Here is a 56,243-nt window from a genome sequence, read left to right as displayed (position 1 = left end):
CATCCAGTTGGCGTACGACCAGCAGTTGGCTACTTCAACGTGATGCCGAAGCCGGGCTCGTCGGACAGGGTGAGGTGGCCGTCGGCGAGGGTGTAGCCGTTGCCGTCGGTGCCCAACGTGTCGCCGGGGACGCCTTCGATGATGGGGACGTTGCCGAGTCCGGCCGCGATGTGGGCGGCGTACAAGGACTTGAGCGGCATGCCCCAGGCGTGCGGGGATGCCTCGGCCGAGGTCTCGGCGAGGCGTGGCATGGTGCGGCGCCAGGCGGTCAGGCCGTGGCCGACGACGTCCATCAGCGCGACGTCGACGAGGCCTTCCTGCGCGAGCCGGAGGATGTGGTCCTCGTCCGGATCGAACTCACCGTCGGCGATCTTCGGCTGCCACGAGAGCGTCGCGAGGTGCTCGCGGAGAAAGCGGAAGTCCTCCCAGCGTTCGGCGAACGGCTCCTCGACCCAGTACAGGTGGCAGGTGGACACGGCGGCCAGGTAGGCGGTCAGCGCGTTCGCGGTGTAGCCGTCGTTCGGGTCGACCAGGATGTGGGCGTCCGGGTACAGCTCGCGGGTCAGCAGCGTCACCTCGATGTCGCGCTCGAGGCCTTCCTGCGGGTCCATCCAGCGGTAGCCGCGGCCGAGCTTCAGCTTGAAGTCGCGGAAGCCGAACTCGTAGTCCTGCGCCAGGTTCGTCCGGATCGCCTCCGTCCCGGCCGGCGCATCCTCCGGGTCCAGGTCGTCGAAGTAGATCCCGCCGCTGTAGCTCCGCACCCGCGGCGACCCGGCACCGCCGAGCATCGAGTACACGGGTACGTCGAGGATGCGCGCAGCCAGATCGTGCAGCGGATAGTCGAGGAACTCCGCGGCCGGATCGACCACGCCCCGCTCCGGATCGATCAGCTCGGCCAGGTTCTTGCCGATCAGCCGCGCCGGATCGCCGCCGTACAGCGGAAGTCCCCAGCCGCCGGCACCGCGATCGGTCTCGACGACGTACGCCGTCGCGGTGTTGCCGCTGCCGTGATGACCGCGGAAGGAGTTTCGTCCGACGGGCCGCAGATAGCGCGAGCCGACCTCGGCGGTCGTGACGGAGCTGACCACATGCCGGGAGAGAGTCACCCTGGAACCCTACGTCCGACCGGCCCGGCGGCGGATGCGAGAGGCGCGTCGTCGGCCTAGAGTCGAAGGGCTCGGTGGAAGGGAGTGAGGACCGCTGCGACTCAGCGAACGGCCACGCGGTCCGGCGGTGATCGCTACGCTCGCGGTCACCACGACCATCGGCTACGGGATCCTGTACTACGCCTTCAGCGCGCTGCTCGAACCGATGCGCACCGATCTACGCCTCAGCACCACCACAGCGACCGGCGCACTCACCACGGCGGTGCTGGTCAGTGCGGCGATGGCCGTGCCGGTCGGACGCTGGCTCGACACTCGCGGCGGGTACGGCGTGATGACCGTCGGGTCGGCGCTCGCGACAGTCGCCGTACTCGCGTGGTCGCAGGTCCAGACGGCCACGCAGCTGTACGGCGTCTTCGTCCTCATCGGCGCTGCCTCGGCGATGGTCCTGTATCAACCGGCGTTCGCGGTCATCGTCGCCATCACCGCACCGGCCCGCCGAGCGAACGCGATCCTCAGCATCACTCTGGTGGCCGGGTTCGCAAGCTCGATCTTCATCCCGCTCGCCGGTCAACTCATCCATGCACTCGGCTGGCGGCACGCGGTCATGGTGCTGGCCGTGTTCGTCGGGCTGACCATTCCGCTGCACGGGATCAGCCTGCGCGGGACGAGGCCGACAGCAGCGGTCACACATCAGGGCAGCACGCGCTCACCGGCCCGGGTACTGCGTGATCCCGGCTTCTGGCTGATCGCCTGCGCCTTCGTCCTGCACAACGCCGCGCTGGCCGTCATAGCCGTGCACCTGGTCACGTACCTGGTGCAGTTGGGTCACAAGCCCACTGTGGCCGCCGGCCTCACCGGACTGCTCGGCGTACTGTCCGTCACCGGCCGGATCGTCACCACCGTGGCGAAGCGATGGCTGTCCATCACGCTCATCACCGCAGCGGTGATGACGTTGCAGGGCATCGCGATCGGACTGCTGCCGTTCATCGGGCGCAGCGTCATCGGGGCCGCGATCAGCCTGATCCTGTTCGGGCTGGGCTTCGGCGTCGCCTCGGTCGCCACTCCGGCGATCCTGCTCGACCGGTACGGCGACGACGGCTACGCCACCATCTCCGGCATCCTCGGAACTCCCACCACCGTCGGCCGCGCGACGGCACCGCTCATCGCGGCCGCACTGGCCGTTGCCGTCGGCTATCAGCCGCTGATCCTCGGCTCCGCCGTGACCTGCCTGGTCTCCGCAGTCGCACTCGCATTGACTCGCAGTACGGCCCAGAGTCCCCAACCGGCGTGAGAGGTCACCGCAGACCAGGATCGGCCCGACGCATCCTCGAGCACGCCCAGCACAGTGATGATCGGCACGTGATGTGGTGCGTCCACGCCCAGCGCGTTCGACCACACGACCACACCGCCTGGTGCCAGCGCCCGCACCACCTCGTCCGCGAACAGGGGCACATCAGCCAGTACGACGGCCTGCGCGCAACCGTCCCGGACCGGCAACCGCGACGCGTCACCCTGCAGCCGCTGCTGCGCTGACGACCGGCGCAGCATCTCCCAGGTCAAGTCCATGCTCACGACCCGCGGCCACACGTCCTCGATCAGACCGGTCAGCAGACCCGTACCGCAGCCGACCTCCAGACAGACTCCATCGGGCCACGGCCCGCCTCGCTGCAGCGCGTCCGCCAAGGGCACCGGCCGGTAGCCACCACGCTCGCCGTCCCACTCCGGTGCCAACTCGGTGTAGCGCCGTACGACCTCGTCGGCCTGGTCCTGCGACCACGACGCCGGGTGTACCGCGAGGTTGAGTGACGCCTGCTGGCTGGCTGCTGCCTCCTTGCGGACCGGCTTGCCGGGATCGGCCGGCACCACTCTCGGCAGCTCACGGATCGCAGTCATGCCGCCCATCATGCCGTCTCGCCATGCCTGTGCCTGTCACTGTCAGTGCTAGGCAGAAGGGAGTGAGGTACGGCGGGTCCGGATTCACGACAGTGGAGAAACCAACCTCCGAAAGGACTTTCTCCCATGAGTGTCGTCGGCCTGACCACCCCCACGGTCAGCCCCTCGCGGCAGCGACTGGTGTTGCTGGTGCTGCTGACCGCCGGGTTCACCCTCGCGGTCGACTTCTCCATCCTGAACGTCGCGCTGCCGACCATCGGCCAGGACGTCGGGCTGCCGCTCGCGCACCTGCAGTGGATCGCCACCGCGTTCGCACTCTGCGCCGCCGGCTTCACGCTGCTGTTCGGCCGCGTCGCCGACCTGTTCGGCCGCAAGCGTCTCTTCCTGATCGGCATGGCCGTCCTCGGGATCGCCTCGCTGGCCGGCGGACTCGCCACCACGCCGACGATCCTGATCGCCGCCCGGATCGCCCAGGGCCTCGCCACCGCCGCGGTCACGCCGGCCGCTTTGTCGCTGCTGACCACCTCGTTCCCCGAAGGACCGCTCCGGGAGCGCGCGCTCAGCCTGAACGGCGCTCTGATGGCTGCGGGCTTCACCACCGGCGCCATCCTCGGCGGTCTGCTGACCGACATCCTGAGCTGGCGCTGGGCGTTCTTCATCAACATCCCGGTCGCAGCGATGGTGCTGCTGCTCGGCCCGCACACTTTGGTCGAGGGCCGGCCCAAGGACAGGCTGCGGCTGGACGTCTGGGGCGCACTGACCGCGACCGGCGGCCTGCTGGCCCTCGTGTACGGCCTGACCCGGGTCGGTGAGACCTCCTGGACCGATGCCCACGCTCTGATCGCGCTGGCGGCGGCCGTCGTACTGCTGGTCAGCTTCCTCCTGGTCGAGCGGCGGGTTCAGGACGCGCTGGTCCCGCTGCCGGTACTGCGTCGTCCGTCGGTCCGGTGGGGCAACGTGGCCGGTCTGCTCGCGTTCGCCACCGAGACCTCGCTGGTCTTCCTGCTGACCCTCTATCTGCAGAAGGTGCTCGGCTACTCCCCTCTGACGACCGGTCTGTCGTTTGCGGTCCTCGGCATCGGCACAGTCCTCGGCGGCCTCGTTGCATCGAAGGTGCTGAGCCGGATCGGCTCGCGGAAGACGATCGTGACCGGCTTTGTGCTCCAGGCTGCGGCCACCGTCCCGCTGGTGCTGCTGGGCACCTCCAGCAGCTGGATGGTTCTGCTGCTCATCACCACGTTCGTCGGCGGCGTGGCCAACCTGATCGCCATCGTCGGCTTCATGGTCACCGCGACGTCCAACCTGCCGAACGAAGAGCAAGGCCTCGCGACCGGTCTGACCACGATGAGCCAGCAGGTCGGTATCACGATGGGCATCCCGGTCATGAGCGCCATCGCCACGGCTGCCATGCACGGCGCGGACGGCCCGGATCAGGTGATCAACGGGGTCACCACGGCCATCTGGGTGAACGCCGGGCTCTGCGTGCTGGGCGCCGTACTGACTGGTCTTCTGCTGCGGCCGGCGAAGGGCGGCGAGTGACCATGTGCCGGAATTGTGCCGAGTGGGACCCAGGCACCCGATCTACGATGGACTTCGTGGAGACCGACCTCGGACACTTCCTGCGCAGCCGGCGCGCCCGGCTGCAGCCTCAGGACGTCGGCATGGTCTCGTACGGCGCCCGCCGGGTGCCCGGACTGCGCCGGGAGGAACTGGCCCAGCTGGCCGGGGTCAGCATGACCTACTACACCCGGCTGGAGCAGGGCCACAGCGAACAGGCCTCCGACGAGATCCTGCTCGCCATCGCCCGGGCGCTCCGACTGGACGACGACGAGACGGCCCACCTGCGCAACCTGGCCCGCCCGTCCAACCACCGCCGCCCACAGGCACCGGAGCCCGAGGCGGCCCGGGACGGCGCGCGCCGCCTGGTCACCGCGATGAGCGGTGTCGCCGCGGTCGCGATGGACCGGCGCAGCGACGTACTGGCCTGGAACTCCACGGCCCACCGCCTGCTGGCCGGCCACTACGACGAGCACAGCCCCGACTCGCCCGACACCCGGCCGAACCTGACCCGGATGCTGTTCCTGGATCCCCACACCCGCGAGCTGTACGTGGAGTGGGAGCTGGAGGCGGAGCGGTCCGTGGCGTCGCTGCGGCTGGTCGCCGGACGGCACCCGGACGACCGCTACCTGGCCGAGCTGATCGGTGAGCTCTCAATGAAGAGCCCTGAGTTCGCCCGGCTCTGGTCGAGCCACTCCGTCCTCAACTGCTCCTTCGGCCTGAAGCTCTTCCAGCACCCGACGGTCGGCCGCCTGGAGCTCGGCTACGAGGCCGTACAGTTCCCCGACACCTCTGCCCACCGCCTCCTCATGTACACCGCCCAACCCGACTCCCCCTCAGCTGCCGCCTTCAACCTCCTCGACCACGGCGCCGCGGAGATCACCTCCTGACTCGGTCCTGTTGCCAATTGCAACCAAGCTCGGCGAAACGTTTCGGGGGCTGGGGACGATAGGTCTCAGGAGGGGGTGATCCGGTATGTGCGAGGCGACCCGCAGGATGGTGGCGTTACTGCGGCTTCTGGAGGGAGAGCGCTCACAGTCCACGGCGGCGGACGACGACGTACTGCTGGACACCCATTTCGGCGTCCAGTCGCGGGAATTCCCGTTCGAGCGGTTCTGACCTGCCGACCGGCCGGTCAGCGGACTGGGCGGTCGGCACGGCCAGGGGGCCGGTATGCTGGCGGGGCTTGACCGGCGGTGGGGCTCGCCGGACCGAACCGTCGCCACCCGGCGGCCAACAGTCCCTACCTGTCGAACCGCGCGACGCGCAGCACGAGGCGCCGACGCATGTCCAGGTAGGAGATCGATCGGATGCAGCACGAGCGGACGGACCCAGCACCCTGGGAACCCGTCGACCCCGATGTCGACCTGCGCCACGACCGCCCGGTACGCCGTACCGGGGACACCGCAGTCCTGACCGTCATCGCGGCCGGCGGTGCCATCGGCGCGGTGGCCCGGTATCTGGTCGGGCAAGCGTGGCCGACGCCAACCGGCAGCTTCCCCTGGGCGACGCTGGTCATCAACGTCGTCGGCTGCGGCCTGATCGGGATCCTGATGGTCGTGGTCAGCGAGGTCCTGACCCAGCAACGGCTGATCCGGCCCTTTCTCGGCACCGGCGTACTCGGCGGGTTCACGACGTTCTCGACGTACGCGCTCGACATCCAGCAACTGATCGCCAACCGGCATCCCGGAACGGCGCTCCTCTACCTGGGCGCCACGGTCGCCGGAGCGCTGATCGCCGTCTGGGCGACCGCCACCACAACCCGTGCCCTGGTGGCCCGATGAGCGTCCTCCTGGTGATCGCCGGCGCTGTGATCGGCGCGCCGCTGCGGTACCTCACCGATCGCGCCGTCCAGAAGCGCCACGACTCCGCGTTCCCGTGGGGCACGATCTCGGTGAACGTCGTCGGCTCACTGATCCTCGGCGTGGTGGCAGGCGCGAGCACGGCGTCCGCACTGCCGCATCAGGTCCAACTCGTCGTCGGGACCGGGCTCTGCGGCGCGCTCACGACGTACTCGACCTTCTCCTACGAGACGTTGCGGCTCTACGAGGACGGCGGCCGGTTCCTCGCCGTCGCGAACGTGGCCGTCAGCATCGTCGCGGGCCTCGGCAGCGTCTTCCTCGGCGTCGCGATCAGCCAGGCCATCTGGCCGTAATCAGGCTCCAGTCAGGCAAGAGTCATCGTGACCGAGATGGTGTCGCCTTCCCCGATGCCCTCGGCCTTGCGGACGCGGTCCTTGAGCGGGAGCACGTAGCCGCCGTCCTTCGGGAACAGCGAGGTCGTCCATTCGGTGCCGCCGATCGTCACGCGGACCGGCACCACCCCCCAGCCGTAGGTGACCGCCGCGGCGACCTCGTGGAGTTCCGCAGCCTCGTCCTCCGGCACCGTGACGAAGTAGTACGGCGCCGGCCCACGCCACTCCCAGATCTCGCCCTCGAAGTGCAACTCAAGAAGGTCCACGCGCCAGATGCTAGCCGTCATTCCGGACGACTACCTTCCGGAACGACCAGCTGGTTGAGCGCGTTCAGGCCGACGGGTCGACGTACCAGGCGGGGAGCTGGACCGGGCGCAGGTCGGTGAGATCGCCGGGGCGACTCAGGGTGAGGACCGCGCGCTGGATCTCGGGCCGCGCGTTCAGGGCGTCCTCGACCGCGGTCAGCCGGACGGCGACGTCGGACTCGCGATCGTTGCCGGTGACATCGACCGCGGCGACCAGGAAGACCTTGTCCGCGCCGACCCACTCCATGTGCAGGAAGCTGACCCGCTCGATGGCGTCGTGCTCCAGCAGGGCGCGCAGGACCCGGTTGCGGCCCAGCGGCGAGACCGCTTCGCCGGTCAGGAAGTCCATGTTCCGGCTGATCAGGAACAGCGCGACGCCACCGAGCACCAGACCGACCACGATCGAACCGATCGCGTCCCAGACCGGGTCGCCGGTGAGCTGGTGCAGCAGGATGGCCAGCGCCGCGATCACGATGCCGATCAGCGCCGACAGGTCCTCGACGAACACCGCGCGCAGCACCGGGTTCGAGGTCAGCCGCACGTACCGCAGCGGCCGCAACATCCGCTCGAACGCACCGGCCTTCGTCTGCCGCAGCGCCTGCGCGAACGAGATCCCTTCCAGCACGAACGAGATCCCGAGTACGGCGTACGCCCAGCCGTACGACGTCCCGCCCTCGCCCTCGTGCAGCGACTGGATGCCGTGCCAGACCGAGACCGCCGCACCGACCACGAACAGGCCGAAGGCGGCGAACATCGACCAGATGTAGCCGACCCGGCCGTACCCGAGCGGGTGCGTCGCGTCGGCCGGCTTCTGACCGCGGCGCTCGCCGATCAGCAGGAAGATCTCGTTCCCGGTGTCCGCCCACGAGTGCGCGGCCTCTGCGAGCATCGACGCCGACCCGGTGATCGCGGCCACCACCGACTTGGCCGTCGCGATCAGCAGATTGGCTGTCAACGCCACCAGTACGGTGACGAAGCTCTCCCCGTTCCCTGAAGCCGCAGCCTCCTGCCCCGAACTCACCCCCCGACCCTAGCTCGGTCCGGCCGGCCGGCCGTCGCTGTGCACCGAGAGGATGTCCGTGATCGCCCGGTTGCACGGCGTCGGGATGCCGAGGGTGTTGCCCCGGGCAACCACGTCGCCGCTCAGCCACGGCACCTCGAGCCGGTTGCCGCGGTCGAGATCGTGGTGCATCGACGACGTCATGTCGGCGGGCACCGTGTCGACGAACGCGAGTCGTCCGTCGGCGAAGTCGGCCGGCAGCGGCACACCCTGGGCTTGCGCGACCTGCACGACCTCGTCCATCACGTCGTGCAGGAAGGCGCGAGCCCGCGGGTGGCTGCGGATCGGTCCGATCGGCGTCCGGGCGGTGGTCGTCGTACCGGACAGGCCGACCAGGAAGACGAACTTCTCCCAGATGGTCTGCTCGATCTGGCCGCTGATCTCGGCATCGATGCCACTGGCCACGCAGGCGTCGTAGAACTCCTGCACCCGCGCCGAGGTGCTGCCGTCGTACTCGCCGAAGACCAGCCTCTGCAATGGACCGGAGTGGCGGATGACGCCGGGCTCGGCGATCGTGGCCGCGATGTAGGCGACACCACCGATGACGTGCTCCGGTCCGAGAACGCTGCGCAGGATGTCGTCCTTGACCACGCCGTTCTGGAACGACACCACGCCGGTACGCTCGGTGAGCAGCGGCTCGATCACCTTGGCCGAGGCCTCGGTGTCCCACAGCTTCACGCCGAACAACACCATGTCGACCGGCTCCAGCTGCGCGGGATCGTCGGTGACCGTGACCGTGGGCAGGAGCGCATCGCCGAGTTGGCTCTCCAGGCGGAGGCCATGGGTACGCAGCGCCTCGAGCTGGCGGCCCCGCGCTATGAACGCGACATCGTGCCCGGCCAGCGCCAGCCGGCCTCCGAAGTACCCGCCGATCCCGCCGGTCCCCATCACCGCGATCCGCATACAGCCTCCTCGTTGAACGCCCCGTACAAGTTATCGCTCAGCCGGCGGCGGCCCCGAACCACCTGGGCAGGTGCGCGTCCAGATCCTCCTGATCTTCACCGATCCACGCCACGTGGCCGTCCGGTCGCAGCAGCGCCGTGGGCACGTCCAGTTCCTCGCTGACGTCGACGACGTGGTCGACCCGATCGGCCCAGCCTGCCACCGACAGCCGGCCGGTCTGGTCGAGCAGGAGTCCACGGCCCTCGTGCATCAGCTCGTAGAGGCGACCGCGCTTCAGCTCCACGTCCCGCAATCGGCGGCCGAGGAGTTCGTGACCCTCACCGAAGTCGTAGCGGATCGCGATCGCGGTGTTCTTCTCGATCAGGTACCGGTTCACCTCCTCGAAGTCCATCAGCTCCCCCAGCAGCCGGCGCAGCGCCTGCGGACCCGGCTCGGTGGACAGCAGCTCCATCTGCGCGCGACTGTTCTCCAGCACGCCGGCGGCCACCGGGCGCCGTTCGAGCTCGTAGCTGTCCAGCAGCCCCTCCGGTGCCCAGCCGTCGATCTCGGCAGCCAGTTTCCACCCGAGGTTGAAGGCATCCTGGACGCCGAGGTTCAGTCCCTGCCCGCCGATCGGCGGGTGAACGTGCGCCGCGTCGCCCGCGAGCAGCACCCGGCCGGACCGGTAACTCTCGGCCAGCCGAGTGCCGTCGCCGAAGCGGGACAGCCAGCTCGGTGAGTGCGCGCCGAAGTCGGAGCCGGCGGTCAGCCGCAACTGCTGCTTGAACTCCTCGAGCGTCGGCGCATCCGCACGGTCCTCGGACACCACCGGTGCGCCGGGAACAACGAAACGGAACAGAGTGCCCTCGACGTGCATGGCCCCGAACCGCAGCTGGTTCTTGCGGACCTCGGTCCCGACGGCGGTCACCTCCTCTGGCGGAGCGGTCACCTCCACCTCGCCGAGCAGCGTGTCGACCCGGCTCGGATCGCCAGGGAAACCGACGCCGAGCAGCTTGCGCACCGTACTGCGGCCGCCGTCGCAACCAGCCAGGTAACGCGAGCGCAGTTGCGTCCCGTCGGCCAGGTCGACGGTCACGCCGTCGTCGTCCTGGCTCAGCCCGACCAGTTCGGCCCCGAGCCGGATGTCGGCGCCGAGCTCGGCGGCCCGTTCAGTCAGCAGGCGGTCGGTGATGGCCTGCGGGATGCCGAGCAGGTAGCCGTGTGCGGTGTCCAGCCGCTCCGGCGCCGGCTTGTAGATACCGGCGAAGCCGCCGAGTGGGTACTTCGTGCCGAGTTCGAGGAACCTTTCCAGCAGACCACGCTGGTCCATCACCTCGATACTGCGTGCGTGCAGACCGAGTGAGCGGACGATCTTGGTCGGTTCCAGCGCCTTCTCCAGCACGACCACGTCCACATCGTGCAGCCGCAGCTCAGCGGCCAGCATCATGCCGACCGGGCCGCCACCGGCAACGATCACGTCGATCATGGAATCCCCCTGATTTCCGTCGGTTCTGCGTTCGGTCGGCGATTCTCCAGCACGACCGGGGGCTTGCGGCAAGTCCCCCGATGCGTTATAGGTTGATAGTGGCAGGGAGAGTACACATCTCCTTGCCTTTCCTTTGCCTCCTGCACAGGTCGATCAGATCCGGACGGCGTGCTGACAGGTTTCTGACAAGTGGCGGCGAGCATGCGGCTCGGCGTACTGACGAAGAGCAGTGCCGCCGGGGCGACGTACGGATCGAGCTGCAGTCGCCGGGAGGTTGTCACGCAGGTGTCGATCGCCTCGGCCGGTAGCACAGTCCGTGGACCTACTTCGGCGGGTCCGGAGTCGACTTGCCAGCTCAGATCCGATTGCAGCGTCACCGTGTTGCGCACGCGATCGGCGAGGCATCGGTTGATCAGCTTTGCAGCCGGCCGTAGATCCGGCGCTCGGATCGGCGCAGGGACCCCGCGCCGGTCCGGCCGCGAACGCAGTCGAGGTCCGGATTCACGGCGAACCGATCGATCACGACGGACGACGCACTGGACAGATCGTTGGCCGGACCCGCGATCGCCTTGCGATCCTTGGTGGTCAAGGTGAGCTGCCGACCGGCTCAGCTGGTCGATCAGTTGCCCGACGCCGGCCCATTGCGGGTGCGTGGCGGCGTACCCGAGCAACGTGTCGTAGCTCTTGCTGTCCGTCTGCCAGCGCACGACCCCGTTGCTGCTGGATCGCGACCGTCGTACTGCGGGTCGCCAGCCACGCCGTCGCGGCGATCGAGCACAGCGAGACCAGCACCGCAGCGACCAGCAACCGGACGAGCACACTCCGCCGAGGCGTCATGTCACCCTTCGGTCAGCTTGTAGCCGACGCCGTAGACGGTGACGAGCCGGACCGGTCGCCGTGGGCCGGCTCGATCTTCTTGCGCAGATTCAGTACGCGCGTGTCGATCGTCCGGCTGGTGATGTAGGTGTCGATCCCGTGCAGGGTCTCGAGCAGCTGCGCCCGGGTGAAGACCCGGTGCGGCCGTGCCGCCATCGTCGCCATCAGCCGGAACTCCCCCCGCCGTACAGTCGATCTTGTCGCCGTCCGCAAACAGTTCGTGGCTCTCGACATCGACCTCGATACCACCGGCGCGGAGGGTCGAGCGATCCGCGTCGTTGGCCGGGGCAACCACCTTGGTACGGCTACCTGCGGACCAGCTCGGCCTGCTTCTCGTCGTCCTCGGCAAGCACGATCTCCGCGCACATACCCCCGACTACAGGGCGAACGACGCCTGCCCCCACGCCGAGGCGACGTGGGGGCAGGCGACCGGTTTCCCGGTAGAGACGATCAGGTGAAGATGCTGACACCACCCGGACCGACCAGCAGTCCGATCACGATCAGCGCCGCGCCCCACAGCACCTGGCCGCGGAACAGGGAGACGATCCCGGCGACGACGAGGATCACGGCGATGATCCACAGAATGAGAGCCATGGCCCTTCCCATCTGACGAGCCGGGCGGACACCCGGCGACTGAACTCCCCGTGCCTTCATCCGGTGCCCGCCCCCAACGCCGCACAAACGGGCGATCTCGAGCGGGAATGGCCGGCGGCCGGGCGGGTACCGGGCCTGACATGAAGCGCGGTGCGATCCTCACCCGATTGATCGAGGCGATCACAGCGACGCCCGCGCGCAGTCGCCCCGACGAGCTGGGGCGCACCTGTCGTGACCTCCTCGGTGCGGACGGTACGGCGATCACGATCGAGAACTCGGTCACCAACCGCGTCACGCTGACCGCCACCGACTCGACGGCCGCGCGGCTCGAGGATCTGCAGGACGTCCTCGGTGAGGGGCCGGGCCATGCGGCGTACGGCGCGGGCGAGCCGGTCGCGGCGCACCTGGAGACCGACAGGCGCTGGCCGGAGTTCGTCCGCTCGGCGCTGGCCGCGGTCGGACCGCTGACCATCCGCTGCTTCCCGATCCGTCCGGGTGGACGCCCGTTCGGCGTGCTCAGCGCGTACGTCACCGACGGCCGGAAGTTCACGGAGAGTCCGCAGACCTCGCAGTTCCTCGCCGACGCACTCGGTGTCGCGCTGCTCAACGATCCACCACCCACCGGCGACGAACCCGACGACCACAGCCCGTGGATGTCGCGGGCTGTGGTCCATCAGGCGACCGGCATGATCGCCGGCCATCTGGGCCTGGCGATCGACGATGCCTCGGCGCTTCTCCGCGCCCGCGCCTACGCCCGCGACGAGACGCTGGCGCGGGTGGCCCAGCTCATCGTCAGTCGCCGGCTGCAACTCGACGGCTGAACGTCGCCCAGGGCAACGATCGGGTTCAGCGACCCAGCGTTGTGCTCGGCAACTCGCCGTACCGCTCCCGGTAGGCGGCGGCGAAGCGACCCAGGTGGTGGAAACCCCAGCGCGCCGCCACGGCTGTGACGGAGAGCTTGGCCGGATCGCCTACCAGGAGTTCGGTGCAGACCTCGGCCAGGCGCAACTGGCGCAGGTACGCCATCGGGGTGGTTCCGAGATGCCGCTGGAAGGCGGTCTGAACCGCCCGCACAGTCACGCCGGCGGCGGCGGCAACGTCGCCGACAGCGACGTCCTGGTCGACGCTGGACTCCAGAAAGGCGATCGCCCGCTGCACTGTCCGCGGATGCGCGTCCCGCCCGTCGGCACGGTCCTGCGCGATCAGCGCCGTGTTCGGGAACGCGGCCAGGACACTCGACGCGAGCAGGCGCGAGACCGAGGACTGCAGCAGCGTCGACGTCCGTACCGTCGAGTCCGGCAGCACCTGATCGCCCAGATAGTTGATCGTGCTGACCAGATGGCGGGCGGCCGCGGCCGAGTGTGGGCGATGGTCGAGCAGCCGGACCGGCCCACCGGTTCGGTTGTCAACGCCTGCGGCCCGGGTGAGCAGCGCGGGATCGAACATGGTGATGCTGTAGCGCGACCGGCAGACCTTGCCGGCGTACGGACGATCCGGCGGGGCGAACGAGACGACATCGCCCGGACCGAACGCGTCCTGCCAGCCGTCGGTGGCGTGGTCCTGCACGGTTCCGGCCTCGACCACGCAGAGACAGATCTTGCCGAGCGGGTCGGCGTCGTACTTCATCTCGAAGCCGATGTCGAGCCGGTCGATACTGATCGAGCCCACCGCCTCGCGGGTGATCCGCGCGCTCACGTCGTCCGTGCCGCCGCCGATCCGCATCTTGGTGTACGCGCGGTTGAGGAACTCCTCGGTGCGCGCCAGATCGCGACTCTCGAATGTCAGGGACTCCATGCACCCATCCTGCGAACAGTCCCGAGCGGCCGACTTCTTCAGCCGGCCCCAAGGTACGCCACCGGGGTACTACGGAGCAGACCCGGCCTAGCCGTCGCGATGTGTGTTCGCCGAGTCGTCCTTGCCCTCGGGCGTACTGCCCTGACTGAGGTCGATGCGCCGGGAACGGACCAGATAGAAGGTTCCGGCCCCGACGATCACTGCGACGACAGCGACGGCCACGATCACCCAGATTGCGCCACCGTAGTCGTTCGGGTCGCCGTCCCCCGCGCTGAGTGGGTTCAGGAGACCCGTCACCACCACCTGCACGCCGGCCAGCGCACGCACGAATCCTTTCCTGTTCATGATGCCCCGGTGCCCCTGTCCCCCGCCCAGAAACGACCAGTGCCACCCACCGGGTACTGGATGAAGTTTCATGCATCCATCTGGGGGTTCGGGGCACTGGGAGGGGTGAGAGGTTGCTCAACGCTCGGGCGGTGGGAAGCCTCGAGGTCTGGACCCGTTCAGTGGCGCAGCGGGCCCAGACCGCACCAGACGCCCGTTCGAGCGGCACAATCCGGAGAACGCACCCTCCGACGGCCGCAGAACGACAATCCTGGCGGGTCACTGAGTTGTTACCCCGGAGTGAGCGCGGGATCGGTCATAGGACCGGCATGATGACCACGGGCGCTCACCCGCGGGCGCCCTGGTGACCCCCAGGAGCTGCGTGTGGCCATGATCGACTCGGACGCCAACGACGCGGCGATGGCCTTCGCCCGCCTGGCGGTCGAGTTGCACGACGCGTCGGGCGTGGACGAGACGGTCGACGCCGTCGTCCAGTTCGCCCTGCAGGCCCTCAACTGCACGTACGCCGGCGTGGCGCTCTATTCCCGTGGATCACACCCGGAGATCGCCGCGGTCACCGACCCGGTCGTCGCGGACGTGTACGACCTGCAACTCACCTCCGAGTGTGGCCCGCTGGTGACCGCGCTCCGTGAACGCACCACCGTCCTGATCCGTGACACCACAACCGACGACCGCTGGCCGGAGTGGGCCGCGAAGGTTGCCGCTCTCGGGGTGCGCAGCGTGCTCGACGTACCGCTGGCGACTGGTGGTGCGGCTCGTGCGACGGTCGGCGTACTCGGGCTCTACAGCCCGTTCCCGGATGCGTTCACGGAGGACGACGAGGCGATCGCCCACATCCTCGCCCGGCACGCATCCGTTGCTCTCGCCTCCGCGCGGCACGAGGAATCGATGGCGCAGGCCGTCGACGCCCGCAAACTCGTCGGCCAGGCGATGGGCATCCTGATGGAACGCTTCGACGTCGACGGCGACCGGGCCTTCGCCATCCTCAAGCGCTACTCCCAGGACACCAACACCAAACTCCGCGACGTCGCTCAGCAACTCATCGACACCCGCAAACTCCCGTAGTACTCGACGCCGCATACGCGCCGGTGACGTGGGGTACCGGACCCGGAAACCACCGGACGATCGGGTAGATGTGATGACCCAGCACTACCGGCGCGAGGACGAGAGCTCCGGCCGGCGGCTCGACCGGCATTGGAACGAGTTGCTGCAGGAACTGCGCCTGGCCCAGACCGGTACGCAGATCTTGTTCGCCTTCCTGCTGAGCATCGCCTTCCAGAACCGGTTCCAGGACGCCGACAACTTCACCCATTTCGTCTACGCCTGCACGCTGATCGCCTCAGCGCTCGCCGTCGCACTGTTCCTCGCACCGATCTCGCTGCACCGCATCGTGTACCGGCAGGGTCTGCGCGACCGGCTGGTGACGATCGCGGACTACTTCCTGCGCGCCGGGCTGGTCTTCCTCGTCGCCGCGGTCTGCGGTGGACTGCTGCTCGCGCTCGACGTCGTGGCGTCCCGCCCGGTAGCCGTCGGCGTCGTCATCGCCGTACTGGCCTGGTTCGTCACCTTCTGGTTCGTGATCCCGGCCTACGTCCGCCAAACCCGCGAGCCGGACGGCGTCTGACGCGACGTCACTCGGCGTGTGGTGTGGTGAGTGACTCTTCGATGAGGTCGATCATGGCGGCGTGGCGTTTGGTTGCGGTGTCGGCCTGGCCCAACGCGATGATGTCGAGGAAGACGCGGCTGACGATGAGATCCGCGGCCGTCCGGACCCGGTCCGGTTCGGCCACCACATCGTCGGCGCCGCTGAGGATCTCCGCGACCGTGGTGGTGGCTTCGTCGAACAACTCCGCCGCCCGCTCGGCGATCTCGGGACGGGCCTGCGCCTCCCGGAAGACGATGATCCGCGCCGCCCGATTGCGTTCCAGTTCCTCGGCCATCGACGACACGACGGCCCGCAACCGGCGGTGCACCGACCGCCCACGTGCTGCGGTCCGCAGCACCTCACCCGGTGTCGGCCGCTCGTGCACGATGGCCAGCAGGAGATCCAGCTTGGTCGCGAAGTGGTAGAACACCAGGCCGGTCGGTACGCCGGCCTCGTGCGCGATCAGCGCTGTCGACGTCGCGTCGTACCCGCGGTCGGCGAACAGGCGCTCGGCCGTGTCGATGATGGCTTCACGTTTCGAGGGGCGGCCGGAGGCGGCGGCGGTCATCATCAGGCCCGACCCCGGGCGGGCTGGTGATCACCGTCCAGGTCCGCGGTCGCGTGGGCGGCACGGCGGAACGACTCGAACACGTACTTCGGGACCCGCAGACCGCGCCGGTGGGCCCAGAGCAACTCGTGCTCGACCCGCCCGACCTGATCGGCATAGTGCTGAAGATCCGCGTCGTCACCGGTGACGATGCCCAGCGAGCGGATCGCCTTGCCGAACTCCAGCCGCTGCTGCTTGTTCTCGGCACCGACCGGGCCGAACGTCTTCCGCCGCAGCGTGCGCACCAGCCACTTCTGCCAGCCGCCCAACTGCGACCAGAGACCACGCGCGGCGATCTGGTAGTAGGCGAAGTGCCCCGGCTCCTGGCGGCGGATCGGCGCGACCACGGTCCTCGCGACGGCCCGCTCCCCCAGCTCGAGCATGCCGGCGTGAAGCTTGTTGTAGGCAAGCACCGCCGATCGCTCGGTGGCCAGCCCGGTCAGGTAGTAGAGCATCCGGCTGACGTCCTGTACGGCGCCCACCCGGCCGAGCGCCCCGAGCAGCTTGAGCCGGAACGACACCTCGGTGAGGTTGGGGGTGGTGGCCTCGAGACCGGCCAGGACCTGGAGCCGGTCGAGGATCAGGCCGTGGTGCGTCTCCTGCGGCATCCACACGTCGGCGTAGAAGTGCTGATCGACCTCGGGTGGATCAGGCAGCAGGATGTTCAGCTCGATCACGTTCCGTTCGACCTCGAGCTCGACCCGCGACATGTAGGCCAGGACCGACCCGAACCGCTCGGCGAGCAGGCCGGGCCGCTTCATCGTGTAGTCGACACTGTCGAGCGGGATCGGTGGGTGTTCCTCCCCCAGCCGGTCGACATGGTCGGCCAGCCTCGACTCCTCTCGCCGGGCCTTTCTCCGGCGAGACACAGACACATCCGCAAGCGCCATGGTCGGCACCTCACTCCATCGACAGGAATGCCCCAAGTGCAGCACTGCCGAGCCTAGCAAGATGACTGACTGATCAGTCAGTCAGATCCCTGTGACCTCGCCGACACGTCCGAACAAATCAATCGGCGGCCAATACACCCCCACAACAGCAGGCCCTCACCGGGGCCGCGGTGACGTGATCCGGCGACTGCCTAGCCTCGCCCCATGGCGATCGAACAGCAGGCCCACGTGCGGATAGCCCGTCCCAGCAAGGATCTGACCGCCGTCGAGCGGTTCTGGGTCGACGGTCTCGGGCTGAGTGTGATCTACCGGAAGTCCGAGGACGGCCACCACCTCCTGATGGTCGGTTGGCCCGAGGCGGGCTGGCACCTCGAACTGGTGCAGATCGACGGCGATCCGGTGCAACCGCAGCCGACCGAGGAAGACCTCCTGGTCGTCTACCTGGAGGGGCCGGTGCCGGACGAGCTGGTCGAACGTCTGGTCGCCGCCGGCGGGCAGGTGGTTCCGTCGCGCAACCCGTACTGGGATACCTGGGGCGTCACCATCGCGGATCCGGACTCCTACCGCCTGGTCCTGTGTACCCGGGGCTGGAGTAATCACTGAGCGGTCGTGGGTGAGGGGTCGTCGTCGGGTGGGCGGGTCGAGGGGACTTGCAGGACCTCGATGATGTTGATGCCGAGCATGTCGAGGTGGTTGAGGATGCCGGCCAGTGCCGCCTGATCGTCGAGGAACCCGTGCAGCACCGTCTGCGCCGGTTCGGGATCGGCGGTCATCGAGGGAAAGGCATCGGTGAGGTCGCGCGACAGTTCGCCCTTCACCCTGATGACGTAATGGCCCATGGGAAGCCCCTTTCGCGTCCCGTCGAAACGACTCTGCTGCCGGCGGGGTCCTTCGGCCTCCCCCGGACAGGGGGAGACCGGCTGCGGGTACGCGCGTCTTGTCGCGGCAGCTCGGATCCGGGTGCGCTCTGCGTCGACGAGATCACAGACCGACGCATGGATCACCTGGATCGGGTGACCTCGGCCGCCGAAGTTACGCCAGAGCCGGATGGTGTGGAGACCGGTACGTCGTGCGCATGCTGTGGAAATGACGGCCCGCGACTGGAGACGATCCCTGCCGCCACTGCTGTTCGCCTTCCTCACCATGACGATCCTCTGGCTGCCGGACTCGGCAGCAGCCGACACCACCGCCTCGCCAGACGACCCCGCCGCGCAAGCACTGGCCCAGCGCTATTCCCCCGTCGTCAAACTGCAGGAGCCATCGCCGAGGTGCGAGGACGGCGAACAGTTCCAGCCCACCGACGTCGAGGCCGTGCTCGGCGATCAACAGGTTGCCCTGCGCGGCCCATGGCGGCCTCCGGACCTGGTCAAGACGCAGCCGCAGGGCAAGGACATCAGCCTCGGGTTCCATGGACACTTCCTCGACTTCCCGGGCGATCCGCTCCGTCCTGGCTGCACGTACGCCGAGTGGTCGGCGCTGATCAACGCGGTCCACCCGGCCACCGTCTACGCCCATGTCGTCGCGGATCCGGCGTTCCCCGGCAAGCTCTCGCTGGAGTACTGGTTCTTCTACGTCTTCAACGACTACAACAACACCCACGAAGGCGACTGGGAATCGATCCAGCTCATCTTCGACGCGCCGACCCCCGCGGCCGCGCTGGCCAAGGAACCGACCGCGGTCGGATTCAGCCAGCACGGAGGCGCCGAGCGAGCCCGCTGGGGCGACGCGAAACTCGAGGTCGTCGACGGAACCCATCCGGTCGTCTACCCGGCGGCCGGCTCACATGCCAACAAGTACGGCCAGCGCCTGTACCTCGGTCGTGGCTCGGAAGGACTGGGCTGCGACGACACGACCAGACCGCAAGCCGCGATCAGGCCCCGGGTCGCCTACGTACCGCTGACCCGCGCGGACTACCTGCAGGAGTATCCCTGGCTTGGATTCGAAGGCAGATGGGGCGAACGGCAGCGCTCGTTCTTCGACGGGCCGACCGGCCCGAACATGAAAACGTCGTGGCTCACGCCGATCCAGGACGCCGAGGAGACCTGGCGGGACGACAGCGGTACGGTGCCGGCCGGCACGTTGCTTGGTCCGAGCAGCACGGGCGCGTTCTGCGCCGCGGTCGGCACCGGATCCAACTTGGTCCGCGAAACCCTCGATCGAGCCTGGCTGCTGGGCCTGATTCTCGCGGCGCTCGTCGGGCTGATCTGGTTCGCGGCGAGCCGTACGCGGTGGAGCAACGCTGCCCCTTTGCCGGCCAGAAGAAGGCGAGCTTGGGGTCAGACCGTGGTGGCCGCGCTGCGCTTGTTCCGGCACCGGCCTGGCCTGTTCACGGGCTTCGCGGCGGCGTTCATCGTGCTGAGCCTGGCGACCGTGACTCTGGCCAGGTTCCAGGTCGCCCAACGCGACGCTCCCACCGACCTCGGCGCACCGACCGAGAACGCTCCGGGCTTCTGGGCCTCCTTGATCACGTTGGCCGTCACGATCCTCACGATCGCGGCGTACGTCGTACTTCTCGCGGCCGTGACGAGGATGCTCGACCAGTTGGATCGTGGCGAGACCGTGACCGCGATGGGAGTACTACGCCACGTCTTCTCGCGCCGGCGGCCGCTGACCCGGGTGGCCCTGCAGTACTTCGTCGTACTCGCGGTCCTGGCGTTCTTCGTGGCGACGATCCCGGTGGCCATCTACTACGCGGCCAGCCGGGCGTTCGCCATCCCGGTCGTGGTGGCGGAGCACTGCTCCGGAGGTACTGCGCTGAGACGCAGCCGGATGCTCGTCCAGCGGCGTTGGTGGCGGACCGCCGTACCGCTCGCGATCATCATCGGGCTGGGACTGGCCGCCGGACCGATCGCCGGGATCGTCCTGCTCCTCGCCACCGACCTTTCGCCGGTCCTGATCAACGTGATCTCATCGCTGCTCTTCGCGCTCGCGATGCCACTCGCCGGATCGGCCGTCGCCTACCTGTACTTCGACCGCGCCACATCCGTACCGGCTTCACCTGGATCGGGTGACATGTCCGGCGCCCAGCGAACCTATTCTCGGGTGGGCGACGGGAGCGTCGAGCATGAGGTGCGCTCCGACTCCTGAGTGGGCCAGAGGAGGTCCAGATGGTCCAGGCCGACAACGGACAGCCCGGTCCGGCAGCGACACCACCGGACGGCCGGGGTCGCTTCCGGCTCACCCGCGGTCTGTCCATCGCGGTCCTGGCCGGCGCCGTCGTGGGCGCGTTGATCGCCTCCCTCGTGTTCGTGCTGGTGGATCGCAACGGCGGATCCGCCGACGCCTCATCAGCCGCCTCGACGGACCCCAGTACGGCGATGTGCGCGGCGATCCCGGTGGCGAACCAGATCCTGCCGTCGATCGTGACGATCTCGGCCAGCAGTGGCGCCTCGGCCGGCACCGGTTCGGGGCAGATCTTCAAGGACGGCGGTTACATCCTCACCAACGACCACGTCATCTCGGTCGCGGCCAACGGCGGCAAGGTCGCCGTCCAGTACAGCGACGGCACGAGTTCGGACGCCACGATCGTCGGCCGTGATCCCAGCACCGACCTCGCCGTACTCAAGGCCGCGGATGCCGCGAAGAATCGCCCAGTGATCGAATTCGGGTCGTCGGCCGAGCTGCAGGTCGGGCAGCCTGTCGTCGCCCTCGGCGCACCGCTCGGACTCGCCAGCACGGTCACCTCCGGCATCGTCAGCGCGCTGGACCGTTACGTGCCGGTGCCCGGTGACGGAGTGACCCATCACCTGATCGGCGCCATCCAGACCGACGCGGCCATCAACCCCGGCAACAGCGGCGGCGCCCTGGTGGACTGCTCCGGCCATCTCGTCGGAGTCAATGCCGCGATCGCCACCGTTCCGAACGCGTCCGGCGTCGCCGGCGGCGGAAGCGTCGGCCTCGGCTTCGCGATCCCGGTGGACCTGGCGCGCCCGATCGCCGACGAACTCGTCCGTACCGGGGAGCCAGGGCATCCGACGACCGGCCTGCAGGTCCAGGAGATCCCGCCCGCCCTCGCGAATGCGTCGGGCAACCCGGCCGGACTCTTCGTCGTCTCGGTCGACGCCGGCGGTCCGGGGGTGAAGGCCGGTCTCAAAGCAGGCGACATCATCACCAAGATCGACGGCCAGCCGGCTCAGAGCAGCGAACAGATCGTCGTCGCCACCCTGACCCGCAAGGTCGGCGACACCATCGAGCTGACCTATTCCAGAGCAGGTCAGACGGCCACTACCACGCTGACACTCGCCGAACCCTGAGGACTCACGACACGTCGGCGGCCGGTGGGACCGGTTGTGAGGCCAGCAGATCGAGACCGAGGTGGCGGGACAGGAAGCGTGCCGTCCATTGGCCTTTGACGCTGTTGCCCGCCTGGTCCAGCCGCGGCGCGAACGTGCCCAGCGCGCCCTTGCCCGGCGAAACGGTCACGATGCCGCCGCCGATCCCGCTCTTGCCCGGAACGCCGACGTCGAGCAGCCAGTCACCAGAGGTCTCGTACAAGCCCGCGATCGTCATCACGGCCAGCGTCACCCGGGCGACGTCCGGGTCGATCACTCGTACGCCGGTCCTCGGGCACACCCCGCCGTCCGCCAGCGTCGCGCCCATCACCGCCAGATCCACCGCAGTGACGCTCAAGCAGCTCTGCCTGGTGTAGAGCACGGTCGCCTCGACCGCATCACCGACCAGGCCGCCGTCGCTGCGGAGCAACTCGGCGAGGGCACGGTTGCGATGGTTCGTCTGCAGTGCGGACGCGAGCACCTCCGTGTCCAGGGGGAGCTCATGACCGGCGAACCGCGACAGGCCGTCGACGATGAACCCCCAGCGGTCCTCCAGCGACGTACCCGGTGTCAGACTCGTCGTCGCGATCGCCCCGGGGTTGACCATCGGATTGGTGCGTCCGGCCGGGGGCTGTTCGACCGCCTGCACCGAGTTGAACGGCAGACCGGTCGCGTTGACGCCGACGAGGTCGCGCACCGCATCGACACCGATCGCCTGACTGACCAGCGCGAACACGAACGGCTTCGCGACGCTCATGATGGTGAACGGGCTCCGCGAGTCGCCCGCCTCGGCCAGACGGCCGTCGCTGGCGGCGACACATACGCCGAACGCATCCGGGTCGACCCGGGTCAACGCCGGGTATACGTCGGACACCGTCCCGTCGCCGATCCCGCGGCCCAGCTCGTACGCCGCCTGCACCAGCTCGACCACTGCGACCGTTCCGGGAAGGCCGCCGGTGGAGACGTACCTGTCCTCATCCGCCATGTCAGAACGGCCAGACCAGCGGGATGATCACGAGGGCCGTCAGCAACCACCACAGCATCACCGGGAGCCCGAGCTTCCAGTAGTCGCCGAAGCGGTATCCCGCCGGATTCATGACCATCATGTTCGCGGGAGTCGAGATCGGAGTCAGCAGCGACGCCGCACCGGCGACGGCCGTGAGCATGAGCACCGGCTGCACGGACGTCCCGGTCCCCTGGGCGGCCGCCACCGCGATCGGCGTGACGATCAGCACCGTCGCGGTGTTGCTGACCACCTGCCCGAGCGTGGCCGTGAGCAAGAAGAGTGCCAACAGCAACAAATACGGGCGGCCGGGACCGACCGCGTCGATGATCAGGTCGGCGATCCGGTCGGCGCCGCCGCTGGTCTGGATCGCTGTCGACAACGGGATCAGAGCACCGATCAGTACGACGATCTGCCACGAGATCGCGCGGTACGCCTGCCGTGGCCCGATCACCCTGGTCGCCACCATCGCCGTCGCGGCCAGCAGCCCAGCCAACGCCGGCGGGACCGCGCCGGTCGAGAGCAGGACCACCATGCCGGCAAGGATCGCGACGGCGATCGACGCCTTGGCGCCCCAGGGCACAGCCTGGCGCCGGACGAGATCCGGCGAATCCACCAGCAGGACATCCCGGTCCCTCGTCAGTTCGTCCAGAGCCGCCCAGGTGCCGTGCACCAGAAGCGCGTCGCCCTCGGCGAGCACGGTGGGCTGGTTGCCGCGGTCCTTCGCCATCCGCTGTACCGCGATGATCACCAGGTCGTGCGCCCGATGCATCCCGGGGAAGACCGACTCCCCGACCAGTGACGACCGCGGCGGGATGACGACCTCGACCACGCCGGCCTCCCGCGTCAGCAGATCGTCGACCGGCGTCGGCGCCATACAGACCGCGAGCAGGGAGTCAATGGTCAGGCTGCCCACCGCTTCCGACGGACCGGTCACCACGAGCACGTCACCAACATTGAGAGACTCGCTCACCCGGGACACTCCGTCCCCGTCCTGGGCTCCGACGATCTCCACCCCCGGGTATGGCGTGAGGTCGACGTCGGCCACGCCACGGCCGAGCAGTGGCGAGAGTTCGCGGACGCGCAAACGGTAGAAGCCGTTGGTCATCGCGTAGTGCACATCGAGGGTGTGCGCATGCCTGGCCAGGTCGGCCGGAGCGTGCGCCGGGCGGGCGGCCGGCAGCAACCGCGGACCCAAGAACACCGAGATGGCGATCGTCCCGATGACGAGCGGTACGCCGACGACCGCGAAGGAGAAGAACGGAAACGCGCCCGCACCGGCATCGCTCGACGCCTCGGACACGATGATGTTGACCGGCGTACCGGTCAGCATCAGCAGCGACCCCGCGCTGCCCGCGAAGGTGAGCGGCATCAGCATCCGCGACGGCGGTTCCCCGATCCGGACGGCGAGCATCACGACCAGCGGAAGCAGCGCCGCGACCGCGCCGTTCAGGGTGATCAGCGCTGTCAGCAACGCACACAGTGCGGTCACCGCGACGAGCAGCCGGGACCGCTGCGTTCCGGCGTACTTGACGATCGCCTGGCCGGCCCAGGTGGTGACGCCGGTGGAGTCGATGCCCTCGCTGACCACGAACAGCGAGGCGATGAAGATGACGACCGGATCCCCGAAGCCCGCGATGATGGCGGGGAAGTCGAGGACTCCCGTCGCCCACAGGGACAACGCGGTCAGCACCGCCACCAGGTCGACCGGCAGCCGGTTCCACACGAACACGGCGACGGTGAGCCCGAGGATGATCAGGCTGATCGTGCCGTCATCCATAGCGTTCGTACCGCCCTAGCCGAGGTGTACCGGGGCGGACGGCCCCCAGGGAATGCCGATCGCGTACCAGACCACGTAGAACAGCGTCCAGGTGACCAGGACGATGATGGTGTAGGGCAGCATCATCGACACCACTGTGCCGATACCGGCCTTCTTCCGGTACTTCTGGCAGACGAGCACGATGAACGGCAGGTAGACCATCAGCGGGGTGATCACGTTGGCCGGTCCGTCGCCGACCCGGTACGCCGCGATCACCGTCTGCGGCGCGATGCCGAGCCGGTAGAACAGCGGCACGAAGATCGGGGCCAGGATCGCCCACTTGGGGATCACGCCGGGCATGATCAGGTCGATGATCAGCACCAGCAGGATGAAGCCGATCAGCAGCGGCAACGCCCCGATGTCGGCGCGCTCGAGCAGGTCGGCCAGGCCGGTCGCGGCCAGCGTCGACATGTTCGTGTAGTTGAAGTAGGCAATGAACTGGGCGATCAGCAGCATCAGGAAGATCAGTCCGCCGAGGCCGTTGAACGTCTTGACGATCGCATTGATCACGTTCGTGCTGCCAGTCAGTGACTGCGAGCCCCGGCCGTAGCCGAGCCCGGCGGCCAGGAACAGCATCGAGATGATGAACAGCAGGCTGCTCATGAACGGCGACGACCCGAAGATCTCGCCGGTGTCGGGGTTGCGCAGCGGAGCACCCGGGATGAAGGTCAGCAGCGAGACGATGGCCACGGCCACCAGCAGGTAGTACACCGACCACCGCAGGCCGCGCGACTCCAGTGCCATCTCCTCGTCGGTGGGCTGGTGGTCGACCGGCGCGTCGGCCGGCGCCTCCGAAGCGTCGTACTTGCCCAGGCGCGGCTCGAGCAGCCGCTCGGTGATGATGGTCATGACGATCGCGCAGAAGATCGTCGAGGCGATGCTGAAGAAGAGGTTCTGCGTGACGTTGAGCTCGACGTCGGGCGCGACCAGCGCGACCGTCTCGTTGGTCACCTCGGTGATGATGCCGTCGGCCGGCGTGATCAGGATGTTGACGAAGAACGCGGCGCTGACCCCGGCGTACGCCGCGGCGATGCCGGCCAGCGGATGTCGCCCGAGGGAGGCGAACGCCGCCGCACCGAGCGGGATCAGGACGAGGTAGCCCGCATCGGAGGCGACGCTGGAGATGCCGCCGAGCAGGACGATGATGAAGGTGATCGCACCCTTGGGCGCCACCTTGACCATCTTGCGGATCAGCGCGGCGATCAGCCCGGCCTCCTCGGCCACGCCGACGCCGATCATCGCGACCAGGATCACCGCGACGACGCCGAAGTCGTTGAAGTTCTGGACGGCGGTCGTGAAGATGAACCGGATGCCGTCACCGTCCAGCAGGCTCTCGGCGGTGATCTTCTCGGTGTGCAACTCGTAGTCGGGCACGGCCGGCGCCGGCGGCGTGTCCGAGCCGGCGACGCTCGACCCGGCCTGGTACTCGGGCATGACCTGCACGGTCTGCGGCTCGGCCACCTCGGTGGTGACGCTCGCCCCGGTCCAGGCCAGGATCTGCGACAGCACGATGACGATGAAGATCAGGGCGAGGAAGATGATGGCCGGGTGCGGCACCTTGTTGCCGACGCGTTCGATGCCGTCGAGAACTTTCTGCATACCCCCCTTCTTGGCGGGCACCTCCTCGACCGCGCTCACCGCGGCACCACCTGACGGCTGTCCTCGGCGGGGACGGCGAACGCGCGGGCGAACTCGATCAGCAACTTGGTGCCGAATCCGCTCGCGCCCTTGTTCCGCCACGTCCTCGGCGCCGGCAGTTGAGCCGTCCCGGCGATGTCGACGTGCGCCCACGGCTTGCTGTCGACGAACTCCTCCAGGAACAGACCCGCGGTGATCGAGCCGGCGTTGATCCCGCCCATGTTGGTGAGGTCGGCGATCGGCGAGTCGAGTTGCGTCCGGTAGGACCGATGCAGTGGAAGCTCCCACACCGGCTCGTCGACAAGATCACCCGCACTCCGCAACTGCTCGACCACGGCCGAGTTGTTGCCCATGACACCGGCAATCTCGACACCGAACGTCCGCAGGCACGCACCGGTCAGCGTGGCGATGTCGATGATCGCATCAACCGGCTCCTCGGTCGCCAGGGCCAGGGCGTCGGCCATCACCAACCGGCCCTCCGCGTCGGTGTTCAGTACCTCGACCGTCGTACCGTTGCGCATCCGGAGCACGTCACCGAGCTTCATCGCGGACCCGGACGGCATGTTGTCGGTGCACATCAGGTAACCGGTCACTGCCGTCGTACAGCCGAGAGCCTGCAAGGCCGTCATCGAGGCGAGCACGGCCGCGGCTCCGGTCATGTCGTTCTTCATCTGCGCGTGCGACTCGTCGCTCGGCTTGAGGCTGATCCCGCCGGAGTCGTACATGATCCCCTTGCCGACAAAGGCGATCCGGCCGGTGGGCTCGGCGGGCTCATAGCGCAGGCGGACCATCCGAGGCGGTTCGACGCTGCCGCGGTTGACGCCGAGCAGGCCGCCACAACCCATCTCGATCAGTTGGTCCTTGTCGAAGACCTCCACCTGCAGGCCGGTCCGCGCACCGACCTCAACCGCGACCTCAGCCATTCGGACAGCAGACAGTGTGGTCGCCGGGCAGTTGGCAAGATCGCGGCCGAGGGAGCACGCCTCGGCGATGATGCGGCCGCGCTCGACGCCGGCCGCGACTTCTGCCGCGTGCTCGTCGGAGGCGACGACCAGAAGCGATTCGAGCTGAGGGGTGTCCGCACCCTGGCCGACGAAGTACCGCCAGCGCGCCAGCAGCACACCTTCGGTCACCGCCTGGGCGAAGTCCCCGGCGGAGATACCGGTCGTCCGGGACGGCACCTCGATCGCAAGGCGCTTGTGCCACGGCACCGCGCGGGCGAACTCGGCCGCCAGATCACGCACGAGCGTGACGTCGACCTGATCCGGTACGCCGGTCCCGACGGCAACCCGGACCGGACCGCCTGATCGGGTCTGGACCAGCGTCTGGCCGCGCATGCCGCTGAAGCCCGCTGAGGCCAGCCCGGCCGCATCCGTGCCGAGTTCGTCCGGCGGCTCGGTGCCGGAGGCAACTGGCACCGCGAGCGCGTCCGCTTCCTGCTCTGCCTGCTTCAAGGAGCCGACGGTGACCGGTATCCGATGCCGAGTCGAAGGAATGGGGTCGAAATCGTCCGCGGTGGTGTTCACGACATCTCCTCCGGCACCTGATCGGGACTGCAGGGCTGCTGGCAATCCCATCAATCGCGGGAGGCGGCGGCCTCCTCCTATTCGGGTGACTTGCCTCCGGCCCGGCTGAGGAAGTCCGACAGCGGGCCGGGGAGCTCGGCGGGCCGCTCCCCCCAGTCGTAGACGACCGCGGTCCCGGCGATCAGGTCGTGCAGGGCGCGATGTTCGCGCTGGAACACGATCAGGACGAGCCCGAGTCCGGCCAGGATCACGCTCACGGCGTACGCGCACACCCGCACGAAGGCTCGGCCGGGCCGGATCGTCCCGCCGTCGGACCGCACCACCCGGAGACCGACGATCCCCTGCCCCGGCGTGCGCGCGGCGACCGCGAGGAACCCGAACGCGTAGCAGAACGCCAGGACCGCGAGCGCGATCGTCGCCCCCGTCGACTGGCGCCGCACCGACACTCCCCAGAAGGCGGTGGTCAGCAGATCGAGTCCCGCGAAGCCGATCGTGAACGACGTGAAGACGATCAGTACGTCGAGTACGGCGGCGGCGAACCTGCTCACGGCGCCGGCGTAGTGACCCGTGACGGTCATCCGCACGTTCATTCCTGCACCTCGAGCAGTCGTGGGGCCGCCGGCTGCGATCCGATGTCCCTGCGCAGCAGACGGTTGACGACCCGGTCGAGTACGGCGTCCAGCCCGGCGAGCTGCCGGCGGATGAGATCGAGCAGCGAGCCGGCCAGCTGGGTCTGACTCTCGACCACGAGGCCGGGTACGCCGGACCGGCGTACGAGGGCCTCGACATCCACCGACCGGAGCAGTTCGTCGAGGTCGACGCCGGCCAGCAGGCGCTGCAGGTCGAGCCGGCCGGCCAGCCGGTCGACATCGATCCGGTCGATCAGGCGGTCCGGGTCGATCCGGTCCAGGATGTGGTTGACGTCGACGCGTTCCAGCACGCGGTTCAGGTCCACGCGGTCGAGAATCCGGTTCATGTCGACCCGGTCCACCAGGGCGTCGACGTCGATGTGGTCGAGGATCAGGTCCGGCGGGACGGTCTCGACAACCCGGCCCGTGACCTTGCCGGCGAGCCGCCCGAGCGCTGCGACAGGGCGCGGCGTCGTCACCGTGGTCCGGTCCCGCAGCCGCTGTGACGCATCCCGGTGTCCGCCCTGTCTGCTCCGCCTGCCAACACCCTTGTCTGCCGCCGACGCGCTCGGATCACCCGATCCGGGGGATGAATCCGCCGCCCTGGTTCGGGGACTGTTGGGTCAGGCCGACGGCGCGCGCGACTCGCAGGGCCGCGGAGCGCTTCTCCACGCCCAGCTTGCGATACAGCGACATCAGATGGGTCTTGACCGTGTTCTCGGTGATGAACAGGGCCCGGGCGATCTCGGTGTAGGAGTTCCCGAGTGCGAGCTGGTCGAGTACGTCGGCCTCCCGCGGCGTCAACCGGATCCGGGCACCGTCGATCACCGCGTCCAGGCGGCGGGGTGGCGGCACCTGCGCGTCCGGCCGGACTCGCGCCAGAAGCGACGTACCGCCGACCTCGCTCCAGGCGGCCCGGTACGACGACAGCTGCTCGAGCGTGGCCGCGGCGAACGGATGCGGGTTGGGCCCGGCGAGATGCCGGTGCAACCGATCGAGGAAGTCCGGCTCACGGCCGACTGGGGTGAGCGCATACAGCATCCGCTGCGGCGTGGCCCGGTTCAGCGTGTCCACCAACGCGGCTTCCGCGGCGGCCTCGTCGCCCATCCGCGCCAGCAGGACGGTCCGGAAGGAGGCGGCTGCCGACGCCAGCGGAGGGTAGACGTCCGGCCGGTTGAGAGCCTCATCCATCAACTTCAGCGTGGTCTGGACGTCGCCACGGACGATCGACGTGATGGCCCGGATCAGCTCGGCCTCGGACGTGTTGCCGATCCGGTCGAGTACGTCGCACTGGGTCTCAGCACCGGCGTGGTCCCCCACCATGGTCGCCATCCGGAACCGCAGCAGGGCCAGATCCCGCGACAGGAACGACGGCAACGGCCCGGCTGACGCGGGATCGGTGGTGAGCTCAGTCAGCGCCTCTTCGAGGCGACCCGCCTCGAGCAGGAGCACGGCTCGCAGGATGGCGCGCAGGGCCGCGACCACCGTGTCGGAGCCGGCCACGTCCGTCGCCACCACCAGCTCGTGCTGGCGCCACGCGCTGTCCAGGTCCAGATGACCCAGCGCCGCGAAGCCCAGGACGACGTGCGCGCGGACGGCGTACTCCCGGGGAAGCCCTTGCTCGCCGGCGGCGTCGAGAGCGGCCTGCGCTGAGCCGGCCGCGTTCTCGATCTGGCCGCGGGTGTACTGCACGACGGCACGGTGGGCCAATCCCCCGCCGATCAGCCGCTGATGGCCGGCCATCCGGGCGGTGACGAGCGCCTCGTCGAGGTGGCTGAGCGCGGCGTCCAGCTCGTCCGCCCACGTCTCCGCAGCCGCGAGCTCGATCAGCAACCAGGCCAGCCGCTCGGGCCCGAGTACGGCGCGCGGCCGGCCATTGGCGTCCGTGGGGTCGAGCGCCAGCAGGGTCCTCGCCCGTCCGATCGCGGCGTGGACGTCGTGCCAGCCATAGCGCGATTCCCACAACCGCAGCAGTACGGCGTCCGCCTCCAGCGCGTTGTCGTCCGGTGTCACCGGCTGCGGATCTGCCGCGGACGCGAGGTCGTTCGCCGATGCCGCATCCATGATCGCGCCGGTCACGTCGCCGGTGGCACGCCGCAGCAGCCCACGGACGCCGACGAGGTGTGGATGCTGCTCGACATAGCCTTCCGGGAGGCTCTCGAAGCCGTCCGCGACGAGGCTCAGATCGCCGGCGGCCAGGATCGCCGGCCCGTGACCGAGCAGGATCCGCGCGACCAGCGCAGGGTCGCCGGCGCCCAGTGCGGCGCGGAGGGCATTGCAGCCATCGCCGCGGTTCTCGTAGTACAGCGCCGACCGATGCTGCGCCGCGGTGACGATCTGTGCGTTCTCGCTGCGCCCGGCCACCCGCCGCCGGAGCAACTCGACGAGGAGCGGGTGGAATCGGTAGAGCGGTTCGCTGCCCGGATCGTCGGCGTACGCCGTCACCAGCAGCCCGCTGCCGGCGAGATCGCCCAGCATCGCGCCGGCGTCCGCGTCACCGCTCAGCATGGCCGCCTGGTGTCCCGTCACCGAGGCGGCCCCGAACGTGCTCAGCAGGACTGCCTGGACCCGCTCGTCGACAGTGCTCAACGTCTCGCCCAGGAGCAGGTCGAGCACCGGCTGCTGGTTGGCAAAGGACCACCCGGTGTCCCCGGAGGCGGCGAGCGTCCGCGCCGCGAGCACCAGGGCGGCCGCCCAGCCTGCGGTCCGCTCCTGGAACAACCGGACGTCCGCCGCGGTGGCGTTCGAGGCATGGGCCTGGACCAGCTCGGTGGCCTCGGCATCGGTGAAGCGCAGATCCCGTGACCGCAGGGTCAGCGCCATCCCGCGCAGTTCGAGCTCGGACACCGGCAGCGGCAGGTCGTACCGGCTGGCCAGCAACAGCCGGACGGCGTGCGGCGACTTCTTCAGGATCTGGGCCAGGCCAGTCACCGTTGCCGTAGGCAGCAAATGGGCGTCGTCGATGACGATCGGATCCGGCGGTGCCGCCGCGTCGGGACCGGCCAGCTGCTCGAGGGCTCCGGCGAGCGCACCGGGCGCCTGCCCGGGTACCCACAGCACGGACTGGCCCGACCGTCTGCGGCGCGCCACCCAGTCCGACAGCAGCACCGTCTTGCCGGTACCGGCCGGTGCGATCAGCATCGTGAGCGGCGACCGTACGCCGAGATCGAGGGCAGAGTGCAACCGCTCGCGGGCCACCAGGGTCAACGGCGGCCGCGGGATGCGACCCGATGCCGAGTGCTGGGACTGCTCGTGCACCCGGTCGGGCTTCAGGCTCGTCACACGCGTCGCCCTCCCCCTGGCTGGGCGGCTCTGCAGTTGGATTGTTCGATCCTGCGTTCCCAAAAACCGAGACTAACCGGTCTACGACGATTCCGGCAGATGCTGAGCGCCGCATGTCGTCCGGTTTCTGGACGCGCACAAGCGTTTGCATCGCTCGCCTGCGCACCGGGTGGACCTCAGGCGCGAGGAACTTTCGCCCCGATCCACACAGCCACGACCACCAGCAGGCCGATTCCGACCAGCCATCCCCACAGGCCCTCGGAGACCGGTCCGAGCCGTCCCAGGCCGAAGCCGCCCGGGTCGCGCTGCTGCTGCAGGCTGACGACGTACGCGATGATGGCCCGCTTGTCCTCGGGGAGGAGGACCGCGTCGGAGAAGACCGGCATCTGCTGCGGGCCGGTCAGCATCGCCTGGTAGAGGTTCCTGGGTGACGTCTCCATCAGCGACGGCGCGTACTTGCCGTTCGGCAGCGCGCCACCGCGGCCGGCGAAGTTGTGACACGCCGTGCAGTTGGTCCGGAACAGCTCACCGCCGCGGGTGACTTCCTCCTGCGTCGCGTTGCTGACGTCGTAGTACTGCTCCGGCGGTATCGCGGGTCCCGGGCCGAGAGAGGCGACGTACGCCGCCAGCGCCGCGATCTCCTCCTCGGTGTAGACCGGAGGCTTCGCCGGGATCTGGGCGCCGGGCTGGGTCGCGGGCATCCGCCCCGTGCTGACCTGGAAGTCCACCGCGGCCGCGCCGACGCCGATCAGCGACGGGCCGGTGAAGTTGCCCTCGCCGTCGCTCCCGCCCTCGGCATGGATGCCGTGACAGCTCGCGCAACCGACCGCGAACAGCTTCTGGCCTTCCTCGATCTGCTGGGACTGCGCTCCGTCGGCGCCCATCGCGCCGTTCGGCACCAGTACGGCGTACGCCAGGCCGACTGTCACCAGCGCAGCACCGATGAGCAAGACCCTGGCGAGTCGGCCTCGGCGCACCGGCCGAGCGCTCGCGCTGTCCGCACCGCGCATCTCCCGCTCCTCCCGGCTGCCGCCCGACCCAGCAGACACGATGCCGCGGCTGCTGGGATCACCCGATTCGGGCGATTTCTGGTCGTACGTCTGTCTGTCTCGAGCCCTCAGCGTGCGTCGCGCTTGGCCTGCCGGCGGGCGCCGGCGGCACGAGTGGACGCGTCCTTCTTCAACCCTCCCGTGGTCTTGGTCGCCCGTCTGGCAGCCACCGACTCGGGTTGAGCGGCGGACGCAGGCTGGGCGGCGGCGCGTGCCGCCGGAGCAGCAGACTTCGCCGCGCGTGCCGCTTCGAGCCGTTCGCTGCGCAGTTCCATCGACGATCGCCTGGCAGCCGCCGCGACTTCCCGGCTCACCTGCGCCAGCACCGTCTCGAACAGCTCCGCCTTGTCACGGTCCCGCTGGTTCTTCGGGTAGGACAGACCCCGCCCGCCCACCTTCGCCACACTCGCACTCGCGCCACGCCGATAGTTCTTCACGTACTTCGTGCGAGCCCGCCGGATCCGCTGGTGCAGCTCGAGGAGCTCGTCCTCGTCCAGGCTCTTCAACGCGTCCCGCTCCGTCTCGGCCACAAGCAGCCGCTCGGCCTCGGTCAACGAGTTCAGCAGGCCTTGATTCATCGCCGCCTCCCTAGGTCGTGTCTGATGGTCCTGTGCCGTAGCGAGCAGGTGCTCGGTACGGTGCATCGGCGTGCTGGAGCGAAGGCCTCGATGTGGTTCATCGTGGCCTTTGCGCCAGTGCGGCGAGGTGCCGTGCCGAGTGCCGCGCAGTAGGCGCAGGACCATCAGACACGACCTCGGCACGACTTTGATAGTGGCGCGCGGTCGTGGGGTTGGTCAACGTTCGCGATGGCATGATGTGCCTGGGTCCAGCGCTATTGGGGGTGGTGACTTTGTGGCCGGTGGTCGGCGCGGTACTGCCGCAGGCGATGGGGATCGCCCTGAGCCCAGTGCCGATGATCTGCATCGTGCTGGTGCTCTTGTCGAGTGGACCGATCCGGGCCGGTCTGAGCTTCTTCCTGGGCTGGGCTGCGGCTCTCGCGATCGCGACCGGGCTCGTGGTGGTGCTGACGGATGCGGTCGCCGAGGAGGGCAGCGAGGGCGCGCGGGACGGCGTGGACATCGTCGAACTCGCGATCGGTGTGGTGTTCGCAGTCCTGGCGGTCCGCTACTGGCGCAAACGCCCGCGACCCGGTGAGCCGCCGCCGCGTCCCGCCATCGTCGACAAGATCACGACCCTCTCCGGGCCTGCTCTCCTGCTGACCGGCGCCGGAGCGGCCCTCGCGAACGTCAAGAACCTCCCCCTCGTCATCGGCGCCGGCACCCAGATCGGCGGCTCCCCTCTCACCGTCGGCGAGCAATTCGCCGCCGCCGCGCTCTTCGTCGTCGCCGCGTCCCTGACCGTCCTCCTCCCACTGCTGGCGGTCATCATCGCCGGCCCGAGGAGATCCGCCCCAGCCCTGTCCTCCCTGGAGCAATGGCTTCTGGCCAACCTGAACACGATCCTCGTCGTCCTCCTGGCCGTCCTGTCCGCGGTCTTGATCGGCCAGGGCCTCGACCTGTTCCGCTGACGCTCCGAACCGCCGTACGGCGCCCCGATGGGTGCCGTGGTACGTCTTGTGGGTGGTGACAAGGTTGTCGGCGGCAACCTGCCAGTGGATCTCGGGAGAGAAGTCCGGGAACGCCGCCCGGATCCCCCGGTAGAGCCCCTTTACACCGGCCTTGTCGGCGCCGGCGCCCGGCTGTGGCGTGTGGTCGACGAAGTCGTCGGACCACAGTTCGTCGAAGAGGTCCCAGTCCCTCCGCCCTGCACTTCGAGACTGTTCCGGCGTACGACGGCGATCGCCGCGTCGCCGACGGTGCTGTTGCCCAGGTCCCGCTTCTGCAGTATGAGTCGGAGGAAGTCGCCGAGCCCGGCGCCGGCCAGGTCCGGATCCGGCAGCAGGCCATCGGGGTGACCTTCGTGGACACCTATTTCCGGAACGGCGCCTTTCCCCTGCCGACGTTTCCGGCGGTCATCGGCGGTGAAGGTGCGGGCGTGGTCGACGCGGTCGGCGCCGGCGTGGACTCGATCTCGGTCGGCGACCGGGTCGGCTCACTCCTCGCACCGTGGGCTCAGCACCTCGGCGCAACGGTCATCACACCTGTTGCCAGCGTCGAGCGAGTCGGGGCCGCGCAGGCTCTCGGTCTGAAGCACGTTGTGGTTGCGGGCACCGGCCGACTCGCCAAGGAGGTCGCCGCAGCGGGCGCCGGTGCCGACGTTGTCTATGACCTCGTCGGTCGCGCGACCTTCGAGGAAGTCGTAGCGGTCCTCCGCGACGGCGGAACACTCGACCTCATCGGCACCGCCTCCGGCGCGCCCGACCTCGACGCCACCGCGCCGGAGAGTCGGCGAATTCGAGTCACCAGGTCGAGCACCAGCGACCACCTCCCGGACCGGGCCACCCTCCTCCAAGCCAGCGAGGACTTGTTCCGTGCCTGGCGCGACGGCGTCTTCGGCACCCGCTCCATCCGCACCTACCCACTGTCCAAGGTCACCCAAGCCCACCAGGCGCTCGAGGCCGGCATCTCCGAAGCAGCGATCGTCCTCGTGCCAGACAAAAGCTAGGCGATGCCCCAGACGTGGGTGGCTGAATGTGCTGTCCGTCAGGATGGGGCGGAATCCGGTTCGGACGATTCCTTGGGCCTGGGATGGTCGCGTGGTGGTGGGTCCGAAGGCCTCTCGCGATGCCATCGCAGCGTCAGGCGCTGAATGAATGGATGACGTTTTGATCGTCGGTGCCGTGCATTGTCAGCAGTCATTTCTGACCACCTTCCCCGTTAATTTCCAGGCACCATACCTCCGCCGCCGGGCCAGAAGCATCACCTCGGCGCACCTGGTGACGTTGAGTGAAAGGCTCGGTCGCGGGGTAACTTCGTTCCCATGACCCGCCCCGCCGAGTCCGCGCGTCCTGATCCGGCGGACAGACCCGCGACGTACGGCGAGGTGTTCGCCGTCACGGAGTTCCGGTGGCTGTGGGGCGCCCAACTCGGGTCGGTGATCGGCGATCAGTTGGCTCGGGTCGCGCTCGCGGTGCTCGTGTTCGACCGGACGGGGTCGGCCGGTCTGTCTGCCGTCACGTACGCGCTGACGTTCCTGCCAGACATCGCCGCCGGCCCGCTGCTGTCGTGGCTTGCGGACAGGTTCCCACGGCGTCGGGTGATGGTGTGGTGCGATCTCACGCGAGCGGCGCTGGTGGCGTTGATGGCGATTCCTGGCGCGCCGATCTGGCTGCTGTGCGTGCTGCTGGTCGCGGTTCAGTTGCTGGCGGCACCATTCCAGTCGGCCCGGGCCGCCATGCTGCCGGACATCCTGAGCGGCGACACCTATGTGCTGGCGAGTTCGGTGTCGAATGTGACCGCGCAGGCCGCACAGTTGGCCGGTTTCGTGACTGGTGGCACCTTGGTGGCTGCCTTCGGGACGAGCCAGGCGCTCGCCCTCGATGCGGCCACGTTCCTGCTCTCCGCGGTGCTGGTCCGGCTCGGCGTCCGGGACCGTCCGTTGCCTACGGCCACCAGCTCGGCCGACCGAATCAGCTGGTGGGGCTCGTTGTCGGCCGGGGCTCGCCTGGTCTGGGGCGATCGACGGTTGCGCTATCTGATCGCGCTCGCCTGTGTGGCCGGCTTCTACGTGAGCGTCGAAGGCCTCGCCGCGCCGTACGCCGCGGTCGTCGGCGGAGGGCCACTCGCGGTCGGCCTGCTGCTCGCCGCGAACCCAGCCGGCCAAATGGTCGGCATGCTGCTCCTGACCCGGCTCGCTCCTGCACGTCGATTGGCCCTGATGGGACCCCTGGCCGTCGGGTCGTGCCTCCCACTGATCGCCTGTCTGATCCACCCTGGACTCTGGGTGACGGTCGCCCTGTGGGCGGTCTCAGGACTGTGCTCGTCGTACCAACTCGCCGCGAACGCGTCGTTCGTGCTGACCGTGCCGGACGCGCAGCGGGGCCAGGCCTTCGGCTTGGCCCGCACTGCGCTCATCGTGTCGCAGGGGGTCGGCGTACTGGCCGCCGGCGCCGCGGCAGACCGGTGGCACCCCGCGTCGGTGGTAGCGATCGCGGGTGCCCTCGGGACTGCCGTGGCGCTCGGCGCGGCCATCGGCTACCGGCGTACGACGACTTCGCCGGCCTAGATAGGGTTGTCGGGGCAGGGCAGTGTGGCTCAGTGCCAGTCGTTGTTGCGCATGGCGACACACCTCCTCCCGGCATCCGGATCGTCCGCCGGCCGGTCAGCCTGAGGCAGTGACGTTGGGTGATTTCGCGGCTACCCTGGTCCGTGGACGAGTGAGGCTTGTGGGGGACCGATTCATGTCGAGTATCCGGCATTGGCGATTTCGGCGACGGCATCGCCGCCGAACCGATACCGAACGCCCGGGCGCGTGGCGTCCCAGCCGCTGGGGACTGTGGTCCGCACCGCCGGTAGTCATCGGCTATGTCCTGGCCGTCGACCTGAGCGCGTTCGTCCTGCTGATCGCTACTGTCCGTGCCATCGACATCCGGGTCCAGGACTGGGTCTGGCTCGGCATGCTCGCGATCGGATCCGCCATCCACATCGAGGCAGCCCGCGGCATCGAGCGCCTCCGTGAGGTCGCCGCCGAGGGCGTTCCGTACGTGAACCTCAAGGGCATGTGGACGTTCGCCGGGGTCCTGGTCCTGCCTCCGCCGCTGGCGTTCGCGCTGATCGCGCTCACCTACACCCATTCGTGGTTCCGGCTCCGCCGGGTCACCTCCTACCGGTGGTTCTTCTCCGCCGCCACCATCGTCCTGGCCGGCGCGGCCGCTGCGGTCTCCCTGGTCTCGCTCTCCCCCGACACGTACCCGGGCTATCCGCCCGGGCCGCTCGGCCTCGTCGCCGTCACCGTCGCCGGGCTCGCGTACTGGTTCGTGAACTACGCGCTCGTCGTCGGTGCGGTCCTGCTGTCCAACCCGGACTCCACCGCCCAGAAGGCGCTCGGCCGACTCAGCGATCAGCTGATCGTCGCCGGATCCCTTGGACTGGGCGTTGCCACAGCCAGCCTGCTCCGGCATGAGCCGTGGACGGTCGTCGTCCTGCTCCTGACCATTCTCGGTCTGCACCGGGCGCTGCTCGTCGGTCAGTTCCAGACCGCGGCGCGCACCGACCCACAGACCGGCCTGGCCAACAGCGTCTTCTGGCACGAGATGGCCGGGAAGGAACTCGCACGGGCGGCGCGGACCCAGACGTCGCTCGGGATCGTGTTCCTGGATCTGGACCACTTCAAGACGGTCAACGACACGAACGGACATCCGGCCGGCGACCAGGTCCTGAAGGCGATCGCCGACGAACTGCGCCGTGAAGTGCGGACCGACGACCTGGTCGGCCGGTTCGGCGGCGAGGAGTTCGCCGTACTGCTGCCCAACACCGACCCGAAGGACACCACCGCGACCGGAGAACGCATCCGGCACCGCATCGAGGCCCTGACGGTCACCATCACCACACCCCGGGGCCAGACCGCTCTCGACGGCCTCACCTGCTCCGTCGGCACCGCGACGTACCCCACCTGCGGAACGACCCTCGAGGAACTCATCCTCGCCGCCGACACCGCCACCTACGTGGCCAAGCAGGCCGGCCGGAACCGCGTCGTCACGGCCCCCGCCACCGAACCGGCCGACGACTCGCCGACCCCCGGCAACTAGGCCGTGCCAGACACGGCCTAGTCCGGACGTCCCCTCCCGCGCGGCCGCGGTCAACCATGGGCGGCCGGCGGTACGACGCGTGCTCACGTCGGGTAGAGCTGCGGTTACCCCTGGACACGGACCACATCGCGGGATTACTGTCTCAGCTCAACTAATTCTATTCACCGTGAGAATAAATGACGAAGCTGGTGCGAGGCAGTGCCGGGACCCGGACGGCGAACCGCGGGGCGATCATTGCCGCGCTGCTGTCGGGTGCCGGGATCGACCGGAAGCAACTGGTCGAGCAGACCGGACTGAGCTGGGCGACGGTGGCCCGGATCGTGGACGACCTGCTCGCCGACGGGCTGGCCCTGGAGCAGCACAAGATCGTCCGGGAAGGTCCGGGCCGGCAGGCTGCCGCGCTCGGATTCAACCCGCGGTCCGGGCTGGTCTGCGGGATCGATCTCGGCGGCACGTACTGCCGGATGGTGATCGCGGACGGGATCGGTTCGGCGATCATCCGCTGCCGGGACGAGACACCGCGGGACCTGGGCACCGCCGAGCTGGCGTCGTGGATCGCGGCCCGGGTGCTCGGTCTGGTCGAGCGGTACGGCGACGGCGTACCGCTGACGTCGGTCGCGATCGGCCTGCCCGGTGTGGTTGCCTCAAGCAAGGACCGGGTGGTCGGCGCGTTCAACCTGCCGCAGATCCTCGGCACCACCTTCGTCGAGACCGTCAGCGCCGAGCTCGGCGTACCGACGATCATCGACAACGACTCCAACCTGGCCCTGCTGGGTGAGCTGCACTACGGCGACCTACCCAGGGACGAGACCGTTGTCTTGTTCAGCCTGGGCACCGGTCTCGGCTCGGCGGTCGCCATCAACCGGCAGGTGCTGGCCGGGCCCGAGGGTCTGCTCGGCGAGTTCGGCCGGCTGCGGTTGCCCGGGCGCAAGGAACGCCTGCGGGACCTGCTGTCCGGTGCGGGACTACTCTCGCTCGCGCAGGCGGCCGGGCATCAGCTCGGCTCGGCCAACGATGTGTTCGCCGACCCGGACCGTTTCGGCGGCCTCGTCGACGAGATCCACGAGGCGCTGCTGCACCTGGTGTCGATCGTCGCTTTGGCCTACGAGCCGAGCACGGTGGTCTTCACCGGCGGCTTCTCCGGGGCGTTCAGCGACTCCGTGCTGGAGACGGTGAGCGCCGAGACGTACGAGACCGTCGGTGTGCACAGCGATCTGCACCGATCCGTGCTCGGCGAGTCCGGCGGCCTGCTGGGTGCGATGGCCGCAGCACTGAGCGGTTACTACACCGCGATCGGGGTGGCGCGCCATCAGGTCGCCTCGATCACCACGTCCGCCCCCGGTGTCGTCGCCCAGCTGGACGGCTGCGCTGTCGACCAATCAGCGAAAGAGGAACCGGCATGAAACGTTGGACGACGTTGGGTGTCATCGCGTCGATCTCGGCCGCCTTCGTCAGCCTGGCCGCCTGCGGCGGGGCCGACTCGAGCACAGCAGCACCGACCAACAAGCTGACGGTCTGGATGATGACCGGCGGCCCGGGTGACAACAAGATCATCGACGACGTGACCAAGCAGTTCCACCAGAAGCACCCCGACGTACAGGTCAAGGTCGAGGTGCAGCAGTGGGACAACATCGTCACGAAGCTGACCACCGCGCTCGCCTCGGACAATCCGCCGGACATCGTCGAGATGGGCAACACGCAGACGCCGATGCTGACGGCCTCGGGCGCGTTGGCCGAGCTGACCGCCGACAAGGCCGGCTTCGAGTCGTCCGACAAGTGGCTGGCCGGTCTCGCCGGGCCGTCGACGTACCAGGACAAGCTGTACGCCGCTCCGCTGTACGGCGGGACGAAGGTGGTCATGTACAGCAAGAAGATGTTTGCCGCGGCGGGCATCGCCAAGCCACCGGTCACCCTTGACGAGCTGGTCGCGGACTGCGCGACGCTGGCCAAGGCGCACACCTCGATCCCCAACTTCTCGGCGTTCTACATGCCCGGCCAGTACTGGTTCGCCGGGATGCCGTTCCTGTTCGGCAAGGGCGGCAAGATCGCCACCGAGGACAACGGCAAGTGGACCGCGACGATGAGCAGCGCCGAGAACCAGGCCGGTCTGGCGGAGTGGAAGAAGTTCCAGAACGCCTGCTCGACACCGTCCTCGATCGGCGCGAACACCGACAGTCCGGATCAGGACCAGATCTTCGCCGACCAGAAGGCGGCGATGATCTACGTGAAGGCGTGGGAGCCGGGCGCGGTGAAGGAGATCAACGCCAAGGCCGCCGCGGACGCCGGCTACTTCATCATGCCCGGCTACGAGGCGGGTGCGCCGCTGCCGGTGATCGTGGCCGGCTCCACCATCGGCATCGCCCAGAACAGCCCGAACAAGGAGACGGCGGTCGACTGGCTGAAGATCATCACCGGCAAGACCTTCCAGCAGACGATGACGCAGACGATCCACCAGTTGCCGGTCGTCACCGACTTCCTGCCGACCCAGAACGTGCCGGACGTGCTGAAGCTCGGCGCCCAGGCCGCGACCGTCAGCCAGGCTCTGCCGGCGACTCCGGGCGAGGCGACGCTGGAAACCGAGAGCTACAACGAGCAGTTCTTCGCCAAGATCGCCAAGGGCAGTGACATCGGCAGTGCCGCCGGCGAGTACGACAAACACGCGACCGAAGCGTTCAACGCTCAATCCGGTCCGCGCTGACGGTAGCGGCTGATGACCTCGCTCACCCAAGCGCCGGAGACGGGAACCGCCGCGCCGACGCCACCACGCAGCGACGAGACGGTCCGGACGAACCGGCTTGCCCGCTTCACGCCGTACGGGCTGGTCGGGCCGGCCCTGCTCGCGTTCGCGGTCGTGCTCGGGTACCCGATGGTGCGGCTGGTCTGGCTGTCGGTGCAGGACTTCGGGCCGCGGTCGCTGTTCACCGGCGAGGCTCCGTTCGTTGGCCTGGGCAACTTCACCCGGGTGCTCGGCGACAGCGACTTCTGGGCCGTCCTGCTCCGCACGCTGATCGTCAGCGTGGCTTGTGTGGCCGCGCTGATGGTGATCGGGTTCCTGCTCGCGTCGCTGCTGCGCCAGGTCTCGAGCTGGGCCCGGGTGATGCTGTCGGTCTGCCTGGTGCTGGTCTGGGCGATGCCGATGGTGTCCGCGTCGATGATCTGGCGGTGGCTGTTCGAGCCGCAGTACGGCGTCCTGAACTGGGTGCTCACACAGCTCAAGGTCTTCGGTGACTTCTCCGCGCACGACTGGTTCGGGTCGCCGGGTCAGGCGCTGTTCCTGATCATCGCGCTGATCGTCTGGAAGGGACTGCCGTTCGTGGCGCTGACCCTGTACGCCGCGATGGGCCAGATTCCCGACGACCTGTACGAGGCGGCCGGCCTGGACGGCGCCGGGCGGTGGTCGATGGCGCGCCATGTCACGCTGCCGATCCTTGGCCCGGTGCTCGCCGTACTCGTGCTGCTGGAAGTGATCTGGTCGGTCAACTCGTTCACACCGTTCTGGGTGCTCACCCAGGGCGGCCCGGACGGCGGTACGACGACGCTCGGCGTCTACTCGTACCTCGAGGCCTTCACCCGCAACGACTACGGCGGCGGCGCGGCCATCGCGATCATCACCGTCATCCTGCTCGCCGCCCTGGCGGTGCTCTACGTACGACGGCTGTTCGCGCAGGGCGAGGTCACCGGATGAGAAACAAGCGAGCAGTCCCCAACACGATCGCCGTACTGGTGTCGCTGGTGGTGATCTTCCCGGTCTACTGGATGTTCGCCACCGCGCTGAAGCAACCGGGCAAAATCCTGTCGGCGACGCCGGAGTTCATCCCGTGGCCGATCAGTCTGGACAACTTCCACACCGCGCTCACCCACGGCTCGTTCCTGCACTACGTCCGCAACTCGTTGCTCGTCTCGGTGTCGACCGTACTGATCGCACTGGTCGTTGCCCTCGGCGCCTCGATCGCACTGGCCCGGTTCCGGTTCCTCGGCCGCCGGGCGTTCCTGATCGGGCTCGTGCTGGTCCAGATGGTGCCGGGGTCGGCGATGGTGATCCCGCTCTACCTGATGCTGCGCTCGGTCGGGGCGATCGACTTCGTCCCCGGTCTGATCATCACCTACATGACCTTCGTCCTGCCCTTCACCATCTGGACCCTGCGCGGCTTCGTGCACGGGATCCCGCTGGAGCTGGAGGAGGCCGCGATGGTCGACGGCTGCGGCCGGTTCGGCGCGTTCTGGCACATCCAGCTGCCGCTGCTCGCCCCGGGCATCGTGGCCACCTCGATCTTCGCCTTCATCAGCGCGTGGGACGACTACCTGTTCGCCTACGTGTTCCTGAAGTCGCAGAGCAACTACACGCTGCCGGTCTGGCTGGTCTCGTTCCAGACCTCCGACGGCATCGACAACGGCGCCACCATCGCGGCGTCGGCGATCTTCTCGCTCCCGGTGCTGGTCGTCTTCCTGCTGGTCCAGCGCCGGCTGGTCGGCGGGATGACCAGCGGCGCCGTCAAAGGATGAATCCCCTCAGGAGGATGTCGTGAGTTCAGAGCTCAAGCGGCTCGCCCATGGTGTGCTGTTCCCCGCTCTCGGCCGCCCCAAGGTCCCCCACTGGGTCGGGTCGCGGATCGAGGCCGGCCTCGGCGGTTTCGTGATCTTCGGCAAGGACATCGTCGACGGTTCGCAGTTCCAGGGATTGGCCGCCGAACTGCATGGTCTGCGTGACCACGTCCTGCTGTCGATCGACGAGGAAGGCGGCGACGTCAGCCGGCTGGCGAACCTCGGCGGCTTCTCGATGCCCGGCAACCGGGCGCTCGGTGAGCTGAACGATGTCGAGCTGACCCGGCAGGCGGCGTTCCAGATCGGCCTGTCGCTCGTCGAGGCCGGAGTCGACTGGGACCTGGCCCCGGCGGTCGACACGGCCGTCAACCCGCTGAGCCCGAACGGGATCCGCTGCTTCGGCGCCGACCGCGACCTCGTCAGTCGGCACACTGCCGCCTGGGTCGAGGGCATGCAGGCAGCCGGGGTCAGTGCGTGTGCCAAGCACTACCCGGGCCACGGCATGAGCGGGACCGATGCACACCTGGCGACGCCGCTTGTCGACGTCTCTCGGGATGAGTTGCTGGCGAGCTATCTCGACCCGTTCCGTGCCGCGATCGAGGCCGGCGTGGACAGCATCATGGTGTCGCACGACCTTGTTCCGCAGCTGGACGACGTACCGGCGACGATCAGCAAGGTGCTCCTGACCGACATCCTGCGCGGAGAGCTCGGGTACGACGGGGTGGTGATCACCGACGCGTTGGAGATGTACGGGATCGCCGACGTGGCGCCGTTGCCGGAGGCCGCCGTACGGGCGATCGAGGCCGGAGCCGACGCGCTCTGCCTTGGATCGTGGGCGTTCCTCGACGACGTGGACGTGGCGGCTACTGCTCTGGTCGAAGCCGTCGAGAATGGGCGACTGCCGTTGGAGCGGTTGCAGAGTGCCAACGAGCGGCTGGCTCGGCTGGGGACTCGGCCCAAGGCGGATGTCTCGCTGCGGGACAACGCCCTCGGTGAGCGGCTGGCCGAGCAGGTGGTGGTGACCCATGGGGATCCGGTACTGCGGGCTGACGCCGTACTGATCATCCGGCTGGAGCCGACGCACTCCCCCGCGGCCGGCTCGTCAGGCTGGGGTGTGGAGAAGCTGCTGCGCGATGCCGGGAAGGTTGTCGAGAGCATCGGGTTGTCGGGGCAGACGTACAACGGGCCCGGGATGGCTCGGGCGGGCGTCGGTGAGTTCCGGTCGGAGTACGGCGCGGACAGTCAGGTGGTGCTGATGGTTCGGGGCGCTCATCGGTTCGACTGGCAGGAGAAGTTGATCGGTGAACTGCAGAGTCAGCATCCGGACATGATCGTCGTCGACATGGGTGTCTCCGGCACGGACTACTCAGGCTTCGCCAGCTGGATCCAAACCTTCGGCAGCGCCCGCGTCTGCGCCGAGGCAGCCACTAGGCGGTTACTCGGCTCATGATCACCGTGGCCAACGCCCGCATCTGCACGCTAACCCTCCTCGAGGGCTGGCTGCAGATGAACGACGGCCACATAACAGCCCTCGGCCCCGGAGAGCCGCCGAATACTGAAGAGATTGTTGACGCGGCCGGGCAGTGGTTGCTGCCCGGCTTCGTCGACACGCATTGCCACGGTGGTGGCGGAGCTGCCCTGTACTCCGGCAACCCCGGCGACGTCATCCAAGCGGCCCGCAGTCACCTCGCGCATGGCACCACCACGCTGATCGCGTCGGTCGCCACCATGCGGCTCGATCGGATGCTCGCCGCCGCCACCGCCATCGCGCGAGCCGTCGCCACCAACCAGGCACCGAACATCCGCGGCATCCACTTCGAAGGCCCGTTCCTGTCGCCGAAGCGCCGCGGCGCACAGACCAAGTCCGCCCTCCTCACCCCCGACGAGCGAGTGTTCGCCGACCTGATCGACGCGGCCGGCGGCCTGGCCGTCTCGATGACCATCGCCCCCGAACTCCCCGGCGCCATCGACCTCATCCACCGCCACCACGAGCAGCTCACCTTCGCCGTAGGTCACACCGACGACGACGGATCCCACACCCGCGAGGCGTTCGACGCCGGCGCCCGTACGGCGACCCACCTCTTCAACGCGATGCCCACCATGACCCACCGCCACCCCGGCCCGGTCGGCGTCGCCCTCCTCGACGACCGAGTCGCCTGCGAACTGATTGCCGACGGCACCCACCTGTCCCCCGAAGCCCTGACGGTCGCGACCCGAACCGCAGGCCCGCACCGCTCGATCCTGGTCACCGACGCGATGGCCGCGACCGGCCTCGGCGACGGCGACTATTCGTACGCCGACCGCCACGTCACCGTCCACCACGGCATCGCCAAACTCCGCGACACCGACACCCTGGCCGGCTCGGTCCACTTCCTCTCCGACGCGCTGGCGAACGTCGTACGCCTCCTCCACCTGACTCCCCCACAAGCCGCCCCACTCGTCTCCACCAACGCCGCCCGCCACTACGGCCGGCACGACCGCGGCACCATCGCCGTCGGCCAAACCGCCGACCTGGTCCTCCTCTCGGAGGACCTCACGGTCCGGTCCGTCTACCTGGCAGGCAAGCCCATTGATCGTTAGCGCTCACCCTGACTGAGCGAAACCGCGACGGCGCGTGCGCAGACCCTCACACTGAGGCGATCCATCCCGCCGTCCAGGCCGGAACGAGGTGATCGTCATGAGTACGGCAGCCCTCCCCGCGCTCCACTCCTGGCAACCGTCCGCCCCCTCCCCCCGCCGTACCCAACGGCTGGTCGACATCCTCGACCTCCTGACCACGCGCGGCGCGATGTCCGTCGGCGCCCTGTGCGGCGAACTCCAGGTGTCACCGGCGACGCTGCGCCGGGACATGACCCACCTGCAGGACCAGGGCCTGGTCTCCCGGACCCGCGGCGGCGCCCGCGCCAACACGGGTCCTGAACTGCCGGTCCGGCTCCGGGACACGAAGTCCCCGTTGGCCAAGCATGCGATCGCCGTCACGGCTGCTGCGCTGCTGCCGACCGACAGGCCGCTCGCGGTGGCGATCGGTGGCGGATCGACGACTGCCGAGGTCGCCCGTGAACTCGGTCACCGGCAGCGGCTGACCATCGTGACGAACGCGCTCACCACCGCGGCCGCGGTGGCGGCGCGGCCGAACCTGCAGGTGATCATGACCGGTGGGGTGATCCGGGCGAGCTCGTTCGAACTGGTCGGCAGCCTGGCGGAGAACGCGTTCAACGGGATCAACGTCAACCTGGCCATCCTCGGCGCCGACGGTGTCAGCGCCGCCCACGGCGTCACCACCCACGACCACACCGAGGCCCGCACGAATCACGCCATGGTGACCCATGCGCACCGGCTGATGGTGGTGGCCGACGGTTCCAAGGTCGGTCAGACCACTGTGGCCAAGGTCGCCGACGCGTCGGAGATCGACGTACTGGTCACCGATCCGTCGGCGGATCCGGACGAACTCGCGCGGCTCACCGGACTGGGCGTCACGGTGCACCTCGCCCGGATCTCGGCCGACGTCTCACTCCCGCTCAGCTGAGGCCGCTCAGCCCTTCACCCCGGAGAACGCGATACCGCTCATCAGGTGCCGCTGGAAGACGATGAACACGATGATCACCGGCAGGCTCGCCAGCAGCGATCCGGCCATCAGCACCGGGAAGTTCGTCGTGTACTGCCCCTGCAGACTTGCCAGACCCGCGGAGACCGGCATCTGCCGGGGATCGGAGTTGACCACCAGCGGCCAGAGCAGGTCGTTCCAGGACCAGATGATCACCAGAACGCCGAGCGCGATCATCCCGGGTGCGCTCATCGGCAGCATGATCCGCCAGAAGATCTGCAGGATGTTCGCACCGTCGATCCGCGCGGCCTCCTCGATCTCCATCGGGATCTGCCGGAAGAACTGCCGCATCAGGAAGGTCCCGAACGCGCTGAACATGCCGGGCAGGAACAGCGCCGTCAGTGTGTTCAGCAACCCCAGACCCTGCATGATCTGGTACTGCGGCAACAGGAACACCTGGTACGGAACCATCGTCACCGACAGGAAGATCGCGAACAGTACGGCGTTGCCGCGGAACCGCATCCGGGCGAAGGCGAAGCCGGCCAGCGAACTGAACAGCACCTGACCGACGGTCCGCGCGATGGTCATCACAGTGGTGTTCATCAACTCCCGGCCGAACGGCAAGGCGCTGAAGACGGTCGTCACGTTCGACCACTGCGGTGAGTGCGGCAGGAACGTCGGCGGCACGCTCACCGACTCGCCGAACGTCTGCAGCGAGGTCGAGAGCTGCCACAGGAACGGCCCGACCATGAAGATCGCACCGAGGCACAGCACCAGATGCGCGATCGGGTGCCGCGGCCGGAAACGCCTGCGGCCTCGCCGGGCAGTCAACTGCATTGAGTCAGCCATAGTGCACCCACCTCTTCTGCAGCCGGAACTGCGCCGCGGTCAGGATCAGGGTCGCGATCAGCAGCAGTACGCCGATCGCCGCCGCATAACCTCCGTCGTGCTCGGCGAACCCGCGCTGGTAGAAGAGGTAGACCAGCGTCTCGGTCCTTTCGATCGCCGGACTCTGCTGGCCCACCATCAGATAGATCAGGTCGAACGCCTGCAGTGAGTTGATCACCGTGATCACCGTGACGAAGAAGATCGACGGCGTCAGCAGCGGAACCGTGACGTGGAAGAACTGCGCCAGCCGGCCGGCACCGTCCAGTTCGGCGGCCTCGTAGTAGTCGACCGGGATGCCGCGGATACCGGACAGGAAGATCACCATGTTGTAGCCGATCGACCCCCAGACCCCGACGATGCTGATCGCGAAGATCGCGGTCGCGGGATCGGACAGCCAGTGCGGACCGTCGATACCGATCTTGGACAGCAGCCAGTTGATCAGGCCGTAGTCCCCGTTGAAGAGCCACTTCCAGGTCAGGGCGACCGCGGCCGGCAACGTGACCACCGGCAGGAAGTACAGCGTGCGGTAGATGGTGACGCCGCGCATCCCGGGGAGACTGAGCAGCGCCGCCACGACCGCCGACAGCGGCACCGCGAGCAGCGTGATCGCGGTGATGATCGCCGTGTTGACGATGGCATGGAAGACGTCGGAGTCGGCGATCAGCGTGCGGTAGTTCTCCAGCCCCGACCAGGCGTGCCCACCGAACGCGCCCCAACTGGTGAAGGAGTAGTAGATCGTCTGGAACGTCGGCCAGATCTCGAAGACGGCGAGCCCAGCAGCGGCCGGCAGCAGCAACATCAACGCCCACCAGCCGCTGTCCCGGGTCGGCGGTCGCGGCCGCCGGCGGCGAGCCGGGCCGGCCCGCCGGCCGGTCTCACCGCCGGTCAGCACATCGGGTGGCGCTGTCGCGGTGCCCTGGCCGCTCACTTCTTCTCCTTCGACAGCGCGGTGTTCATCATCTCCGCCACGCTCTTCGAGACGTCACCGACCGGGGCCTTGCCCGTCCAGGCCTCGGCGAACTGCTTGGTCACCTCGTCGCGCCAGACGGAGGTGTCGGTCGAGGCCGGGAACGGCTGGGCGTACTTCAGATGATCGACGAAGACCTGCAGGTCGAACTCCGGCATCGCCTTGGCGTAGGCGTCGGCATGCCCCTGGTACGCCGGGATCACGGTGCCGGTCTTCGCCTGGATCTCGGCGGCCTTCTCGGACCCGAGGAACTGCAGGAACTGCCACGCCTGCTCGGGATGCTTGGTCTTGGCGGAGATGCTGTCGGCCAGCCCGTTGCTGTAGTACTCCCGCTTCCCGGTCGGACCGGCAGGCAGCGGCGCGATGCCGATGTTGGCCTTGCCGTACGGGACGGCGGCGATCTCCTCGGGTTCCCAGGAACCGCAGTACCGCATCGCGACCTTGCCGGAGGTGAGCATCGCGAGCGGGTCGGTGTCGGTGGTCTGCTGCAGCGTCGGCGAGACGTGGTACTTCGTGATCATGTCGGTCCAGAACTGGATGCCCTGGATCGTCGCGTCCTGGTCGTACCCGGACCTCTTGCCGTCGGGCGAGATCACCTGTCCGCCGACCTGCGGCACGGTCAGGTACCAGCTCAGCTCGTCGGCCTCCGGTGCGACGAAGCCGTAGACACCCTTCTGCTTGTTGGTCAGCTTCTGGGCCGCGGCGATCACGTCGGTCCACTTCCAGGACGCGTCCGGGTGCTTCACACCGGCAGCGTCGAAGAGCTTCTTGTTGTAACAGAGCCCGAAGCCGTTGACGTCCTTCGGGATGCCGTACAGCTTGCCGTCGACCGTGTAGGCCTTGGTGACGGCCGGCACGTACACGCTCGTGTCCAGCTTCGACTTCTTGACCTGGTCGTCGAGCGCAGCGATGCCACCGCCGATGGCGTAGTACTGGGCGTAGACCATGGTCATCCAGAACACATCGGGCCCGCTGCCCGCGGTGACGCTGGTCTGCAGCTTCGTCCAGTAGCTCTCCCAGGGCGTCACCTGGACCTGTACGTCGATGTTCGGGTGCTGGGCGTGGAACTCCTGGATGATCTGTTTCATCGCGGCTGCCTGCGCCTGGTCCCAGATGGCGTAGGTGAGCGTGACCTGCTCGTCGCTGTCGCCGCCGGACTCCGACGATCCTGAACAGGCGGCCGCGGCGAGCAACAGTGGGACGAGCAACAGACTCAGTAGACGCTTCATGCGGACTCCTTCATGAGTGGGCGGCCTGGGCTGAGGAAGTCGAGTCGGGCCGGCATCTGGTCGCCGAGTGCATGCCGAGCCGCCAGGTCGCCGAGCAGAGGCCCGAGCGTCAGGCCCCACGCCCCCAGGCCGGTGGCGACGTGGATCGCCGGCGCTACCGCCCCCACCAGGGGCAGACCGTCGCTGGTGGCCGGGCGCAGGCCGACCCTGGTCTCCAGGACTGTGGCGCCGGACAGGCCCGGCGCCAGGTTCAGTGCGGCATTCAAGACCGACTGCTGTCCGCCGGCCGTCACCCGTGCGTCGAAGCCGACGTCTTCGTGGGTGGCACCAACGACGATGCGGTCGTCGAAGCCGAGCAGGTAGCCGGCACCGGGCGTGTTGACCACCGGACGCATGCCGGTCTGCTGTCCATCGAGTCGCAGGTGCACCAGCTGCCCACGGATCGGCCGGATGTCGACCTGTACGCCGAACCCGGCCAGGTCTGCTCCCGCCCAGGCACCGGTCGCGAGCAGCACGGCCCGTCCCTCGATCACACGGTGCCCGACGCGGACCCGCGGTACAGGATGCTGCGCGTCCAGCATCCCGGCACCGGGGATCACCTCGAGTCCGGCACTGTCGGACTGGGCCTGCGCGCGCCTGCGCGCCGCCGTCATCAACCGGTCGTGCAGCCGCGAACCGACGACTCGGCCAACCTCGGCGATGAAGATTCCGCGCAGATCACCGCGCAGTTCCGGCCAGTACTTGCGAAGGTCTGTGCCGTCGACGGTCTCGACCGGTTTGGTGACGCCATGCGCTCGACGCCCCTCTGGACGAGAGAGGCGCTCGGTCACCGCGTCGAGGGCCGCCAGCTCGTGCGGATTGTTGCCGGCCACCACTAACTCGCCGACCTGTTCGAACGTCGCCGACCCGGCTCCGGCCGGATCGACCGCGTCCAGCTCGGCCAGCAGACTGCGGTAGTAGCCGACGCATTCGGTGATCACCGACGTCCAGTCGGGACGCTGCTCGCCACGATCGAGCGCGACCGGGGACACGATGCCCGCTCCGGCATCGGTGGCACGACCAGCCAGGCCGGCGTCGACGACGGCGACCCGCGCGCCCTTCCGGACGCCCGCCAACGCCGCACTCGCTCCGACGATGCCGCCGCCGAGGATGATCAGGTCAAAGTCCGCCATCGCTGTTTCCTGCCTGGGCTTGCGCGAGTGCCGGGATGAACGCGCGGGCGTTGTCGCCTTCGACCCGCGCGGCCAGCTCGTCCGGCAACCCGAGGCCCGAGATCGTCCAGCGTCCGTTCGGCGGTGGTTCGCTCGACGAGTAGGCGAAACCTTCGTCGGCGCTGGCCAGGAAACGCAGGTACATCCGGTAGTCGGCGACCTCGGGCGGCGCGCAGTCGGTGCCGAGCAGCACGCGATCCGGATGCCGTTCGATCAGAGCTCTGGTACGCCGTGGCTGGCGGCCGAGCTCGGCGATCCGCGCGGCGAGGTCGACGCGGTAGTTCGGGTAGCGGTCGAGCATTTGCTCAACCCAGTCGAGGTTCTCCGCCAGGCAGCCGACATGGGCACCGATGAAACGCACCTGCGGGTGCGCAGCGATGACGGCCTCGAGCGCGTCCAGCAACCGCTGCAGTGGCGGGAACTCGGGCCCGTAGAAGTGCCAGTCGGGATGCCGCAGCAGTTCCTCGAGCCGTTCGTTGTGACGATCGAGTGGCTGGAAGAAGGCGGCTGGGTCAGCGGTGTGGATCAGGGCCGGCACACCCGACTCGGCCAGCGCGTCCCACAGCGGTTCGAGCCGTTGATCGTCGAGGAAGATCAGCTCGGAGTTCTCGTCGCGAATCCGGAGGCCGATGTCCTTCCAGAGCTTGAGTCCGGCCGCGCCACGGCGTACCGAATCTGTCAGCGAGGCACCCATCCGGTCGCCCCAGCCTGGGGTCGACGTGTCGGACCAGTCCAGGCGGGCGAAGGTGACGAAGCGACCAGGGTACTGGCGGTCGTAGCGATCGAGATTCGCCTCGAGCTCATCGGTCCATTCACCGTCGAGGTTGACGATGGTTGCCACGCCCGCCTCGTCCATGGTCTTGATCAGGGCGTCCGGTTCGGGTGCGCGCCAGACTCCGGTGTTACGGCGTCCCAGATGGTTGTGTACGTCGACGATCGGCGCGGCCGGATCGGTCACGGTGGTCGTTGCGGTGGTCATCATCGAGACCGGCGCGAAGTCGCGCAGCCGGACATCAGCGAGTGGCTCGGGCATTCGTCCCTCGATTCACAGCACGGTTGGAGAACCAGCCAGATCGGGGCCGAGGCTAGGACCGTCGTCGATCGGCGACCAGGAAACGATCAGTCGAAGTGATCGGTTGCTCCGGTCGAACAAAGCAGATGACGAGGCGGGCGTTCGACCATAGGGTCGAAGTTCGGTGCACCATGAGGAGGCCTCGTGTTCCAACCGTTGCATGCGTCCGCGACCCGAGCCGTCGAGAAACTGCGCGACATCGGTGAACCGCTTCCCGAAGACCTCGCCGGCCGCTTGGCCAAGCTGGCGGACGACTCGCAGTCCGATGCCGTGCGGTCCGCCGCGGTCGAGGAGCTGCTGCGGCCGTACGTCCTGGTCGACGTGGAGATCGACGAGCGGGGCTACACGGCGAGTACGCCGGGCGCGGCTCCACCGCGACTCGTTCAGCACGGGTGGCGCAGCTTCCTGGTCCGGGTCGTGAATCCGCATCGGTTGCTGGGCGACCTGGCCGGCGGTCCAGGCGGCGTACTCGGACTGGTTGACCACCACAGCCATGCCGCGCGGATCACGCTGCACGACACGCTGACCGTCGTACCCCGGATCGAGACCAGCTGGCTGCAGGCGAAGCTCGCCGGTCCGACCGACGTGTCGGGGCTCGATGTCGAGTACAAGGTCATGAGTCTGTACAGCCGCGACGGCGGGAGCCGGCGCGGCGAGATTGCCTTCATCCTGGCGGTGGAGGAGGCGACGGAGAGCCTGACCCGGCCGCCGTTCGCGAAGGCCGGCCAGCGGATGGGATTCGAGAGCCGTCAGTACCACGCGGCAATCGAGTTCGATTGTCTGCCGGCCCGCGACATCCGGTTCGACATCCGGGAGCCCGACGGCAGCAGCTGCGTGGCGGCGCTGACCGTCCGCGACTCCCAGCGGCGGGCGTATCCATCGAAGGCGATGCGGCTGGCGCCCGACATGTTCTTCCACGAACACGTCTATCGGGCGACCGGCGAGGTCATCACCCTCCCGGCCGGTCAGTACGAGATCTCCGCACGCCGCGGACCGGAGTACCGCGAAGTCCGCGTCGACGTCGACATCGAGGCCGACACCGAGTCGGTCACGATCGAGCTCGATCGCTGGGCCGATCCCGCCACTCGCGGCTACTACTCCGGAGACCCGCACATCCACGCCGGTGGCTGCTCGCACTACAGCGTGCCGTCCGAGGGCGTGAACCCGGAGACGATGATCCGGCACGTGCGCGGCGAAGGACTGTGGATGGGCAGCGTGCTCACCTGGGGGCCGTGCTACTACCACCAGAAGCAGTTCTTCAGCGGCTCGTCGATCAGCCCGCGCGCCGAGCTGGAGTACCCCGACATGCAGCGCGCGCAAGGCATGACCTGGGATCCGCAGGACACCGACCACGACGGCCAGAGCCTGCTCCGGTACGACCTGGAGGTGTCGGGCTTCCCGTCCAGCCACTCCGGTCACGTCATCCTGCTCGGGCTCACCGACCAGGACTATCCCGGCACCAAGGTGATCGAGGACTGGCCGTCGTGGAACCTGCCGGTGATGCGCTGGGGCCACGCGCAGAACGCGATGGTCGGCTACGCGCACTGCGGGCTCGGCCTTGCGGTCGGCACGGAGGAGCTGCCGAACTACGTCATCCCGGAGTTCCAGTCGATCGGCTCCAACGAGATCATCGTCGACGTACCGCTCGGCGCCGCCGACTTCCAATGCGGTGCGGAGTTCTCCCCCGCCGCTGAGATGAACATCTGGTACCACCTGCTGAACGTCGGCTACCGCACTCTGATGCTCGGCGAGACCGACTACCCCTGCATCTACGACGACGGGCCTGGCGTCGGGCGCACGTACGTCCGGCTGCCCGAGCCGCCGCAGGGCGATCAGGCGCTGGAGTCGTGGCTCGGTGGGTTGAAGGAAGGCGCGTCGTACTTCGGTGACGGCCGCAGCCACGTGTACGACTTTGCCGTCGATGGCGACACCGGGCGGGAGCGTAGCGTCGATGCTGCTGGACCGGTTCGGGTCAGCGCGACGGTCGCGGCCTGGTTGCCCGAGCAGCCGCCCGCGGCACCTGCGGCGGGCCAGCCGGCGTACAGCGCACCGGTCGGCTGGCACATCGAGCGCGCCCGGATCGGCCAGACTCGCACTGTGCTGGTCGAGGTGCTGGTGAACGGCATACCGGTGGGGTCACAGGAGGTGCTTGCCGACGGCAACGAGCAGGCGGTCGAGTTCCACGTACCGCTGGAGCGTTCGTCCTGGGTAGCGTTGCGGATCCTGCGCAGCGTGCACACCCAGCCGACCTTCGTCGAGATCGCGGGCCGGCCGATCCGGGCCTCGCGTCGCAGCGCGCAGTGGCTGCACGACTCGGTCGACGCGCTGTGGAAGGCGAAGTCCGGCTTCATCCGCGAGACCGAGCGAGCGGAAGCGCGAGCGGCGTACGACGCCGCGCAGGCCGCCTACCTGACCCGTCGGGGCGAATGCGAGGTGGACTGATGATGCACGGCGAGGCAGCAGGGTGTTGCGGCCCGGTCGACACCGCGGCGCCGATCTCGGTCGCGATCAACCCGGAGGCGCGCGTGAACGTCGCCCGGACCGCAACCCGGGTGCAGAGTCTGACCACGGGCGACTGGCACACGATCGACATGACGATCGTCAACCAGGGCTATGTCACGGGCCAACTGGCGATCGAGAGCCCGCCGGTGCCAGGCGTCGAGCTGGACCTGCCGCTCCACGAACTCACCGGCGAGCCACGCCAGGAGGGCGGCTTCCGCGTCCGCTTCAACGCACCAACCGTTGTGGACATCACCCTCACCTTCCGAGCGCTAGGAGCCCTAGGCGGTCTCGCCAACCACAGCTCCCTAAACATCGTCCTCCGCTCCACCACCCACACCGAGCATCCCCACAGAACCCCCCTCACCGTCCTAGGCGGCTGAGCCTCTCGGCCTAGGAATCCGTCTGCGCCCGGAGGCGGGCGGCGTCGCGGCCGGGTGGCAGGCCGAAGTGGCGGCGGTACTCGCGGCTGAACTGCGACGCGCTGTCGTACCCCACGCGGAATCCAGTGGTGGCGACGTCGCCCGCACCGGACAGCAAGAGCAAACGGGACTGCTGGAGCCGCACCTGCTTCTGGAACTGGAGCGGACTGAAGGCAGTGACGGCCAGGAAGTTCCGATGGAACGACGACACACTCATTCCACACATCCCGGCCAGTTCCTGCACGCGGAGCGGCTGATCGTAGTTGTCGGTGATCCATCGGACCGCGCGGCTGATCTGCGTCAGTCCGCTGTCGGTCATCGCGATCTGCCGCATCGCCGGACCCATCGGTCCGTTGAGGAGATACCACAGGATCTCCCGCTCGATCATCGGCGCGAGAACCTCACGATCCGCCGGCCGCTCGATCAACGTCAGCATGCGTACGGCGGCGTCGATCATCGCCTCGCTCGCGTCGGCGACTCCGAGGGCCGACACGGCCGGCCGCTGACTCGGCCTCTCCTCCAGCAGGAGTGTGGCGACGACCGCGGGACGGATGACGAGTCCGAAACCAAGCGCCGGTGTCTCCGCCGAAGCCTCGACGTAGTGACCGGTGATCGGGAGGTCCACGGACGCGACGAGGTACTGCCCTTGGCGGTACTCGTACGTGCGGTCGCCCAGCGCGATCCGCTTCGCGCCCTGGGCAATCAGCGCCATCACGGTCCCGGATCGAGAGGGGGTCGGCTCCCCGACCCGTGTCTCCGCCGACGCCAGTACGCCGTCGATCCGCGTGGTCTGGTCGGGACGAGCATGCCTGGCGATGAGATCGACGAGCTCAGCCAACCGTCGGGTCCGGCCGACTCCGGTCTCCGCACCCCGTTCCATGGGCAGAATCATACAACCCAACACACAGCGTGACGCCGGAGCTGGTGGCCGGGTCAGTAGGATCGGGCAAGCATCGATTCCTTTGCGCGGTGACCGGGATCTACATGGTGGGAGGCGCAGGCCTCTCTCATGTACGCCGAGAACGAAAGGCTCCCGCGACCATGCACGCGCTGCAGCAGACATCCCTCAACGGCCCGCAGGACATGCGCCTGATCACCGACGCGCCGATGCCGAGCCCGCGCAAGGACGAGGTCCTGATCCGGGTCGGCGCAGCCGGCGTGAACTTCGCCGACATCTCGAAGGCCCACGGCACCTTTCTGGACGGTCCGCGACCGCCGTACCTCGCCGGTTTCGAGGCCGCCGGGGAGGTCGTTGCCATGGGCAACACAGTGACCGGCCTGAGGCCTGGGACCCGCGTCGTCGGTGTCGGTTACGGCGCTTTCGCGGAGTACATGGCGCTCCCCGCGGCTGCGGCGATGCCATTGCCCGACGGCTGGACGGAACAGCAGGCGCTGGGCCTGGTCGTGAACTGGCCCACCGCGCTGGCCGCACTCAACCCTCTGGGCGGCATCCTTGCAGGGCAGACCGTGCTGATCCACGCCGCCGCGGGCGCGACCGGCCAGGCCGCGGTCACGATGGCCAAGTACTACGGCGCGACAGTCATCGCCACCGCGTCGCCGAGCAAGCACGAGACAGTGCTCGCATCCGGCGCCGACCACGTCCTGGACTCCCTCGGCGGCGACCTCGCCGGCGAGGTGCTGCGGCTGACCGGCGGTGCTGGCGCCGATCTGGTGCTGGAGTCGGCAGGCGGCGTCACCTTCGACGCCAGCTTGGCCGCAGCCAAGCGGGTCACCGGCCGGGTCATCGTGTCTGGCCTGCCGGGCGGCGAAG

At 68.6% G+C, this 56,243-nt stretch carries 57 protein-coding genes and 1 pseudogene (2 of these 58 running past the window's edge); 27 read left to right on the top strand and 31 right to left on the bottom strand.

Features of this window, described 5'->3' with window-relative positions:
* A protein-coding gene (locus E0H75_RS36265) for a Na+/H+ antiporter NhaA (protein WP_131518220.1) crosses the window boundary here: on the top strand, positions 1-43 show its 3' end. 1,841 nt of this gene lie to the left of the window's left edge; the window shows 43 of its 1,884 coding nt (coding positions 1,842-1,884); its start codon lies beyond the left edge, outside the window; the stop codon is at positions 41-43.
* On the opposite strand, the gene E0H75_RS36260 is transcribed toward E0H75_RS36265, so the two are convergent.
* Entirely contained in the window at positions 30-1,106 is a 1,077-nt protein-coding gene (locus E0H75_RS36260; RefSeq protein WP_131518219.1) for a mandelate racemase/muconate lactonizing enzyme family protein, read from the bottom strand. The genes E0H75_RS36265 and E0H75_RS36260 overlap by 14 nt on opposite strands.
* Before the next feature lie 127 nt (positions 1,107-1,233).
* On the opposite strand from E0H75_RS36260, the gene E0H75_RS36255 reads away from it, so the two are divergent.
* Positions 1,234-2,397: an MFS transporter gene (locus E0H75_RS36255; RefSeq protein ID WP_131518218.1), complete on the top strand. Its 1,164-nt coding sequence runs from the start codon at positions 1,234-1,236 to the stop codon at positions 2,395-2,397.
* Here the strand turns inward: E0H75_RS36255 and E0H75_RS36250 are convergent.
* Entirely contained in the window at positions 2,301-2,999 is a 699-nt protein-coding gene (locus E0H75_RS36250; protein WP_165554284.1) for a class I SAM-dependent methyltransferase, read from the bottom strand. The two genes, E0H75_RS36255 and E0H75_RS36250, sit on opposite strands and share 97 nt — an antisense overlap.
* A 126-nt stretch (positions 3,000-3,125) precedes the next feature.
* On the opposite strand from E0H75_RS36250, the gene E0H75_RS36245 reads away from it, so the two are divergent.
* The 5 genes from E0H75_RS36245 to crcB (E0H75_RS36230) all read left to right on the top strand — a co-directional run bounded on the left by E0H75_RS36245 (position 3,126) and on the right by crcB (E0H75_RS36230) (position 6,711).
* Positions 3,126-4,538 carry an MFS transporter gene (locus tag E0H75_RS36245; protein WP_131518216.1) on the top strand — a complete coding sequence of 471 codons (1,413 nt, stop codon included), beginning with the start codon at positions 3,126-3,128 and terminating at the stop codon, positions 4,536-4,538.
* A gap of 56 nt (positions 4,539-4,594) precedes the next feature.
* Entirely contained in the window at positions 4,595-5,446 is an 852-nt protein-coding gene (locus E0H75_RS36240) for a helix-turn-helix domain-containing protein (protein WP_202873345.1), read from the top strand.
* A gap of 85 nt (positions 5,447-5,531) precedes the next feature.
* Positions 5,532-5,675 carry a hypothetical protein gene (locus E0H75_RS43330; RefSeq protein ID WP_165554282.1) on the top strand — a complete coding sequence of 48 codons (144 nt, stop codon included), beginning with the start codon at positions 5,532-5,534 and terminating at the stop codon, positions 5,673-5,675.
* A 191-nt stretch (positions 5,676-5,866) separates the two neighbouring features.
* Positions 5,867-6,340, top strand: a complete 474-nt coding sequence (gene crcB, locus E0H75_RS36235; RefSeq protein WP_131518214.1) for a fluoride efflux transporter CrcB — start codon at positions 5,867-5,869, stop codon at positions 6,338-6,340.
* On the top strand, positions 6,337-6,711 hold the full coding sequence (gene crcB / locus E0H75_RS36230; RefSeq protein WP_131518213.1) for a fluoride efflux transporter CrcB: 375 nt from the start codon (positions 6,337-6,339) through the stop codon (positions 6,709-6,711). Before crcB (E0H75_RS36235) ends, crcB (E0H75_RS36230) begins: the two co-directional genes overlap by 4 nt.
* A gap of 11 nt (positions 6,712-6,722) precedes the next feature.
* Here crcB (E0H75_RS36230) and E0H75_RS36225 read toward each other — a convergent pair whose 3' ends face one another.
* From E0H75_RS36225 to E0H75_RS43320, 8 genes are all read right to left on the bottom strand, one after another.
* Positions 6,723-7,016, bottom strand: coding sequence for a DUF1905 domain-containing protein (locus E0H75_RS36225; protein WP_238163486.1), 294 nt, complete (start codon positions 7,014-7,016; stop codon positions 6,723-6,725).
* Between the two features lie 64 nt (positions 7,017-7,080).
* Positions 7,081-8,076 carry a cation diffusion facilitator family transporter gene (locus E0H75_RS36220; RefSeq protein WP_131518211.1) on the bottom strand — a complete coding sequence of 332 codons (996 nt, stop codon included), beginning with the start codon at positions 8,074-8,076 and terminating at the stop codon, positions 7,081-7,083.
* A gap of 9 nt (positions 8,077-8,085) precedes the next feature.
* Positions 8,086-9,018, bottom strand: coding sequence for a ketopantoate reductase family protein (locus E0H75_RS36215; protein ID WP_131518210.1), 933 nt, complete (start codon positions 9,016-9,018; stop codon positions 8,086-8,088).
* 37 nt (positions 9,019-9,055) lie between these two features.
* The gene (rox, locus tag E0H75_RS36210; RefSeq protein ID WP_131518209.1) at positions 9,056-10,483 is read right to left on the bottom strand and encodes a rifampin monooxygenase; all 1,428 of its coding nucleotides are present in this window, start codon (positions 10,481-10,483) and stop codon (positions 9,056-9,058) included.
* A 412-nt stretch (positions 10,484-10,895) separates the two neighbouring features.
* The gene (locus tag E0H75_RS43325) at positions 10,896-11,072 is read right to left on the bottom strand and encodes a hypothetical protein (protein WP_165554280.1); all 177 of its coding nucleotides are present in this window, start codon (positions 11,070-11,072) and stop codon (positions 10,896-10,898) included.
* Positions 11,069-11,320 carry a hypothetical protein gene (locus E0H75_RS36205; protein ID WP_131518208.1) on the bottom strand — a complete coding sequence of 84 codons (252 nt, stop codon included), beginning with the start codon at positions 11,318-11,320 and terminating at the stop codon, positions 11,069-11,071. The genes E0H75_RS43325 and E0H75_RS36205 overlap by 4 nt, the downstream gene beginning before the upstream one ends.
* A 12-nt stretch (positions 11,321-11,332) precedes the next feature.
* Positions 11,333-11,524 carry a winged helix-turn-helix domain-containing protein gene (locus E0H75_RS43765; protein WP_202873344.1) on the bottom strand — a complete coding sequence of 64 codons (192 nt, stop codon included), beginning with the start codon at positions 11,522-11,524 and terminating at the stop codon, positions 11,333-11,335.
* Positions 11,525-11,809: 285 nt separating this feature from the next.
* The gene (locus E0H75_RS43320) at positions 11,810-11,953 is read right to left on the bottom strand and encodes a GPGG-motif small membrane protein (RefSeq protein ID WP_165554278.1); all 144 of its coding nucleotides are present in this window, start codon (positions 11,951-11,953) and stop codon (positions 11,810-11,812) included.
* Positions 11,954-12,093: 140 nt separating this feature from the next.
* Here E0H75_RS43320 and E0H75_RS36195 point away from each other — a divergent pair, with 140 nt between their 5' ends.
* A complete protein-coding gene (locus tag E0H75_RS36195) occupies positions 12,094-12,774 on the top strand; it encodes a GAF and ANTAR domain-containing protein (RefSeq protein WP_131518207.1) in 681 nt (226 codons plus the stop codon).
* Positions 12,775-12,799: 25 nt separating this feature from the next.
* On the opposite strand, the gene E0H75_RS36190 is transcribed toward E0H75_RS36195, so the two are convergent.
* Positions 12,800-13,747: a helix-turn-helix domain-containing protein gene (locus tag E0H75_RS36190; protein WP_131518206.1), complete on the bottom strand. Its 948-nt coding sequence runs from the start codon at positions 13,745-13,747 to the stop codon at positions 12,800-12,802.
* Between the two features lie 87 nt (positions 13,748-13,834).
* Entirely contained in the window at positions 13,835-14,092 is a 258-nt protein-coding gene (locus E0H75_RS36185) for a hypothetical protein (protein WP_131518205.1), read from the bottom strand.
* A gap of 369 nt (positions 14,093-14,461) precedes the next feature.
* Here E0H75_RS36185 and E0H75_RS36180 point away from each other — a divergent pair, with 369 nt between their 5' ends.
* Both E0H75_RS36180 and E0H75_RS36175 read left to right on the top strand, forming a co-directional pair.
* Entirely contained in the window at positions 14,462-15,157 is a 696-nt protein-coding gene (locus tag E0H75_RS36180; RefSeq protein ID WP_131518279.1) for a GAF and ANTAR domain-containing protein, read from the top strand.
* Positions 15,158-15,230: 73 nt separating this feature from the next.
* Positions 15,231-15,716, top strand: coding sequence for a DUF6328 family protein (locus E0H75_RS36175; RefSeq protein ID WP_131518204.1), 486 nt, complete (start codon positions 15,231-15,233; stop codon positions 15,714-15,716).
* Positions 15,717-15,723: 7 nt separating this feature from the next.
* Here E0H75_RS36175 and E0H75_RS36170 read toward each other — a convergent pair whose 3' ends face one another.
* Together E0H75_RS36170 and E0H75_RS36165 are read right to left on the bottom strand one after the other, a co-directional pair.
* Positions 15,724-16,308, bottom strand: coding sequence for a TetR/AcrR family transcriptional regulator (locus tag E0H75_RS36170; RefSeq protein WP_202873343.1), 585 nt, complete (start codon positions 16,306-16,308; stop codon positions 15,724-15,726).
* Positions 16,308-17,213 (bottom strand): GTP-binding protein LepA, encoded by a 906-nt coding sequence (locus E0H75_RS36165; protein ID WP_238163485.1) that lies wholly within the window; start codon positions 17,211-17,213, stop codon positions 16,308-16,310. Before E0H75_RS36165 ends, E0H75_RS36170 begins: the two co-directional genes overlap by 1 nt.
* Before the next feature lie 225 nt (positions 17,214-17,438).
* Between E0H75_RS36165 and E0H75_RS36160 the strand changes: the two genes are divergently transcribed.
* The gene (locus tag E0H75_RS36160; protein ID WP_131518203.1) at positions 17,439-17,837 is read left to right on the top strand and encodes a VOC family protein; all 399 of its coding nucleotides are present in this window, start codon (positions 17,439-17,441) and stop codon (positions 17,835-17,837) included.
* Here the strand turns inward: E0H75_RS36160 and E0H75_RS36155 are convergent.
* The gene (locus tag E0H75_RS36155) at positions 17,831-18,073 is read right to left on the bottom strand and encodes a hypothetical protein (RefSeq protein ID WP_131518202.1); all 243 of its coding nucleotides are present in this window, start codon (positions 18,071-18,073) and stop codon (positions 17,831-17,833) included. The genes E0H75_RS36160 and E0H75_RS36155 overlap by 7 nt on opposite strands.
* Before the next feature lie 247 nt (positions 18,074-18,320).
* Between E0H75_RS36155 and E0H75_RS36150 the strand changes: the two genes are divergently transcribed.
* Together E0H75_RS36150 and E0H75_RS36145 are read left to right on the top strand one after the other, a co-directional pair.
* The gene (locus tag E0H75_RS36150) at positions 18,321-20,321 is read left to right on the top strand and encodes a hypothetical protein (RefSeq protein WP_131518201.1); all 2,001 of its coding nucleotides are present in this window, start codon (positions 18,321-18,323) and stop codon (positions 20,319-20,321) included.
* A 20-nt stretch (positions 20,322-20,341) separates the two neighbouring features.
* Positions 20,342-21,487, top strand: coding sequence for a S1C family serine protease (locus tag E0H75_RS36145; RefSeq protein ID WP_131518200.1), 1,146 nt, complete (start codon positions 20,342-20,344; stop codon positions 21,485-21,487).
* 4 nt (positions 21,488-21,491) lie between these two features.
* On the opposite strand, the gene glsA is transcribed toward E0H75_RS36145, so the two are convergent.
* The 9 genes from glsA to E0H75_RS36100 all read right to left on the bottom strand — a co-directional run bounded on the left by glsA (position 21,492) and on the right by E0H75_RS36100 (position 33,029).
* Entirely contained in the window at positions 21,492-22,490 is a 999-nt protein-coding gene (gene glsA / locus E0H75_RS36140; protein WP_131518199.1) for a glutaminase A, read from the bottom strand.
* 1 nt (position 22,491) lies between these two features.
* A complete protein-coding gene (locus tag E0H75_RS36135) occupies positions 22,492-24,288 on the bottom strand; it encodes an SLC13 family permease (protein WP_131518198.1) in 1,797 nt (598 codons plus the stop codon).
* A gap of 15 nt (positions 24,289-24,303) precedes the next feature.
* Positions 24,304-25,926, bottom strand: coding sequence for an AbgT family transporter (locus E0H75_RS36130; RefSeq protein WP_131518197.1), 1,623 nt, complete (start codon positions 25,924-25,926; stop codon positions 24,304-24,306).
* Between the two features lie 35 nt (positions 25,927-25,961).
* Complete coding sequence (locus tag E0H75_RS36125; protein ID WP_202873342.1) at positions 25,962-27,491, bottom strand: leucyl aminopeptidase family protein; 1,530 nt, start codon at positions 27,489-27,491, stop codon at positions 25,962-25,964.
* A gap of 77 nt (positions 27,492-27,568) precedes the next feature.
* The gene (locus E0H75_RS36120) at positions 27,569-28,081 is read right to left on the bottom strand and encodes an RDD family protein (protein WP_131518195.1); all 513 of its coding nucleotides are present in this window, start codon (positions 28,079-28,081) and stop codon (positions 27,569-27,571) included.
* Positions 28,078-28,599 carry a hypothetical protein gene (locus tag E0H75_RS36115; protein WP_131518194.1) on the bottom strand — a complete coding sequence of 174 codons (522 nt, stop codon included), beginning with the start codon at positions 28,597-28,599 and terminating at the stop codon, positions 28,078-28,080. The genes E0H75_RS36120 and E0H75_RS36115 overlap by 4 nt, the downstream gene beginning before the upstream one ends.
* Positions 28,600-28,693: 94 nt before the next feature.
* Positions 28,694-31,402, bottom strand: a complete 2,709-nt coding sequence (locus tag E0H75_RS36110) for a LuxR C-terminal-related transcriptional regulator (RefSeq protein WP_131518193.1) — start codon at positions 31,400-31,402, stop codon at positions 28,694-28,696.
* Positions 31,403-31,578: 176 nt separating this feature from the next.
* On the bottom strand, positions 31,579-32,412 hold the full coding sequence (qcrC, locus tag E0H75_RS36105; protein WP_131518276.1) for a cytochrome bc1 complex diheme cytochrome c subunit: 834 nt from the start codon (positions 32,410-32,412) through the stop codon (positions 31,579-31,581).
* A gap of 107 nt (positions 32,413-32,519) precedes the next feature.
* The gene (locus E0H75_RS36100) at positions 32,520-33,029 is read right to left on the bottom strand and encodes a hypothetical protein (RefSeq protein ID WP_131518192.1); all 510 of its coding nucleotides are present in this window, start codon (positions 33,027-33,029) and stop codon (positions 32,520-32,522) included.
* A gap of 266 nt (positions 33,030-33,295) precedes the next feature.
* Between E0H75_RS36100 and E0H75_RS36095 the strand changes: the two genes are divergently transcribed.
* Positions 33,296-33,979, top strand: coding sequence for a GAP family protein (locus tag E0H75_RS36095; protein WP_165554274.1), 684 nt, complete (start codon positions 33,296-33,298; stop codon positions 33,977-33,979).
* A 27-nt stretch (positions 33,980-34,006) separates the two neighbouring features.
* Here the strand turns inward: E0H75_RS36095 and E0H75_RS45135 are convergent.
* Positions 34,007-34,204: pseudogene (locus E0H75_RS45135) on the bottom strand (ester cyclase); the annotation flags it as partial.
* On the opposite strand from E0H75_RS45135, the gene E0H75_RS36085 reads away from it, so the two are divergent.
* From E0H75_RS36085 to E0H75_RS36040, 10 genes are all read left to right on the top strand, one after another.
* On the top strand, positions 34,153-35,016 hold the full coding sequence (locus E0H75_RS36085; protein WP_272948956.1) for a zinc-binding dehydrogenase: 864 nt from the start codon (positions 34,153-34,155) through the stop codon (positions 35,014-35,016). The pseudogene E0H75_RS45135 and the gene E0H75_RS36085 overlap by 52 nt on opposite strands.
* 315 nt (positions 35,017-35,331) lie before the next feature.
* Positions 35,332-36,576: an MFS transporter gene (locus E0H75_RS36080; RefSeq protein WP_165554272.1), complete on the top strand. Its 1,245-nt coding sequence runs from the start codon at positions 35,332-35,334 to the stop codon at positions 36,574-36,576.
* Between the two features lie 175 nt (positions 36,577-36,751).
* Positions 36,752-38,098, top strand: coding sequence for a GGDEF domain-containing protein (locus E0H75_RS36075; RefSeq protein ID WP_131518190.1), 1,347 nt, complete (start codon positions 36,752-36,754; stop codon positions 38,096-38,098).
* Positions 38,099-38,274: 176 nt separating this feature from the next.
* The gene (locus E0H75_RS36070) at positions 38,275-39,501 is read left to right on the top strand and encodes an ROK family transcriptional regulator (protein WP_131518189.1); all 1,227 of its coding nucleotides are present in this window, start codon (positions 38,275-38,277) and stop codon (positions 39,499-39,501) included.
* Positions 39,498-40,796 carry an extracellular solute-binding protein gene (locus tag E0H75_RS36065; RefSeq protein WP_131518188.1) on the top strand — a complete coding sequence of 433 codons (1,299 nt, stop codon included), beginning with the start codon at positions 39,498-39,500 and terminating at the stop codon, positions 40,794-40,796. Before E0H75_RS36070 ends, E0H75_RS36065 begins: the two co-directional genes overlap by 4 nt.
* Before the next feature lie 12 nt (positions 40,797-40,808).
* Positions 40,809-41,783: a carbohydrate ABC transporter permease gene (locus E0H75_RS36060; RefSeq protein WP_131518187.1), complete on the top strand. Its 975-nt coding sequence runs from the start codon at positions 40,809-40,811 to the stop codon at positions 41,781-41,783.
* Positions 41,780-42,601 carry a carbohydrate ABC transporter permease gene (locus tag E0H75_RS36055; RefSeq protein ID WP_131518186.1) on the top strand — a complete coding sequence of 274 codons (822 nt, stop codon included), beginning with the start codon at positions 41,780-41,782 and terminating at the stop codon, positions 42,599-42,601. The genes E0H75_RS36060 and E0H75_RS36055 overlap by 4 nt, the downstream gene beginning before the upstream one ends.
* Positions 42,602-42,620: 19 nt before the next feature.
* Positions 42,621-44,090 (top strand): glycoside hydrolase family 3 protein, encoded by a 1,470-nt coding sequence (locus E0H75_RS36050; protein WP_131518185.1) that lies wholly within the window; start codon positions 42,621-42,623, stop codon positions 44,088-44,090.
* The gene (gene nagA, locus E0H75_RS36045) at positions 44,087-45,220 is read left to right on the top strand and encodes an N-acetylglucosamine-6-phosphate deacetylase (protein ID WP_131518184.1); all 1,134 of its coding nucleotides are present in this window, start codon (positions 44,087-44,089) and stop codon (positions 45,218-45,220) included. The genes E0H75_RS36050 and nagA overlap by 4 nt, the downstream gene beginning before the upstream one ends.
* Before the next feature lie 97 nt (positions 45,221-45,317).
* The gene (locus E0H75_RS36040; RefSeq protein ID WP_131518183.1) at positions 45,318-46,166 is read left to right on the top strand and encodes a DeoR/GlpR family DNA-binding transcription regulator; all 849 of its coding nucleotides are present in this window, start codon (positions 45,318-45,320) and stop codon (positions 46,164-46,166) included.
* A gap of 6 nt (positions 46,167-46,172) precedes the next feature.
* Here the strand turns inward: E0H75_RS36040 and E0H75_RS36035 are convergent, their stop codons facing one another.
* The 5 genes from E0H75_RS36035 to E0H75_RS36015 are packed head-to-tail and all read right to left on the bottom strand — an operon-like array spanning position 46,173 to position 51,512.
* On the bottom strand, positions 46,173-47,033 hold the full coding sequence (locus tag E0H75_RS36035; RefSeq protein WP_238163484.1) for a carbohydrate ABC transporter permease: 861 nt from the start codon (positions 47,031-47,033) through the stop codon (positions 46,173-46,175).
* Positions 47,026-48,000: a carbohydrate ABC transporter permease gene (locus tag E0H75_RS36030; RefSeq protein WP_238163483.1), complete on the bottom strand. Its 975-nt coding sequence runs from the start codon at positions 47,998-48,000 to the stop codon at positions 47,026-47,028. Before E0H75_RS36030 ends, E0H75_RS36035 begins: the two co-directional genes overlap by 8 nt.
* Entirely contained in the window at positions 47,997-49,268 is a 1,272-nt protein-coding gene (locus E0H75_RS36025; RefSeq protein WP_131518182.1) for an ABC transporter substrate-binding protein, read from the bottom strand. The genes E0H75_RS36030 and E0H75_RS36025 overlap by 4 nt, the downstream gene beginning before the upstream one ends.
* The gene (locus tag E0H75_RS36020; RefSeq protein ID WP_131518181.1) at positions 49,265-50,440 is read right to left on the bottom strand and encodes an NAD(P)/FAD-dependent oxidoreductase; all 1,176 of its coding nucleotides are present in this window, start codon (positions 50,438-50,440) and stop codon (positions 49,265-49,267) included. The genes E0H75_RS36025 and E0H75_RS36020 overlap by 4 nt, the downstream gene beginning before the upstream one ends.
* Positions 50,427-51,512 (bottom strand): amidohydrolase family protein, encoded by a 1,086-nt coding sequence (locus tag E0H75_RS36015; RefSeq protein ID WP_131518180.1) that lies wholly within the window; start codon positions 51,510-51,512, stop codon positions 50,427-50,429. Before E0H75_RS36015 ends, E0H75_RS36020 begins: the two co-directional genes overlap by 14 nt.
* A 183-nt stretch (positions 51,513-51,695) precedes the next feature.
* Here E0H75_RS36015 and E0H75_RS36010 point away from each other — a divergent pair, with 183 nt between their 5' ends.
* Both E0H75_RS36010 and E0H75_RS36005 read left to right on the top strand, forming a co-directional pair.
* Positions 51,696-53,993: a CehA/McbA family metallohydrolase gene (locus E0H75_RS36010; protein ID WP_131518179.1), complete on the top strand. Its 2,298-nt coding sequence runs from the start codon at positions 51,696-51,698 to the stop codon at positions 53,991-53,993.
* Complete coding sequence (locus E0H75_RS36005) at positions 53,993-54,433, top strand: hypothetical protein (RefSeq protein ID WP_131518178.1); 441 nt, start codon at positions 53,993-53,995, stop codon at positions 54,431-54,433. Before E0H75_RS36010 ends, E0H75_RS36005 begins: the two co-directional genes overlap by 1 nt.
* 10 nt (positions 54,434-54,443) lie before the next feature.
* Here the strand turns inward: E0H75_RS36005 and E0H75_RS36000 are convergent, their stop codons facing one another.
* Complete coding sequence (locus E0H75_RS36000) at positions 54,444-55,352, bottom strand: AraC family transcriptional regulator (RefSeq protein WP_131518177.1); 909 nt, start codon at positions 55,350-55,352, stop codon at positions 54,444-54,446.
* 161 nt (positions 55,353-55,513) lie between these two features.
* Between E0H75_RS36000 and E0H75_RS35995 the strand changes: the two genes are divergently transcribed.
* On the top strand, positions 55,514-56,243 hold the 5' portion of the coding sequence (locus tag E0H75_RS35995; protein WP_165554270.1) for a zinc-binding dehydrogenase. The gene runs 245 nt beyond the window's last position; the window shows 730 of its 975 coding nt (coding positions 1-730); the start codon lies at positions 55,514-55,516; its stop codon lies beyond the right edge, outside the window.

The organism is Kribbella capetownensis (assembly GCF_004331485.1).
GTDB lineage: Bacteria > Actinomycetota > Actinomycetes > Propionibacteriales > Kribbellaceae > Kribbella > Kribbella capetownensis.
Note: the sequence above shows the minus strand (reverse complement) of the source record. Positions and strands in the feature narration are given on the sequence as shown.

Coding starts and splice junctions, on each gene's coding strand:
- E0H75_RS36005 (WP_131518178.1), top strand. CDS start 53,993: ATGATGCACGGCGAGGCAGCAGGGTGTTGCGGCCCGGTCGACACCGCG.
- E0H75_RS36130 (WP_131518197.1), bottom strand. CDS start 25,926: ATGCAGAAAGTTCTCGACGGCATCGAACGCGTCGGCAACAAGGTGCCG.
- E0H75_RS36055 (WP_131518186.1), top strand. CDS start 41,780: ATGAGAAACAAGCGAGCAGTCCCCAACACGATCGCCGTACTGGTGTCG.
- rox (WP_131518209.1), bottom strand. CDS start 10,483: ATGATCGACGTGATCGTTGCCGGTGGCGGCCCGGTCGGCATGATGCTG.
- E0H75_RS36180 (WP_131518279.1), top strand. CDS start 14,462: ATGATCGACTCGGACGCCAACGACGCGGCGATGGCCTTCGCCCGCCTG.
- E0H75_RS36100 (WP_131518192.1), bottom strand. CDS start 33,029: ATGAATCAAGGCCTGCTGAACTCGTTGACCGAGGCCGAGCGGCTGCTT.
- crcB (WP_131518213.1), top strand. CDS start 6,337: ATGAGCGTCCTCCTGGTGATCGCCGGCGCTGTGATCGGCGCGCCGCTG.
- nagA (WP_131518184.1), top strand. CDS start 44,087: ATGATCACCGTGGCCAACGCCCGCATCTGCACGCTAACCCTCCTCGAG.
- E0H75_RS36155 (WP_131518202.1), bottom strand. CDS start 18,073: ATGGGCCATTACGTCATCAGGGTGAAGGGCGAACTGTCGCGCGACCTC.
- E0H75_RS36185 (WP_131518205.1), bottom strand. CDS start 14,092: ATGAACAGGAAAGGATTCGTGCGTGCGCTGGCCGGCGTGCAGGTGGTG.
- E0H75_RS36175 (WP_131518204.1), top strand. CDS start 15,231: ATGACCCAGCACTACCGGCGCGAGGACGAGAGCTCCGGCCGGCGGCTC.
- E0H75_RS43330 (WP_165554282.1), top strand. CDS start 5,532: ATGTGCGAGGCGACCCGCAGGATGGTGGCGTTACTGCGGCTTCTGGAG.
- E0H75_RS36195 (WP_131518207.1), top strand. CDS start 12,094: ATGAAGCGCGGTGCGATCCTCACCCGATTGATCGAGGCGATCACAGCG.
- glsA (WP_131518199.1), bottom strand. CDS start 22,490: ATGGCGGATGAGGACAGGTACGTCTCCACCGGCGGCCTTCCCGGAACG.
- E0H75_RS36035 (WP_238163484.1), bottom strand. CDS start 47,033: ATGGCTGACTCAATGCAGTTGACTGCCCGGCGAGGCCGCAGGCGTTTC.
- E0H75_RS36150 (WP_131518201.1), top strand. CDS start 18,321: ATGACGGCCCGCGACTGGAGACGATCCCTGCCGCCACTGCTGTTCGCC.
- crcB (WP_131518214.1), top strand. CDS start 5,867: ATGCAGCACGAGCGGACGGACCCAGCACCCTGGGAACCCGTCGACCCC.
- E0H75_RS36040 (WP_131518183.1), top strand. CDS start 45,318: ATGAGTACGGCAGCCCTCCCCGCGCTCCACTCCTGGCAACCGTCCGCC.
- E0H75_RS36170 (WP_202873343.1), bottom strand. CDS start 16,308: ATGATGACCGCCGCCGCCTCCGGCCGCCCCTCGAAACGTGAAGCCATC.
- E0H75_RS36075 (WP_131518190.1), top strand. CDS start 36,752: ATGTCGAGTATCCGGCATTGGCGATTTCGGCGACGGCATCGCCGCCGA.
- E0H75_RS36135 (WP_131518198.1), bottom strand. CDS start 24,288: ATGGATGACGGCACGATCAGCCTGATCATCCTCGGGCTCACCGTCGCC.
- E0H75_RS36065 (WP_131518188.1), top strand. CDS start 39,498: ATGAAACGTTGGACGACGTTGGGTGTCATCGCGTCGATCTCGGCCGCC.
- E0H75_RS43765 (WP_202873344.1), bottom strand. CDS start 11,524: ATGGCGACGATGGCGGCACGGCCGCACCGGGTCTTCACCCGGGCGCAG.
- E0H75_RS36160 (WP_131518203.1), top strand. CDS start 17,439: ATGGCGATCGAACAGCAGGCCCACGTGCGGATAGCCCGTCCCAGCAAG.
- E0H75_RS43320 (WP_165554278.1), bottom strand. CDS start 11,953: ATGGCTCTCATTCTGTGGATCATCGCCGTGATCCTCGTCGTCGCCGGG.
- qcrC (WP_131518276.1), bottom strand. CDS start 32,412: ATGCGCGGTGCGGACAGCGCGAGCGCTCGGCCGGTGCGCCGAGGCCGA.
- E0H75_RS36205 (WP_131518208.1), bottom strand. CDS start 11,320: ATGACGCCTCGGCGGAGTGTGCTCGTCCGGTTGCTGGTCGCTGCGGTG.
- E0H75_RS36250 (WP_165554284.1), bottom strand. CDS start 2,999: ATGACTGCGATCCGTGAGCTGCCGAGAGTGGTGCCGGCCGATCCCGGC.
- E0H75_RS36000 (WP_131518177.1), bottom strand. CDS start 55,352: ATGGAACGGGGTGCGGAGACCGGAGTCGGCCGGACCCGACGGTTGGCT.
- E0H75_RS36245 (WP_131518216.1), top strand. CDS start 3,126: ATGAGTGTCGTCGGCCTGACCACCCCCACGGTCAGCCCCTCGCGGCAG.
- E0H75_RS36070 (WP_131518189.1), top strand. CDS start 38,275: ATGACGAAGCTGGTGCGAGGCAGTGCCGGGACCCGGACGGCGAACCGC.
- E0H75_RS36145 (WP_131518200.1), top strand. CDS start 20,342: ATGGTCCAGGCCGACAACGGACAGCCCGGTCCGGCAGCGACACCACCG.
- E0H75_RS36020 (WP_131518181.1), bottom strand. CDS start 50,440: ATGGCGGACTTTGACCTGATCATCCTCGGCGGCGGCATCGTCGGAGCG.
- E0H75_RS36060 (WP_131518187.1), top strand. CDS start 40,809: ATGACCTCGCTCACCCAAGCGCCGGAGACGGGAACCGCCGCGCCGACG.
- E0H75_RS36015 (WP_131518180.1), bottom strand. CDS start 51,512: ATGCCCGAGCCACTCGCTGATGTCCGGCTGCGCGACTTCGCGCCGGTC.
- E0H75_RS36215 (WP_131518210.1), bottom strand. CDS start 9,018: ATGCGGATCGCGGTGATGGGGACCGGCGGGATCGGCGGGTACTTCGGA.
- E0H75_RS36190 (WP_131518206.1), bottom strand. CDS start 13,747: ATGGAGTCCCTGACATTCGAGAGTCGCGATCTGGCGCGCACCGAGGAG.
- E0H75_RS36080 (WP_165554272.1), top strand. CDS start 35,332: ATGACCCGCCCCGCCGAGTCCGCGCGTCCTGATCCGGCGGACAGACCC.
- E0H75_RS36120 (WP_131518195.1), bottom strand. CDS start 28,081: ATGAACGTGCGGATGACCGTCACGGGTCACTACGCCGGCGCCGTGAGC.
- E0H75_RS36025 (WP_131518182.1), bottom strand. CDS start 49,268: ATGAAGCGTCTACTGAGTCTGTTGCTCGTCCCACTGTTGCTCGCCGCG.